We start from the raw sequence: 48,856 nt of genomic DNA, 5'->3' as shown, positions 1-48,856 counted from the left end.
TTCGCGCAGACAACCCACACCCGGCGAACCGCCACACCCTCAAACCAGAAGAACCGGTTAACCGGCGCTGTTAACCCCGAAGTGGTGTAGCAGACCGCGAAGTGGCATAGCAGATAGGCCCGCTTCCGGGCACCTGGGTGGTCGGCAGCCAAGTGCAGCCAGGTCCGGCACGGTTGAACCGGTACGATTCACCGCGCCCCTCACACCGCAGCCCTTGGCAACGCACACCAGTGGTATTGGAACCGTACCCAGGGCGGTCCGGCGCACGCACCCGGCGCTCCAGACACGCACACCAACCACCCCACCACACCCACAAACACGAAGAACCCGTAATGCGCGAGGGGCCCGCGCCTTCCTGCGCGGGCCCCTCACTGAGCGTTACGGGTGGACGTCACTCGGCGTCGTCGGCGCTATTCGCGGACTGGGAAGCCGCCGAGGAAACGGAACCGGCCACCTCATCGGTGTCGTCCGGGGAGATCACAACCTCATCCTCTGCCTCACCGGCATCAGCCTGGGCCACGGCGGCCGCACTGGCCTCGGCGTCAAGCTCCTCGGAGCCGATGAACTCGGTCAGGTCCACGGCCTGGCCATTGGAGTCCTTTACCGTCACCTGCCGCAACCCCATGGCTAGGGATTTGTTGCGGGCGATCTCGGAGACAAAGGCGGGGATCTGCCCGGCCTGCTGGGCGCCCTGCATGAACTGGGCGGGCTCCATGCCGTACTGCTGAGCAGTCTGCATCAGGAACTCCAGCAGCTCGTCCTGGGCGACGGAGACATCCAGCGACTCGGCGAGCACATCCAAGAGGATCTGGTCGCGCACACTGACGGTTACGTCGTCGCGGATCTCCTCGGCGTGCGGGTCGTCCTCAGCCTTGCCCTCAGCCTCAAGGTGCCGCTTGATCTCATCCTCGACCACGGACTCGGGCACATCGAAGGAGACCGCCTCACGCAACCGCTCCAGCAGGGCGTCACGGGCGGCGATCGCCTGGTCGCCGGTCTTACGCTCTGTCACCTGGCGGTGCAGGTCCGCGCGCAGCTCGTCCACGGTGTCGAACTCGGAGGCCATCTCAGCGAACTCATCGTCCACCTCGGGCAGCTCGCGCTCCTTGACGGCGGTGGCGGTGACCGTGACCTCGGCCTCCTCACCCGCGTGCTCGCCGCCGGCGAGCGCGGTGGTGAAGGTCGTGGACTCCTCGGCCTTCAAGCCGGTCAGGGCCTCGTCCAGACCCTCGAGCATGTTGCCCTTGCCGATCTCATAGGACACGCCGGACACGGAGTCGACCTCCTCGCCGTCGATGACGGCCTTGAGGTCGATGGTGACGAAGTCGCCGGTCTCGGCGGCGCGCGTCACGGACTTCAGCGAACCGAAGCGGGCACGAAGGTTGTCCAACTCCGCGTCCACATCGGCGTCAGTCACCTCCACGGCATCGACGGTGATGTCCAAACCGCCAAGTTCAGGCAATTCGAACTCGGGGCGCACAGTCACCTCGGCGGTGAAGACCAGCTGACCACCCTGAGGGCCGGTTACGTTGACGAGTTCGGTGACCTCAATGTCCGGCTGGCCCATGGGGACGCGACCGGACTCGGTCAGGGCGTCGCGGTAGAAGTCGGGAAGCTCGTTGTTCACGGCCTCCTGGATGACGGAGGCGCGGCCCACGCGCTGGTCAATGATGCGAGGCGGGACATGTCCGCGGCGGAACCCCGGAATCTGGACCTGGGAGCCGATCTCCTTGTAGGCGGCGTCGAGGCTGGACTTCAGCTCCTCGTAGGGGACCTCCACGGTCAGCTTGATACGCGCGGGGTCAAGGTTCTCGACGGTACTTTTCACGGGGTTCTACTCCGAATGTGTCAATGCGGCTGGTACATGCAGGGCCGAGGGCCCCGGTGCAGACGCCCTGGTACGGCGTCAATTCCGGGCCATCCTAGGGCACGGCCGCCTCCGGGTGACAAATGACTCCACCCACATGTGGCGGTAAATGCTCACAATCGCCCACGACCCGGCCTCCGGAACACCGATTGTCGCCGGGGACACACGCATCCGTACCGGCTACGACTGTCTGCACCTCCAGCCTCCGCGCAACGGCCGGTCCGACGGCCCTGCCCAGCCTGTAGCCGTCAATCCGCTGCGGCGATGGGCAAGCTACGCCCGCCCACCACCTTGGCCAGCACCCGCTCCTCCACCATCGCGACCTGGTGCAGTCCCACCAGAATACGGCGGTGTACGGCACGGGCCTCGGAGTCATCGACTCCGGTGAAACGCACCGTGACGCACGGCCGACCCCGCCGAACGTCAACCTGGAAGGCCTCCAGCGTCGTCAACGCGGTCACGGCCGTGCGGGCGGCGGCCTCCACCTCCCGCGGCTCCTTGCCGGGCAGCAACTCGGTAACCGTGAGGTGGGAGCGGTAAGAGGGCATGACGGCAGCCTACGGCGCGGACCGCGATAGCCGCGAGGCGAACAGGTACCGTCTCAGGCCTTGACCCAGCCGCGGCGCAACGCCAGTGCATGGCCGGCGTAGCACAGGACAACGAAGGGCACCGTCCAGTAAAGAGCGGACCGCTGGCCGGGGTCGAAGACGATCAGGATGCAGGAGGCGGCCGAGCCGATAAAGGCGGCGATCGGGACCAACGGGTAGCCGGGGGTGCGGTAGGAGAGTTCGGCGGCGGCGTGCCCGGAGGCGAGCCAGCGGCGTCTGAAAACGAACTGGCAGGCCGCAATCGCCATCCACACGATCACCACCGCCAAGCCCGAAACGGACACCAGGGCCAGATACACCGTGCCGGGGGCCGCCACAGAACTGAGCAGCGCCAGCAGTCCGCCCGCCATGGACAGCGCCAGCGCCACCACGGGCACGCCCCGCATGGTGGTGTGGGCGACGATCGCCGGCACCGTCCCCTCGTTGGCCAGGGACCACAGCATGCGGGTGGAGGCGAACAGGCCGGAGTTCGCGGCCGACAGTATTGCCGTGACCACCACGATGTTCATGATGTCGCCTGCATGGGGCACACCGATCATGTCCAGCACCGTAACGAAGGGCGAGTCCTCCACGCCCGCGTCCTGCCAGGGGATCAGCGCGGACATCACCACGATCGAACCGATGAAGAAAACGGTCAAGCGCACCAGCGTTGTACGGATCGCACGCGGAATGTTGCGGGCGGGCTCGGCCGTCTCCCCCGCCGCCACCCCGATCAGCTCCGTGCCGGAGAAGGCGAAGTTGACGGTCAGCATGGTGGTAAGCACCGCACCGAAGCCGTTGGGGAAGGCGCCGTCTCGGAGGAAGCCGCTCAATCCCGGCGCGGACGAGCCGTCGGCCATGGGGATCACGCCTATCACGGCCAAACCGCCCAGCACGATGAAGGCGATGATGGCGAAGACCTTCACCCCGGCCAGCCAGGACTCCGCCTCGGCGAAGACCCGCACCGAGACCACATTGGAGACGAATACCACCACAATGAAGACCGCCGACCACATCCACACCGGCGTGGCGGGGAACCAGTGACGCATGATGGCACCGGCCGCGGTGAACTCCGAGCCCAGGGCGATGGTCCAGGTCAGCCAATACAACACCGCCACCACGAATCCGGTGCCGGGCCCGATCAGTTCCTTGGCGTACACGTGGAACGCCCCGGTCCAGGGCATGGCCACGCTCAACTCCCCCAGGCACAGCATGACCAGGTAAACCAGCAGCGCGCCGATGGCGTAGGCGAGCACAGTCCCCAGAGGACCGGCCTGGCTGATGGTATAGCCGGAGGAGACGAACAGGCCGGTGCCGATCACTCCGCCGAAAGAGATCATCGTCAGGTGCCGCGAACTCATCTTGCGTTGGAGACGGTCGTGCTTGTCTGCGGAGGCGTCGGGCAGCGGGGCCGGAGGCCGGCCAGGCGACGGCGCAGCCGACTCGAACGGCTCGGCCACAGTGTCTGATTCAAGTGCCATGGGACTTCCTGGAAGTGTGTCCGGAAAGATGCGTCCGGTCTTCCCGGTTAGGGTGGGTATGCCGTCGACGTGCGGCGGCCGCGAACAGGGTCGGGAGCGAATCGAATGAGCGACGCATTGACGAGCCTACTGGCACAGCGGGGGACGATCGTCCTCGACGGTGCGATGGCCACCGAATTGGAGAAGCTGGGTGTGGACACCTCCGGGCCGCTGTGGTCCGCCCTGGCGATGCAGGACGCACCGGAGGCGATCCTGGCGGTGCACCGCAGTTTCTTCGCCGCCGGCGCGGATGTGGCCACCACCAACACCTATCAGGCGAATCTGGACGCCTATGGGCGTGCGGGCCTGGGGCGAAGTGAGGCCGCGGAGCTGATGCGTGAGGCAGTGCATCTGGCGCGCCGGGCCCGCGACGAACACGAGGCGGCCACCGGTCGGCGCGGTCTGGTGGCGGGGTCGGTGGGACCGTACGGCGCCTACCTGGCCGATGGCTCCGAGTACACAGGCGCCTACTGCCTCCCTCAGGTGGAGTTCCGCGACTTCCACCGGCCACGACTGCGGCTGCTGCTGGAGGCGGGGGTCGATGTACTGGCGCTGGAGACCATGCCGCAGGGGCCGGAGATCCGCGCGCTGCTGGGGCTGGTGGCCGACGAGGCGCCGGAGATGCCCGCATGGTTGTCTCTGTCGGTGCGCGAGGACGGCGCGTCGCTGCGTGACGGCACACCGCTTAAGGAGGTGGCGGCTTGGGCACAGGCCTGCCCACAGGTGAGGCTGATCGGCGTGAACTGCACGCAGCCGGCCATCGCGACCGCAGCACTGGAACGGCTGGCCGCCCTCACCGGTCTGCCGCTGATCGTCTACCCGAACTCGGGTGAGGAGTATGACGCCGAGACCAAGACCTGGTCCGGGGTCGGCGAGAATGAGGACGTGCTGGCGGATGCGCTGCCGACGTGGAAGACGCAGGGTGTACGGGCCGTCGGCGGTTGCTGCCGCACCACCCCAGCACAGATTCGGGCTCTGGCGGAGGCGGTGAACGAGCCGACGACGTAGGAGCCACTCAGCGGCGCGGCGACCTGAGGTTCGGGGGCCGATCGGTCGCGATGGCGATGGCCGCATAAGCCAACAGGACGCCGATATCAGTCCGCCGGAGTCTATGCAGGCCCGTGTCATGGCGTTTGTCTCCACGCAAAATGCCAACGATGGCCGCATCAAAGCTGCCCAGACTTCCAAACAACACGCCCAATGGCATCGCCGTCGGGTCGTGCCGGTTCACCAGGCCGTATAAGAGCCCAGCGACGACGGGCACGGCGGTAAGCCCCAGGCCAAGCCGATGCCGCTTGCCCGGTAACAGCTCGAAGCTGCCGAAGGCGCCCGACGCGGCAACGACGCTTAACGGTCCGGACAGCGCAGATGTAGCAAAACGACTGTAGACCATCGCCTGGCGAAGCGGCTCTTCCGGTTTGTGGGTGTGGTGGTTGCGAGGTGGTGGCTTTGGCCCGGGCTGCGGTGTGGGGGTCGTGCGCGGGGGCGGATGAGGTCGATGTCGGTCCGGCGGGGTCGTGTTCGGGCTGACGAGGTCGTTCTCGGCCGGGCGGGGACGTTTTCGGGCCGGTAGAGGCGCTCTCGGCGTTGGCCAGGCGGTCGTCGACGGCGAACCCACGTCCTCGAACAACCCCCACCACCCCACCCACACCAGCTCCTCCGATACATGGGTGTACGGGCCGGCATGTTGCGAGGTGAGGGACACGATGAGCCGTGCCGGTTCAATCGCGCCGGCTCACCGTGCCGGACCCGGCTGCACTTGGCTGCAGGCAGCCCCGGTGCCTGGAAACGGGACCGTCTGCAACGCCGCTTCGGGGTTAACAACGCCGGTTGACCGTCTGCTGAAGGCCCCCGCAGGTATACAGCAGAACGTTAAGTGGCGTTGTTAACGCCCAACCGGCCAAGCAGACACCCCGGCCCCTGTTAGGCCTCAGGACATCGACAACAGCCCTACCTCAGCCCACCACAACCACCACACCCCCAAACCACCCGAAGAGCTAGCAAAGCCGGAACCCGAACAACCTGCGGCGGAGTTGGGCAACCACCCCACGCGAGTTATCAGCGAAGCCTGTTGCGACACTCTGCACCCTGGTGTGCGGGAATCTGCCGCACACCAGGGTGCAGAAGCTCGTAGTAGACGCCCGCGAACTCGCGGGCGTCCTCGTCGTCGGGGTATTCGGCCTTCGGCCTCTTACCCCCTCCTCTTCGAAGGTCTCATGAGCAAGCTCATGGACCTTCTCATCGTCGGGGTGGCGGGATTTGAACCCACGATCTCCTGCACCCAAAGCAGGCGCGCTACCAAGCTGCGCCACACCCCGCGTAAACAGCTGCGGCCGCCACCGGGAAGCCGGGGCGGCCGCGCGTTCACCGAGCGGGTGACGGGAATCGAACCCGCGCCATCTGCTTGGAAGGCAGAGGCTCTACCATTGAGCTACACCCGCATGAGACGGACCCGAAGTCCGTCGCTGCTGCCGCTACACCCTCGGATTACCGAGAGTTCCGCGGGTTCAGTCCTCGAGCAAACCGGTCCGGTAAGCCTTCGACAGCCGCCCGGGCACCGCGAGCTTACGACCCCCGACACGAACCGTCTGGAGCTGGGGCAGCTTGGCCTTCCACTGCGAACGACGATTGCGGGTGTTGCTGCGGGACATCTTCCGCTTAGGCACTGCCATGCGCCCGCTCCTCTCAAACTCGTGGGGCCACCCGGCCACGGACGACCCAAAGGATAGTTGACCAGGGGTCACCTTAGCGGTTCGACCGGAACCCATTCCAGCCCGGGCACCCCACAGGGCATGTGAGATCAGTCCCGTCCCGGCCGATAACCACACCATACCGATGCCTACGCCACAGGCGAGGGCCATACGTGAAAGGTTATACATGAAGGCATGACCGAGCCGCCGCCCTCCCCCACCACCAACGCCATTGCCCCCGAATCCCCCGTTACGCTGGCCCGCGGCGAGCAACCCGAAATCGACCTGGAGATCAAACGATCCCACTTCCTGGGACGGGCCGCACGCACGGACGATGAGGCCGCCGCCCGCACCTTCATCGCCGCTGTTCGTTCCCAATACCCCGACGCACGCCACCACTGCAGCGCCTTCACCGTCTCACCGCCCGATGCCCGGCCCATCGAACGCTCCAGCGACGACGGCGAGCCCTCCGGCACTGCAGGAGGGCCCATACTGGATGTCCTACGCGGGACGGGCCTGACCAACACCACCGTGGTAGTCACCCGCTACTTCGGCGGCACCCTCCTGGGCACTGGCGGCCTGGCCCGCGCCTACTCGCAGGCCGCCGCCCGAGCACTGCGGGTAGCAACCCGGGTCCGTCTGGACACTCGCAACCTGTGGCGAGTGCGGGTACCCGTGGCCGAGGCCGGCCGCCTGGAGGCACAGTTGCGCGGACGCGGCGGCCCCGACGCAATCAGGGTGGAGGAGACACAGTGGGCGGCCACGCACGCCGTCCTCACGCTGTCAACACCCTCCGCCGACGCCGAGGCACTGGCCACACAGCTGGCGGCACTGACCGGGGGCGGTGCTGCCGCCGAGCCCGCCGGCAGCCGGGTCATCGAGACCGCGCTCGCGACCAGCCCAGAACATGCTTGATGAAGCGCAACTCACCATGCGGACCAGTTGACATCGGCACCACCACCCAAGCTACTGTCTTGCCATAGGACGTTTGCCCTCGCTTTGAGTGCCGACGATTCCTCATAAGTAACAGCAGCACAAATTCCTGAGGAGGAGGGCCCGTGACGATCAACGGCGTCATGTGCGCAAACCTCTCCTGCTGCTGCCAGTGTCGATAGAGCGCCTGGCCATGAAACGGTGCGCGCGTAGTTGCGCGCATGCCCGGCGCTCATACCCTTGCTAGTACTCCCCTCAAGCAGAACTCAAGCGCTCTCAGTTCGCGGAGAGGCATGCCCCACCGCGCCGGATCGCCGCAGCTGCCTACCAGTTTCACAAGACTTAAGGAATCCGCAGATGGCATACGCCGCCAATATCACCGAACTTGTCGGCTCCACCCCCCTGGTCCGCATCAACCGCGTCACCGACGGCGCTCCGGCCACCGTTCTGGCCAAGGTAGAAGCATTCGAGCCCGCCGGCAGCGTCAAGGACCGCATCGCCCTATCCATCGTCCGCGCCGCCGAGGCCTCCGGCGCCCTCAAGCCCGGCGGCGCCATCATTGAGGCGACCTCCGGCAACACTGGCGTCGGCCTGGCCATGGTCGGTGCCGCGCTCGGCTACCGGGTGATCATCACGATGCCGGAGACCATGTCCAAGGAGCGACGCGCCATCATGCGCGCCTTCGGTGCCGAACTGGTGCTCACCACTGAGGGCGGAGTTGCAGGCGCGGTCAAGCGCGCAGAGGAGATTCAAGCGGTTACCCCCAACTCCGTGCTCGCCTCCCAGTTCACCAATCCTGCCAACCCGCAGATCCACCGCGAGACGACCGCACAGGAGATCCTGCAGGCCACGGACGGCAAGATCGACGCCTTCGTCGCCGGTATCGGTACCGGCGGCACCCTCACCGGTGTGGGACAGATCCTGCGTGAGCAGGTTCCCGGTGTGAAGATCTTCGGCGTGGAGCCCACCGAGTCCCCGCTGCTCAGTGAGGGCAGGGCCGCCCCCCACAAGATCCAGGGCATCGGCCCCAATGTGATCCCCGAGGTGCTGGACCAGTCCATCTGGGACGAGTTGTTGCACATCGAGTCGGACAAGGCCCTGTCCTACGCCCGGCGCGCCGCGACCGAGGAGGGCCTGCTAGTGGGCATCTCCTCCGGTGCGGCCCTGGCCGCCGCCTCACAGGTGGCCCAGCGCCCGGAGTTCGCCGGTAAGACCATCGTCACGGTGCTGCCGGACACTGGTGAGCGTTATCTGTCAACCGCACTGTTCGATGAGTATCTGAACTAGCGGTCCACCGACGGCCACGCCGTCCACGACCGCACACCGGCGCGCCTTCGGGCAGTTCCGCTCGGAATGGACACGGTCCGGCGTCGGTGGTGGCAGCCCGGGAACAGGGTTGCCACCACCGGCGTTACCCGGACGGATCACCGCAGGCCGAGAACCGTTCGCGGCACTGTCGGCGTCCTCCACCCTCATGTCCCCGCCCGTTATTCGCATTGCCGTCAGGCTCTCGTCCTAGGAGCACCATGCAGAAATCAAGCCGCTCGTTCATCGAGCTCGCCAAGGAGGACTTGGCGACCGCCCGACGACGGGACCCGGCGGCCCGTTCAATCCTTGAGGTGGCCCTGCTGTACCCGGGCGTCCACGCCCTGTGGGCCTACCGTGCCGCCCACGAGCTGTGGGAACGCGGTCATCACTTCGCCGCACGCGCCCTGTCGCAGACTGCCCGTGCCGCCACAGGCATCGAGATTCACCCGGGCGCCAAGATCGGTGAGCGCTTCTTCATCGACCACGGTATGGGGGTGGTGATCGGTGAGACAGCCGAGGTCGGCAACGACGTACTCATGTTCCACGGCGTCACCCTCGGCGGGGTATCCATGAACCCCGGCAAGCGGCACCCCACCATCGGCAACAATGTCCAGATCGGGGCCGGGGCCAAGGTGCTGGGCCCGGTTACCGTCGAGGACGGCGCCAAGATCGGCGCCAACGCCGTCCTGGTGAAGAACCTGCCCGCGGACCATGTGGGGGTGGGTGTACCGGCCCGCGCCCGCGATCCGCGCACCGATCCCGAGCTCATGCTCGACCCGACCATCTACATCTGACGGCGGCGGGTGGGCCACCCTCCCGGGTCTGCGATGGGCTTCGGCGTCGGGTCGTCCCGGGGACGCCGATGAGGCGGAGGCCCCGCCGGTGTCGCCAGTGAGTCAGTGCTGGTAGACGACTCAGTGCTGGTAGACGACGCCGAGCTTGACGGCTTCGGCCGCCGCCTCGCCCAGGTAGTGGCGCACGATCTCCAGACCGAGTTCAATCGCCGTTCCCATGCCCCGGCTGGTCAGCAGTTGATCGTCGACGACGACCGCCGCCTCACAAGTGCGGGCGCCGTGGGCGGCCAGGACCTCCATGAAGTTCGGGTTGGCGGTGGCATTCCGCCCCTGAAGCAGTCCCAGTTCGGCGAGGATGGACGGGGCGGCGCAGATGGCGGCCACGGGACGTCCCGTCTGCATGCGGGCGGTAACCTCGTCGGTGACGGCGGGGACCGCCTTGAGGTTGGGGGTGCCGGGGATGCCACCGGGCAGGAAGACCAGGTCGTAGTCGGCCAGCTCCACATCGCCCAGCAGCGCCTCGCAGGTGAGCACCACCTTGTGTGAGGAGTTGACGGTGAGCGAGTCCCCGACGGCTATCAGGTCGGCGCGCACACCGGCTCGGAAAAGCACGTCGACGACGGCGAGCGCCTCCACCTCCTCCAGGCCCTCGGCGATCAGGACGGCGACTTTCTTATCGGTGGCGAGCTTATCCGGCGTGGGCATGGTTCCTCCTTGGTGGTCATCCCTCAGCGTACGCGTACCAGGCGGGTCATGCCGCGGTCGATGATCGGTCGGGCCGAGGCGGGCACATAGACGGACAGGCCGGTCTCACTGACGGCGAATTCTGCGCTGCCATCGCCACCAATGGTGATGGCTCCGTGCCCGCCGATGGCGCAGATCCACCTTTCCCCCGCGTGGCGGGCGCCCACGTACAGGCGCTTGGTAGCGGACACTCCGGTGGACAGGACGACGGCAAGACCGGATCCGGGGTGGGCGTCCTCGCCCTCCCGGGTGAAGCCGACCAGGTCGGCGGCGTTGAAGACGTCGTGCTGCGGCCCGTAGGCGAGGCTGCGGCGCAGCCTCATAAGCAGGGGCAGTTCGACGCAGGCGGAGATGTCGCCGGTCTCGGGAGTGCCGAACAGGTCTCCCCAGAACACGCAGGGCGTGCCTTGCTGACGCAGCAGAATCAATGCGTAGGCGGCAGGCTTGAACCCGGGCTCGACGAAGGACTGCAGGGACTGGCCGGGCTGGGTGTCGTGGTTCTCCACGAAGGTGACGGCGTGGTCGGGGTCGGCCTCCACCAGGGTGTGTTCGAAGATCTTCGACAGGTCGAAACGGTCTTTGAAGGAGGCGTGGTAGAGACGGTAGTGAAGCGGGGTGTCGAACATGCTCATGATCGGCTCCTCGCCCAGGTACTCCTTCAGTTCGGCGGCGTCACGGGACCAGAACTCGCCGACGGCGGGGACGTCCCGGCCAGTCGCCTCACGCAGGGCGGGCAGCCAGCGGCGGTAGAACTCCCGGCTCATGTGTTTCAGGGCGTCCAGGCGTACGCCGTCCACACCGGTGGTCTGCAGGTACCAGCGTCCCCAGCGGATCAGTTCGTCGGAGACTGCTGGGTTGTTGAGGTCGACGTCGGCGCCCATGAGGTAGTCGAAGTTGCCGAGTTCGTCGGTGACGTCCTCGTTCCATTCCTTTCCCTCGAACAGCCACACGCCGTTGCGGCGTTCCTGCTCGTCCCAGTCGGTGCCCAGGAAGCAGGTGTGGTCCCAGGTGAAGTCGGAGTAGGTGCCACCCCGTCCGGGGAAAGTGAAGTGCGTCCAGGCGGTGATGGTGTCCGGTTCCGCGATGGGTTTGCGGCGGTCGGCGCCGTCGACCTCGACCGCACGCACCTGCTCGGTGGCGTCGGCCCCCATGCGGTGGTTCAGCACGATGTCCGCCAACACCGTCATGCCGGCCGAACGCAGCGCGGCGACGGCGGCGACGTACTCATCCTTGGTGCCGTACTTGGTGGGCACCGTGCCCTTCTGGTCGAACTCGCCCAGGTCGTAGGTGTCGTAGACACCGTAGCCGACGTCCTTGACGCCGGCCTGCCCCTTGTAGGCGGGCGGCAGCCAGATAGTGGTGACACCGGAGTCGGCGATGAGGGCGGCGTTGTCTGCGAGGAAGCGCCAGTGGCTGGAGTCGGCGGCCATGTCCCAGGCGAATCCCTGCAGCAGGATCGGGTTAGCGCGTCCACCGGAGCCTAAGGTCGTGCTGTCACTCACAGGGGCAGCCTACCGGAGGGACGAACCGGCCGCCGTCGGCCCGACCCACGGTGGGCTTCACTCAGAGCGCAGCGCCTCCACCGGGTCCTCCCGGGCCGCCTTGCCCGACGGCAGCAGTCCGGCTATTACGGTCAGTGCCACGGAGATGAGCACCAGGATGATGCCGGCCATCACCGGCAGCTGGGCAACGGACTCCACACCGAAGCGGCCGTGGACGAAGGCGTTCACGGGCAGAGTCAGCAGCAGGGTGATGCCCACACCCATGAGCCCGGCGAGCAGACCCTCAATGATGGTCTCGGCGTTGAACACGTGCCGGATATCCGCCTTGGAGGCGCCCACGGCACGCAGGATGCCGATCTCCTTGCGGCGTTCCAGCACGGAGATATAGGTGATGATGGCGATCATGATGCTGGAGACCACCAGGGAGATGGACACGAAGGCGATCAGCATCCAGGAGATGATGTTGACGATCCGGGTGACCGAACTCATCAGCACACCGACCACATCGGTGTAGGTGATGACCTTGTCGGCTGCTCCGGTGGCCGTCTGCTCGGCGTTGTAGTCCTCCAGGATCTGCTTGACGGCGTCCTTGGCGGCGAAGTCCTTGGGGTAGATGTCGATCTCGCTGGGGTTGCCCAGATCCGCCCAACCCAGTTTGGACAGGTTCGACTCGTAGGTGACCGTCTCGGTGGACACCAGGGTGGCGAGTAGCTGGCTGAGTTCCTCCGGGGTCATGTCCAGCTGGAAGGCCTGGGCGAAGGCGTCGGGGTCCACGCTGACGGCGTCGGCCAGGTTGGTGGCCAACTGGGTGGTGGCGGTCTGGATCTGCGAGGTGATCTGTGTCTGAATGGTGGTCATCATCTGGGCCATGGCGGCGGCCAAGGTGCGCTGCACCGCGCCGGAGAGCGCATCGGCGATGGACCCGGAAGCCGTTGCGGCCACCTGGGCGCCGATCTGAGCCACCAGCCGGTCACGCACCGCGTCGGAGATGTCGGCGATGGCGGGGTCGGCACCCAGAGCGGAGGTGAGGTTCTGAGTCAGCTTGGCGGAGTCGATGACCTGGTCGGAGCCGAGTGTCTGCGCAATGGTGCGCTGCACCTCATTCTGGGACAGGTAGTCGGTCACCAGCGTGCCCAGGTCTGGGTCATCGGCGGGGTCGTCGACGTTCTGGCCAGCGGCGTGCTGCGCGTAGTAGTTGGTGAAGTCGGCGATGAGCCCGGTCATCATGGTGGAGACCTGCGCGTCGGCGCCCTCCTTGATGACGCCATCCGACAACGCTTTAGTGATCAGAGTCACGTAGTCGACGTCGGCCAGCTGTGGGAACTGCTGTTCGAGGTCGGTCAGACTGAGGGAGGACAGGTCCAGTCCGGAAAGGTCTATTTCGGGTTGGGAACCCGCCAGGCCGGACAGGTCCAGGCCCGAGAAGTCCAGTTGAGTGGTGTCCAGGCCGGATAGATCAATGCCGGACAGGTCCATGCCGGAGATGTCCAGGGCACTGGGGTCGATTTGGAAGGCGGCCCGCAACCTGACCTCGTCAATGGTGAACATGCTCGCCAGATCGAATTCTGATTCGCCGGTGGCATCGGCCTCCTCGGCGAAGGTCTTTCCGGTGAAGACATTCACCTCCGGAGCGGCCAACTGAGCCTTGACGATCTCAGACTCGGCCGCCTGTTCGACCAGGTGCTCGGTCAGTGCCGGGGTGTAGTAGAGGCCCGGCGTGAGCGCCGTCTGGGAACTGTTCGCGCGCACCACGCCCACCACGCTCATGGTCTCACCCTCGGCCACCAGCTGCGACATGTATGCCGCATCGGCGGACTTGTCGGTCCACACGCCGTAGTCGGCGTCATGAGTGTAGCGCCGGTGGGCGGGCACCAGGCTCAGGGTGCGGCCGATCAGATCGTTGTAAGCGTAGGTGCGCTCGCCGGAGTCGGTAACCGCTCCGGAGGGCGTGGCGCCGGCCGTGGCCGTGGCTGCGGACGCGGCGCTGGGGACTCCTGCTGCCGCTCCCGGGGTATTTCCCACATAGGTCTGCACCAGTCGTTCCAGTTCGTTGTGATCACGCAGGCCGAGCGCGTACGCGGCCATATCGATCATCCGGCCGTCCTCCGGCAGCACTAGCACCAGCTCGTTGTAAGCGGTGGGCCAACGGCCGGCGGCGACGTCGTACTGGCTGACGTACAGGTCCGTGTCGGCAGCCAGCTGCCGGAAGACGGTCATCTGCATGGTGGCGCTCATGGCACCGAAGGAGGTGAAGGCCGAGTCGGGGTTGACCTGCGTGGGCATGGCAGAAGACGCCTCGGCGACCGGCAGATACAGCTGCGGAGTGACGTCGTATAGGTACTCGATGGCGTTGACCTGCTCGCCTATGCCGCCGCCGTCGGCGTCGAAGTACGCCTTGAGCGCAGCCAGGTCGTTGTTGTTGGCCGAGCCGAACATGTCGCGCACGTCGCCGCGTTCGCCGACGACGCCGTCGGGCAGGTCGTCTTGACTGGCAGCATCGGTGGCCCGCGCGATCATGGCGGTGTAGTCCATGCCGAGCCGCTCGATCTGGAGGGGGTAGGAGGACAGGGTCTGTTCCTCGGTGCGGGCGATATAGGCGTTTACCCCATTGGCGAGCGCGAGGATCAGGGCGATGCCGATGATGCCGATGGACCCCGCGAAGGAGGTCATCAGGGTGCGGCCCTTCTTGGTCATCAGATTGCTGAAGGACAGCGACAGGGCGGTCAGCGGGCCCATGCGGGTGCGCCGCGGCGGCCGGGCCTCACGGGCGTCATCGGCCGTCGGGTTGTAGGGGGCGGTGTCGGAGGTGACGCGACCGTCGGCGAGTTCGACGATGCGGGTGGCGTACTCGTGGGCGAGCTCGGGGTTGTGCGTGACCATGATGACCAGCCGGTCGGCGGCCACTTCTCGCAGCAGGTCCATCACCTGAATGGAGGTGGTCGAATCCAAGGCGCCGGTGGGCTCGTCGGCCAGCAGGATCTCGGGGTCGTTGATCAGCGCGCGGGCGATGGCCACACGTTGCATCTGGCCGCCGGAGAGCTGACTGGGCCGCTTGTGGACGTGGTCGGCCAGGCCCACTTCTTCCAGGGCCTTCAGGGCGCGCCGACGCCGCTCCCCGCGGGAGACGCCGGTCAGGGTAAGGGCGAGCTCGACGTTCGCCAGTACGCTCTGGTGCGGGATGAGGTTGTAGGACTGGAAGACGAAGCCGATGCGGTTGTTGCGGTAGGCGTCCCAGTCGCGGTTGCGGTAGTGCTTGGTGGAGATGCCGTCAATGACCAGGTCACCGGAGTCGAAGTGATCCAGACCGCCGATGACGTTGAGCATGGTGGTCTTGCCGCTGCCGGATTGGCCGAGCACGGCAACGAACTCATTGTCCCGGAACGACACGCTGACGTTGTCCAAGGCGGTCTGGTTGAAGGAGGCGGTGCGGTAGGACTTGGTTATCTCGTGCAGCTCAAGCATGGGCTCTCCGGAGCGGGGGTTGAGCACAGAAGCCTATGTCCTCTTCCTGGGAGTTCCAACAAGCCCCCGCCACCCCCGCCGAGGTCGGTAGATCTTACGTACCGAGGTCGGTAGATCTTACGTACCGAGGTCGGCAGATATGGCGTGCAGCCCCGAACTCAGCCCAGCCGCTCGCGCAGGGCGGACAGGGCGGCGCCCAGGTCGGCGTCGATGAGGATGGAGCGGTCGGCGGTCTCGCGGGGCGTGCCCGGCTCCAGCGACAGCGCCGCATAGGTGGCCTCGGGGTTGGCGTGCACGCGCCGCCAGAAGGGGTACTTGATGATGCCGGGCGTGTTCATGCCCACGCCGAGCTCGAGGTGGAGCACACGCCCGGTCCGGTGCGCGCCGGCCCAGGCTACGTAGCGCTCGGCGGCGGCGTACCAGCCGGCGTCCTGCACGAAGGTGTCGTCCGCGCGCAGGTTGGTGGTCAAGGGCTCCCCGCACCGCGGGCAGGTGGGCAGCAGGTGTGTGGGCACGCGCATCGGGGTGCCGAGGGCGGCTCCGGCCCGCTCGGCGGCGTCCATGGCGACTACGGCGTCGTGGTTGTCATAGGTGTCCTGGCTGCAGGGCGCGGAGCACTGGAACAGGCCGTAGTCGCCCTGCGTGTAGAACAGTCGGTTCTTGGGGAAACCGGAGTTCTGGAAGCGGTGGTCGACGTTGGTGGTCAGGACGAAGAAGTCGCGCCCGTCCATCAGGGCGTGCAGGTCGCGGTAGACGGCGCCGGGCCCGGACTCGTAGCGCTGGAGGAGGATGTTGCGCGCCCAGAAGGCCCACTTCTCCTCCGGCGTGGGGAAGGGGTAGAAGCCGCCGGAGTAGGCGTCGGTGATGCAGCGGGCGGCGTGGAAGTCGGCGAAGCGCGCCTCGAACGCCGGGCCCGCGTGCGCGTCGCCGTCGGCGACCGACAGCCCGGCGCCGGCGCCGACGAGGACGGCGTCCGCGCCGGTCAGCGCCTCGGCGAGGCGGTCGATACGGGCCAGATTGACGGCGTCGAGCGGCGGAGACGGCGGGGTGGTAGTCACCCGGGCGATTATGTCGATTCGAGGCATTCGAGGCAAGGGCACAGCCCACAGCCGTGTATCCTGGCCAACACCGCCCCGCGCGCACCGGCCGGCGACATCCGCTTCAGTCCTCCAGAACCCCAACCCAGGCCAGGAAGTCCACGGTCCGCCCCACCGCCGTCTCGTAGTTCGCGTCCCCGAAGCCGTGCCCCGCGCCCGGGATGCGCTCCAGGCGGGCGTCAGGGAGGGTGCGGGTGGCCACCTGGGAAACGGCGAGCGGTACGTCGTCGTCCGCATCGCCGTGCACCAGCAGCACCGGGGAGCGGTAGCTGCGCATGGCGGCCTCCACGTCCCGGTTCCACAGGTCGCGGGCGAAGTCGCGTCCGAGGATGATGTCGCGACCGTCGACGCGGGAGGTGAAGGTCTCCGGCACCGCGGCGAGTCTCCCGAAGCGGCGTCGCACCGAGGCGGGGGCCGCAAGCGCCGGGTACCACAGAGCCAGTGCGGCGATCTGTGCCGGGTGTTGGGCGGCCGCAAGCATCGCCACCAGCCCGCCCTGGCTACGGCCGAACAGGGCGGTGCGGGCGGCGTCGACGAAGGGCCAGGTGCGGGCGGCCTCCAACACGGCTTCCAGGTCTGCGAGCTCGGTGGCGACGGTCATGGCGGTGGTGGGGCCCGCCGTCGGGGCCCCTCCCCCGCGGAAACTGGGAGCAATGGCGACGGCGCCCGCGGCGGCCAGGCGCTGGGCGATCTGCGCCACGCGCAACCCGGACTCCCCGAGCCCGTGGCAGCACACCACCAGTGGGGCTTGCACCCGCCCGGCCGCGGCGGTGCGGGGCACGTATGCCAGGGCGTGGACGAGCCCGCCCGGGTCAATGCCTGTGGCGGGAACCCGCGCGGTCAGCTCCCGGGCGAGGTAGTCGTGCATGCGCGGGGGCGCTCCTTACGTGTTCGGCTGTGGGTGGAGGCGAAGATCCAGGCCCGGCCTCAGTCGTCGGGCTCGGGCATGACCAGCCAGGTGCCTAGCAGCATCAGGCCGAGTGCCAGCAGGAAGGTCAGGCCCGGGGCCTGCCGGAAGAGCGCCCACGCCAGGATCACACCGACGAAGGGCGCCACCGAGTAGAAGGCACTAGTGCGCGCCGCCCCGAGTCCGCGCTGCGCCATCACGTAAAGGGTGATGGACAGCCCGTAGGCGAGGAATCCGAGCAGCAGGCAGCCGCCGAGGGGCCTGGTCTGGGGCAGTCTCTCGCCCGCCGCCAGCGCCACCGCCATGGCGCCGCAGCCGGAGCCGAAGCCCTTGACGATCACGATCTGCACGGGGTCCTTGTGTGCGATGCGGTTCGTGCAGTTGTTCTCCAGCCCCCAGCAGCTGGCGGCGGCAAGCACGAGCAGCGAGCCGACGGAGAAGGACAGGGCCCCGGCGTAATCCACCGTGAGCAGCACGCACGCGGCGGTTATGACCACGATCCCCAGCGTCAGCCGGCGGCTGGGACGCTCCTTGAACAGGACGAAGGCGATGACTGCGGTGGCGACGATCTCGAAGTTGTTCAGCAGGGAGACGTTTGCGGCCTGGGCCCGGTCCAACCCGAACATGAGCAGCAGTGGAGCCGCAATATCGAGGACGACCATCGCCACCACGAAGGGCAGGTCCGCGCGCTCCAGTGGCGCCGCCCGCGGGGCCGTCGTGCCGATGCGGCTGCGCAGCAGGGCGATCAGGCTCATGCCGGCGCCGGCACCGAGGTACAGGAGGGCGGCGAGCACTCCGGGGGCGACGTCGTCCAGCAGCAGCTTGGACACGGGGGTGGACAGGGCGTACAGGAGGGCGGCGAGCAGCGCGTAGGCCACATAGCGGCCGCGCGCCGCACCCCCACCGCCGGGTTGGGCGGGCGTGGTTGGTCGCTTCCGGCGCGCGACATCGGGACCGCCCAACGCCTCGCGGTGAGACGGCGGGGCGGGGTGTTGTTCGCTCACGCGACCATAATGCCTTCCAGCCGCAGCAGGGCGGCCTTGCGGTCGGGACCACCTGCGTACCCGGTCAGGGCGCCGTTGGCGCCGAGCACGCGGTGGCAGGGCACGAGGATGCTGACCGGGTTGCGGCCGACGGCGGAGCCGACGGCGCGGGCGGAGGTGGGGCGACCGGTCGCGGCGGCGAGGTCGGCGGCGATGCGCCCGTAGGTGGTGGTCTGCCCGCGCGGGATGGTGCGCAGCCGGTCCCAGACGCGTCGTTGGAAGTCGGTGCCGCCGGGCGCCAGGGCGGGGGTCGGGCCCGGGTCCTCGCCGGTGAAGTAGCGTTCCAGCCAGGCCCGGGCGGCCGCCAGAGCGGCGGGCTCATCCGGGTCGCCCGCGGTCACGGGCCGGGCGTCGTCGGCGAGTCCGGTGCGGTCGTGGCGCTGCCCGTCGAACCAGGCGCCGACGACGGCCCCGCAGTCGGGCAGCCCCTCCCCCGCGGCGACGGCGAGCGTCATGGGGCCCAGTTGAGAGTCGAAAGTGCAGAGGTAATTCGTGGCCGGTGACACGGCCTCTGACTGTACTCGCGTCCCCACGTCCGCCGGTAGCGGCCCGAGGGTGTCATCTTCCCTGGCGCCCGGTCGTACACCTCCGCGGCACCGGGGCCAGACGGCTTACCTTCGCCATGCACTTGTCCCACCGCACCCTCAAACCGGGAGAACCGTTACGCCGACCGACCTCGGCACGTAACTTCTACCGACCTCGGCGGTGGGGCGCTACGCAGGGCGGCGGTCACCTCACCGGTAGGCCTCCGAGGAGGCGTTGGGGTCGTAGTTCGCCACCAGTACCAGGCCGGTCAGGGCGTAGGGGCCGCCGATGTAGGGCATGGCCTGCACCATGGCGGCGGCGACCTTCTGCCGGGTGTTGCCGGCCTTGATCGCGCCGGCCACGTGCGGCGTCAGCTGGGTGGCGGCACCGATGGCGGCGATGGCCACCAGGCTGATGATCTCCCGCTCGGCCACGCTCAGCACCCCGCGGGACTCGACCTCGCCGAAGCCGATGCCGGTCAGCAGGTGCGGCACCTGCGTATCGAAGGGCTCGGGCAGCTTGGCGAAGACGGCCTTGACCTCGTCTCCGTACAGCGGAATCTGGATGGCGGCCCCGGCCTCATCCCGGTCGGCATAGTCGACCGTGGCGGCGCTCGGCAGGGGCAGCTCGACGCCGCGCTCGGTGAGTACCTCGTTGAGCACGCCGATAGCATTGAGGGTCTTGGGGTAGCCGATGTAGGGCTGGCACTGGTAGATGACCTCGCGCAGCTGCACGGGAGTGGCGCCGACATTGAGGGCGGCGGCCGCGTGTGCGCGCAGCTGCGGCAGGGTCTGCATGGAGGCCAGGCAGGTCACGGTGATCAGCTCGCGCTCGACGTCGGTGAGGATGCCGACGGAGAAGACCTCACCGAAGATGTGGTTCTGCAGGGTCTCCATGAGCTCGGGGTCGGTGGGGCTGGGCTCGGGGGCGGAGCCGAACAGGCGGGTGAAGGTCTCGATCGCCTCGGGGGTCAGTGCCACGGTGTCTCCTTGTGCTTGTGGTTGGCGCTTGGTGCTGGCGGTTGTCGGCTTGTGTCTCTGGGTCCGGTTGCGGGCGGCCGGGCCGCCGGGCGGGGCCACCTGGGCCGCCCCGGTCGGTCGGGGACGTCGGTGGCGGGCGACGGCGTCGTCGTCGGGCCCGATCATGATCCTGCCACCGCCCGGGCCCCGCCCGGCGCCGGTACGCGGCGTCAGACGGGGCCCAATGATGCCTGGCAGATTAGGGCCCGAGCAGGCAGAGCGCGGAGGGGCTCAGACCTCCGGGGCGGGGGCGACGTCACCCAGTAGGTGAGCCATGCGCACCACCCGGGCGGCCTGCTTCTCGAGCTCGGCGCGGGTCAGCGTCACGGCCGCGCCCTCGCCGCGCAGGGCCGCCAGAATGTCCTGCCGGTCGGCCTCACAGCCGGGCATGAACAGCTCGTTGCCGGCCTTCACGGTGGCCGAGGCGGTGGCGCGCGGGTACTTCAGGTCCGTGCGGGCCATGGAGTCGACCACCCAGTCGGTCATCACCAGGCCCTCAAAGCCCCACTCCTCGCGCAGAATGGTCTCCAGCAGGTCGGCCGACTCGGAGGTGTGCACACCATTGATCAGGTTGTAGGAGGTCATGAGCGCGTGGGGCTGGGCCTCAAGGATAACGATCTCGAAGCTGCGCAGGTACAGGTCGCGTGCGGCCCGCTGGGAGATGTGGCTGTTGGAGTTCAAGCGGTTCGTCTCCTGATTGTTGAAGGCGAAGTGCTTGACGGTTACGGCCCGCCCCGCGTGGGCCTGGACACCGCGGGTGATGCCGGCGGCCACGCGCCCGGCCAGCAGCGGGTCCTCAGACATGTACTCGAAGTTGCGTCCGCACAGGATGGTGCGGTGCAGGTTGAAGGCCGGGGCCAGCCACAGGTGGGCGCCGAAGTGGTCCATCTCCGCGCCGACCAGGTCGCCATAGGCGGCGGCCAGCTCGGGGTTCCAGGACTGTGCGATGGCCGTGCCGATCGGAATGGCGGTGGCGTACTGCTCGTAAGTGCGCTCCGGCGTGCGCGGCGCGGGGGTCGCGTCACCGCCGAGGGCGGCAATGGACTCATCGTCCATGAGTTCGGCGAACAGGCCGCCCAAGGCCTCACCGAGCGCGAAGGGCCCATTGGCGTCCACACCCACCTGGGGCGACAGGCGCAGGCCGGCGGGGCCGTCGGGCATGACCAGCGAGGGCAGCCCCTCGAAGCGGGTGGTGGTCTGACCGGCGGCGCCGACGAGTGCCTGTGAGGCCTGGCCGATGATGGACTGCTTCTCGGCGTCGTCGCTGTAGTCACCCAGGACGATGTATGACAGTTCGTCGTCGGAAAGGGTCTTCACATATTCGAGGGCGTCGGTGAGGTCAACGGGGACCTGGGTGTCCTCGCGGCGCAGGTCGGCGGCGGCCACAGTCAGCCGCGGGAGGTCGGCGGGCACCTCGACGGCGACCGGTGCGGCCGGCTTGAAGTCGGTGAAGCCGGTGTCTCCCAAGGCGTTGTGGAGCTGGCGGACGATCGCCGTCTCCGGCAGTTCGACGACGGCGGCGGGCACCGTGTTGCGACTGGAGACACCCACGCGCACGACGTAGTCGCCTGCCTCCAGAACGGTGGCGGCCTTGGCGGCGTCGTAGGAGGCGATGTCAGTCAAGTCGAAGGTCACGGTGACGTCTTCGGAAGCACCTGCGGCGAGCTCGCCGGTCTTGGTGAAGCCTGCCAGGACCTGGTAGGGCTGGTCGAGGTCACCGGCGGGCACGGACACGTAGACCTGGACGACCTCCTTGCCGGCGGTGGCGCCAGAGTTGGTGACGGCGGTCTTGACAGTGACCTCAGAGCCGGAGACGCCGACTTCGGGGGCGCCGACCGTGAAGGTGGTGTAGCCCAGGCCGAAGCCGAAGGGGAAGATCGGGGCGGTACCCACTGAGTCGAAGTAGCGGTAGCCCACGTAGACACCCTCGCGGTAGTGGGTATCGTCCGGGTCACCGAAGTCGCCCTCGGTGGAGTAGTCCTCCCAGGCGGCCCAGGTGGTGGACAGCTTGCCGGAGGGGTAGCTCTTACCGAGCAGAACGTCGGCGAAGGCATCACCGATCGCGGCACCCAGCTGGGAGAGCAGGAGGATGTTGTTCACGTCCTTGACCGGCGTCAGATCGACGACGCCGCCGACGTTGAGCACCAGCAGGAACTTCTCGAACTTTGCGGCAAGCGCGGTAATGTCGCGGATCTCGGAGTCGGTGAGTTTGACGTCGCCGGCCTCGGGGCGGCGGTCATTGCCCTCGCCGGAGTCGCGGGCGACGACATAGACGGCAGCCTCACCATCGCCGTCAAGCGGGAGGTCGAAGGCCGGTGCGGGCTCGACGGCACCCATGCCGAAGAAGACGGCCGGCTGGCCCGCCGCCTTGGCCCGGGCCTTGAGGTCCGCGACGAAAGTCTTGTGGTTCTCCTCGGCGACGCCGTCGTAGGCGTCGAGCCAGGACTTGGTGGTGACGGTGAAGCCGGCGTTCTCGAGGCCTTCCTCAAGGGAGACCACGTGGCGGGAGTTGACGTCGCCACTGCCGGTGCCGCCCTTGATGGTGCGCCGCGCGCCGGCCCCATACAGGGCAAGGCGACCGGGCGCAGCGAGGGGGAAGGATCCGTCGGTCTTGAGTAGCACCATGGATTCAGGTGCCCCCGTGCGCACCGTTGCCAGGTGGTCAATCTCATACTGGTTCATGTTCTGCTCCACTGTGAGCCCCTTCTGTCAGGCCAGGTTGTATGCGTGCTCACCGGAGAGCACCGCCGACCACAATCCTACCGCTCGGTCCATTGTTTGTGAAGAGAGGAGTCGCGGGCACCACACAGAAGGAATCAGCCATTCATGTACGATGTACGATGTCCGAAATCGGACTTACGAACCAGTGAGGAGCCGCATGACCACCGATCTGATGGAGCTGCAACAGGCGATCAACGCCATGGTCAAACGCACCGAGGATGCCTATCACCGAGCCGCGCGGGCGGCGGGGCTGTCAGACGCCGCCTTCGACATCCTCTACGCGCTGCGCATCGCCGGGGAGGGTTGCTCACAGAGCCGGCTGAGCGAGCTGTGCTTCACCCGCAAGCAGACGGTCAACTCCGCCATCAAACGGATGCAGGAGGACGGCACGGTGCGCCTGGAGTCCGGGCCCGGCCGAGCCACCCACGTCTACCTGACCGAGCAGGGCCACACACTGATCGCCGAGCACGTCATTCCCGTGATCAATGCCGAGTTGACTGCTCTGGCCTGCATGCCCGCGCAGGCACGCGCCGCACTGTCCGCCGCCCTGTCCGAGTACACGCACGCCCTGATTGAGGAACTCGACGCCATCGGAGGCATTTGAGATCCATGGACATGTCACGTCACTTCGGCGCATGCGCCCTCTTGCGCTTCACGCTGCCCTCCATCGCAATGATGATCTTCACCTCGGTGTACGGGGTGGTGGACGGCCTGTTCGTCGCGAACTTCGCCGGCACGACGGCACTGGCCGCCGTTACGCTGATCATGCCGTTCGTCATCATCCTGGGCACTCTTGGCTTCATGATGGGTTCGGGAGGCAGTGAACTCATCGCCCACACCCGCGGCCGCGGTCACGGCGACCTGGCCAATCGGTACTTCTCCATGATCGTCTACGTGACGTTGGGCGCCGGTATCGCACTGGCACTCCTCGGGGCAGTGCTCATGCGGCCGGTCGCCCAACTGCTGGGGGCATCCGGCCAACTGCTGGATCTGTGTGTACTGTACGGGCGGATCCTGATGATCTCACTTCCGGCCTACATGCTACAGTACGCCTTTCAGACCTTCGCCTCCACCGCGGGCAGGCCCCGGCTCGGCCTGTACGTGACCCTCGCGGCCGGAATGACCAACATGGTGCTGGACCTGCTGTTTGTAGGCATCCTCGGGTGGGGTGTGGCCGGAGCGGCCTGGGCCACCGTCGCCTCGGAACTCATCGGCGGTCTAGTACCACTGATCTGGTTCGCCCGCCCCAACAGCAGCCCCCTGCGTTTGGGCCGCCCGACCAAGAAGCTGGCCGCACTGGTCCGGGTCTGTGTCAACGGTTCCTCTGAGATGATGGCCGCGGTGGCGATCTCGGTGGTGAGCATCGTCTACAACCTGCAGTTGCTGAAGTACATCGGCCAGGACGGGGTTGCCGCCTACGGCGTGGTCATGTACATCAGCATGATCTTCACCGCGGTATTCGCAGGGTTCTGCATGGGTGCGGCCCCGCTGATGAGCTATCAGCACGGCGCCGCCAATGATGTGGAGAAGCGCAGCCTGATGCGCACGTCATTGACCATCCTCGGCGTGGCCGGGGCGTTGATGCTGCTCATCTCCCAGCTGCTCGCACACCCGTTGGCCCGCATCTTCACCGGCTACGACCACGATCTCATGCAGCTGACCGAAACCGCACTGCGTATCTTCTCGATCGCTTTCCTCCCCATGGGCGTGAGCACATACGGCTCGTCCTTGTTCACAGCCCTCGGCAACGGCCTCGTCTCGGCGGCCCTGGCAGCGGGGCGTACCCTCGGCCTGGAGGTCGGCGCGGTACTACTGCTCCCACTGCTGTTCGGCCCTACGGGGATCTGGGCCTCGATCATCGTTGCGGAGACGATGGCGGCACTGGCAGTGGGCCTGCTCATCATGTGGCTGGGACCCCGGTACGGACTCCGCGACCGCACAACCGCCCCCGCGGCGCAGATTAACAAACCCGTGCCAAACGCCCTGGCGTCCTGATCCTCCAACCGCGAGAGACAACATGAACAGCGCCCGCCGGCTCGCCAACTCAACCTGCGGTTGAGCCGGCGGGTGCGGGCGGACCCACTTACGAATTCCGTGCTCAACGGACACGTGCTACCGCTCCGCCAGCCAGACCCGCCATCATCATGATCGCGACGCCGACAGGCGTGCCGCCGAATCCGGCGAAGACCAACGCGCAGCAGATCAGGCGCAAACACCTCGAAAGTAGGCTAATGCACATGAAGCACACGGTAGGGCGCAACATCTCCAGGCTACGGCTCTCACGTGGCATGACTCAGGAGCAGCTCGCGAAGCGAATGGGCGTCACCCCGCAGGCGGTCAGCAAGTGGGAGAACGACTTGAACTACCCGGACGTGGCCACGCTGCCCGCCCTGGCGGCACTGCTCGGCACAAGCGTCGATGCATTGTTGACGGTGCCGAACGATGGCGCTGTGCCTGCCGCCGGCCCGACGCCGTCGCCAACATCTCCCCCGCCGGCTCCATCTCCTATTTCCGCCCCTTCGGTGCGGTCACCCGAACCAGCCGCCTCCACCGACTTCGCCCTGGTACGCCCCGAGCCCGTCGTAGAGCAGCAGCGGTCCCGCAGTATGGCCGGGCGCAGCCTCCACATCCAGGTCCGGGGTCCACAGGACAATGTCAACCTGGCCTTCCCCATGCAGGCGATCTCCGCCTTGGCGGGCATCATCGCCACCGTGCCGCACGTACGCACTGCCGTCGCAGCCCGGGACATCGACCTCGACGCGATACTGACAACCTCCTTCAGCGCGTTGAGCAGCAATGGCCCCAGCACCCTGATTGACGTCACCGATGATGAGGATCACGTGCGCATCTGGGTGGACTAGCCCGGCACCTGAACCTATCTTCCGCCATGATTCGTCGGTGCCATTGGATGGGTTCAAAATGTCCAAAACCATCATAAACGAGCCAGCCACACCGAGAGAACCACTGGAATCATGCGGTTGTGGAGCCGGATCGTAGCGCCGAATCCGACGTTTGCGCCGATTTCGGACATTCTTCGGCCTCGTCGGCCAAGCGACCGGGCCGCAGCACCACTTCAACCGATCTCGGCACGTAACTTGGCTCTTCTGGTTTGTGGGCGATGGTGGTTCGGGTTAGGGCTGCGATGCAGTGGTCGTTGTCTGGCGGGGAAGGTCGTGTTCGGGTCGGCGAGGTCGTACTCGTGCGCACATGGTCATACTCGGGCGGTCGGGCGAGGTCGTTCTGGGGCTTGGGAGGACGTCTTCGGGCCTACGAGGTCGTATTCGACTACCCCACGCCGGTCGAATACGACCTCATCCGCCCCAAACCCTCCACATTCGGGAGGGTTTCGGGCTGAAAAGGACGTGTTCGCCGATCCCGGGACGTTTTCGGGTAGATGAGGTCGTCTTGGCCGAACCCGGGACGTTCTCGGGCCGACGAGGACGTTCTCGAGCTCGTGGCCGTTGGCAGTTGACGACTCGTTGGAATCACCTGGATCAAGCAGTTCCCGGGTCACGGTGGCGGCCATCGACGGCGCCGGCCAGTGATTCCACTGACTCCAGCACTTCTAATGCCACGCCCCAGGCACCCCCGGGCGCGAACCTGGCCGCCGCAGGGGGGAGCAAGCTTTGCGCGTACTCACTCGTACGCCCCGCAGAACGCTGCGTGACGCTTCATCACGAACCACGACGGTTCGGCAGTTAGCACCAACGATTCGGCATTGAACCGCGACGGATCGTGGAGTAGACGCACGAACCGTCGTCGGGACGCGCGAACCCTCACACAAAGGGACGAACCGCCGCACCCGATCCACCGCGCCCCACCATCGCCCACCGAGATTCGCTTCGACCCATCCCGCTCCCACCCGCCCATCGCACCTCCCGGAACACGCACACAACCGGCAATCCAGACACACCAACCCTCAACCCGCCACACCCCCAAATCGGAAGATCCCGTAACTTCTACCGATCTCGGCGGTGGGAGCGGTGGGAGCGGCGGGAAGCGACTCAGCCGACCCGGCCGCGCACCCAGTCGAAGACATCCGTGGCCTCACTGCGACCGCCCGGGCGCAGCAGCAGGTAGAAGGTGGCGTGCGCCATGGCATCCCGGATGGGGGCGACCGCGCGGTCCGAGGCGAGTGCCGACAGTGCTGGCGCGTCGGAGATGAAGTGGGGCAGCGGCGAACTCTTGACCAGCTGCTCGAAGACGCCGCGGTCCTCCTGCACCACGAACTGGGAGTGGGGCAGGTAGCGGTCGCAGCGCTCCCGCCAGAAGCCGATATCAGCCAGGAGCAGGAAGGTCTCCCCGTCCAGTTCCGCGGTCGTCACCTGCTCGCGGTCCGCGAGCGCATGCCCAACGGGCAGAGCGACGGACAGGTTCTCCACCATGAGCCAGGCCGAACGCACGGTCGGCAGCGGATGGGGACGCAGCGAGATGCCCAGGTCCAACTCGCCGCTCACAACACCCTCCTCGACCTCCACCCTGCTGAGGCTCTGCGAGGTGAGCACCAGGCCGGGGAAGCGCTCGATGATCAGTGAGGTCAGCCGCCACAGGGGCGCGGGGGCGACCGTGCCGACGCGCAGGGCCCGGGTGCGGCGGGCGACGTCATCAAGAGCGGTGCGCAGAGCCTGCTCCTCGCGCAGAAGCCGCCCGGCATGCTCCAGAGCCACACGGCCCGCCTCTTTGAGCACCAGGCGCCGCCCCGGACGGTCGAAGAGCGGCTGGCCGAGCTCTGCCTCCAGCCGCTGCAGCGAGCGACTGAGGGCCGGCTGAGACAAGTGCAGGGTGCGTGCGGCGGCACGGAGGGTGCCCTCGCGCGCGATCGCCTCCAGCTGGCGCAGCTGCTCGAAATCCACCAGTCCTCTCCCCCTGCTTATGCGCTTGACGCATCAAGAGTTCCGATATTGGCATTTTACATCCGCACCCCTGGGGTGAAAACTTATGCACAGCGGGACGGCATTGAGCTGGTCCCGAAGCAAGTCCCAGGAGCACACCATGACCACCATCCCGTCCTTCACCATGAACAACGGCAGCGACATCCCGGCGCTGGGCTACGGCGTCTTCCAGATGACCTCAGACCAGGTGCGCGAGCACCTGCCGCAGGCCCTAGAGCTCGGCTACCGACACATCGACACGGCCAACGCCTACTTCAACGAGGTCGCCGTCGGCCAGGTGGTGCGCGATGCGATCGCCGCCGGCACCGTGAAGCGTGAGGACCTGTTCATCACCACCAAGTTGTTCCCGCAGTCCTATCCCTATGAGCAGGCCGTCAAGGACATCGACGCCACCCTGGAGCGCCTGGGCCTGGACTACGTTGATCTGCTGCTGTTCCACCAGCCCTACGGCGAGTACACCTCCGGCTGGAAGGCCATGGAGGAGGCCGTGGCCGCGGGCAAGGTGCGCTCCATCGGCCTGTCCAACTTCCCCATCGCCAAGTTCCAGGAGGTCCTGGACGTCGCCAGCATCAAGCCGGCCGTCAACCAGGTGGAGGCCCACCCACGCTGGAACCAGCACGAGCTGAAGGCGCAGATGGACCGGGCCGCCGGGACCGAGGTCTTGGTGGAGGCCTGGTACCCGCTCGGCCACGGCGACAAGAGCCTGCTGGAAGAGCCCGCGATCACTGCCGCCGCGCAGCGGACGGGCGCCACTGCTGCCCAGGTGATCCTGGCCTGGCACCTGGCGGAGAAGAACATCACCTTCCCCAAGACCCTCAACCCCGCCCACATGGCAGACAACCTCGCCGCCCTCGACGTGAAGTTGACGGAGGCGGAAATCGCTGCGATCAACGAGATCCCGCAGGCCCCCTACTACGTGGTCCCGGATGAGCCGCCCGCCTTCACGACGACGGTCATGGACTACTCCCAGCAGGCCTGACCCGTCCGAGCCTGGCCGGTCGCCACGGCGTCGGCCGGCCGCCGAATTCGGCACCCAACGACTCAAGACCCGCATCAGGAGAGAAACCCATGACCACCACCGTCCCCACCAAGACCCTCAACAACGGCGTCGAGATGCCCGTGCTCGGCTACGGCGTCTTCCAGACCCCGCCCGATGAGACCGAGCGCTGCGTGAGCGAGGCCCTCGAGGTCGGCTACCGGCTCATCGACACCGCCCAGGCCTACGGCAACGAGGAGGGCGTCGGCGCGGCCGTCGCGAAGAGCGGCCTGCCGCGCGAGGAGGTGTTCATCACCTCCAAGATCTGGGTGTCCAACATGAACTACGAGCGCGCCACCGCCTCCATCGACGAGTCGCTGGAAAAGCTCGGCACCGACCACATTGACCTGATGCTGCTGCACCAGGCGATGGGCGACTACCCGGGCGCCTACCGGGCCATGGAGGACGCCTACAAGGTCGGCAAGCTGCGCGCCATCGGCGTGTCCAACTTCTACCCCGAGCGCCTGGTGGATGTGGCCGCACTGGCCGAGATCACGCCGGCCGTCAACCAGATCGAGACGCACCCCTTCCGCCAGGCCGACGCCGCGCACGCGGTCATGGCCGAACTCGGCGTGGTGCACGAGGCGTGGGCGCCCTTCGCCGAGGGGCAGAACAACATCTTCGCCAACCCGGTCCTCGCCGAGATCGGCGCCAAGTACGGCAAGAAGCCCGGCCAGGTGATCCTGCGGGCCCTGATCCAGAAGGACGTCGTGGTCATCCCGAAGTCCACGCACCGCAACCGCATGGAGGAGAACTTCGACGTCTTCGACTTCGAACTGACCGAGGAGGACCTGGCGACCTTCTCCGCCCTGGACGACGGCACGCTGCCGCGCATCTTCGACCACTACGACCCGAAGGTCGTGGGCTGGCTGCTGCGCGACATGGTCAAGCAGCAGATCGGCGGCGGCTCGCTGTACTGAACGCGTTGCGCAGCGCACCGGGGTGCATGACGACGAACGCCGCTGATGCTGAAGCGCCGAGGACTTTGCCGCACCGCCGCAACCGTGGTGGCCGCACTGGCGGCCGCCACGGGCTGCTCGCGCACGACGCCGTCGACCGCGCGAACGGCGGCGGCCCGCGCGACGGATACGACAGGCGCAGAAGGTGACTGGGCCGTGAACAGCAGCACACTCATCGCGGACGTCATCGACAACCCGCTGTTGGATGACTACGGGCGCTTCCTGCACCGTCGAGGGGACGGTCGCGACGGCGACGGTCGCCCCGGCCCTCAGCCAGTGTCTGTTCCTGTGGGAGGAGACGGGCGCACCCGCCACCACTACGGCGAGCGGCTCGGGTTACGACCCCGCCGGTTTCCGCCCCACGGTGACGAGTGTGCCCGCGGCCGGGGACACGGCCAGGGGTGCCGTGCTGCTGTGCGCCGGCGGCGCCTTCGCCCTGCGCGGGGACAACTCCGACTGCGACCCGACCGCCGCAGAGCTTTCCGCACGCGGCTATCACTGCTTCGTGGTCGACTACCGGGTGCGGCCATACACGCAGGCCGAGGCCGGAGTGGACCTGGCCCGCGCCATCCGCTTCGTGCGCGCCCACGCCGACGACTACGGCCCGCCCAACCCGCAGCACATCGCCCTGGGCGGCTACTCCGCCGGCGGCATCCTGTGCGGGGAGACGATCCTGAACTGGTCGGGAAGCGCCTCCCCCGCCGAACTCGACGCCGACTACACGCCGGACGCGCTCGACTCCGTGAGCGCCGACGCCGCCGCGACGGCGATGATCTACTCCTTCTACGGGAGATTGTCGGTGGCCGAGTTCGCCCCGGACCGCCTGACCGGCGTGGTGCCGAGCTACTACTGCTACGGCACCCGCGACCCGTTCTACGACCAGTTCGAGGAGCAGGTGGAGGTCATGGCCGCCCGGGCGCCACGGTCCACGCCTGCGTGCTCGACGGCTGGCCCCACGGCTTCGGCGCCGAGGGCGGCTGGATCGAGGAGTACGACGACTTCATGCAGCAGGCCTTCGCGACCGCCTGACTGCCGTCATCCCCGCACTGTTGGAGGCCCTGGCCTATCGGCCGGAGGTATACATCAGCCTGATGACCTCCATCTACACCTCCCACCCGTCTGGCGAGTCCTGGGACTGGAAGCACCGCGCCGAGCGGACCGCGTCGAGCCCCTCTACTCCGAGTGCACGGCCGGCGACCAGACGGCCCAGACCTGATTGGGACCGCCTTCGGCGCGGGCGACCTGCCGGCCCTGCATCGGGGTCGGGGCCTGGAGCCAGCTCGAGCTGGTCTCCTACAACGTGCCCGAGGTCATGGGCTGGTTGTTCCAGTAACCCGTGTAGGGCGCGCCACCTATAGGGTTGTGCCGACGGCCGTCGAGCAGCGGCGTCTTGAAAACGGAGGGGACGAGAATGCGTACGCGGCACCTGGGAACTCTGGAGGTCTCCGAGATCGGTATGGGTTGCATGGGCCTGTCCCACGGCTACGGGCACATCCCGCCCGAGGCGGAGTCGGTCGCGGCGATCCGCGCCGCCTTTGAAGCCGGCTGCACCTTCTTCGACACCGCCGAGGCCTACGGACCGAACCTCGATCCGGCCAACCGGGGCCACAATGAGCGCATCGTCGGCAAGGCGGTCACACCCTTCCGGGATGACGTCGTCCTGGCCACCAAGCTGCATCTGCCCACCGAGGAAGTGCGGGTCGACGGCGTGGTGGCCACGCTGCGCCACCACCTGGTGGCCTCCCTCGCGCGCCTGGGTACCGACCGCGTCGACCTGTACTACCTGCACCGCGTCAACCCCGAGGTGCCGGTTGAGGAGGTGGCCGACGGCATGGGCCGCCTCATCCAGGAGGGGCTGATTCGCGGCTGGGGCCTGTCCCAGGTGGATGTGCCGGTCATCCGCGCCGCCCACGAGGTGACGCCCGTGACCGCCGTGCAGAACATCTACTCCATGGTTGAGCGCGGCATTGAGGCGGAGGTCCTGCCGTACTGCGCGGAGCAGGGCATCGGCGTCGTCCCCTTCTCCCCCATCGCCTCCGGGCTGTTGTCCGGGAAGGTCACCACGGCCACACAGTTCGAGACCCACGACGACGTGCGCAACCTGGTGCCGCAGCTGCGTCCCGAGAACCTGGCAGCCAACCAGCCGATCGTGGACCTGCTGGCACGCTTCGCCGCCGAGAAGAACGCCACCTGCGCCCAGATCAGCCTGGCGTGGATGCTCGCGAAGTGGCCGCATGTGGTGCCGATTCCGGGTTCGAAGCGCAAGGAACAGATCCTGGAGAACCTCGGCGCCGTCGATGTCCCGCTCACGGACGCGGAGCTGGACCGGCTGGAGGCGGCGCTGGACGCCGTCGAGGTTCACGGGCACCGCGGCTTCGACGAGTACGAGGGGCGCAGTTTCCTACGCGGCTCTCGCTGAGGCCGACGGCGCCCTGCTACACCGAGGAGAATCCGTGCACTACTTGATCGACGAGTCACTGACTCCGTGCGACCCGAAGGAACTGCGCAACACGGACACACAGTTCGCCGCCGTGCTGACTCCCGATCAGTGGGCCCAGCGCCGCAGCACCTTCGAGCTGGGCATCGACATCGACTCGCCTTCACGCTGGATGACAAGGGCGTGGTCCTCATCGACGCCCAGGAGATGGCCGCGGGCGCCTCGGAGCGCATCAACGATATGCGCTCCGCTGACGCTCATCGTCGGCTGGTACGGGATGAACTGCGAGCACACGCCCGAGCTCACGTGGCCATGGAGCTATCCGGCTGTCGCGGTCCGGAGCGTTCTGGTGGTCATCGGCTGTATCTCCTTCTTCAAGCACCGCAAGTGGCTGTGACAGCCATAAACGGCGCTTCCGGGAGGCACTGGCGGGAACTGCCAAAAGTGGGAGGCCCGGCGTAGTGTGCCTATCAACGCGCAATGCGGCGCCGGTGGCCGCGGCGCGTTACCCGTGCCTGTCCGGGCACGCCACTCTCGCCTGTCTCGGCGTAGAGACACCAGGACAACACGCCTAATCAACATCTCAGCATCAAGCGAACGCCGGAACCGGAGGAAACCACCATGACCACCATCGCCATCATCGGCGGCGGCCCGGGACTCGGCCGCGCCGTCGCCCGCCGCTTCGGACGAGAGGGCTTCGACGTCGCCCTGATCTCCCGCAGCCGCCAGCACCTGGACGAGCGGGTCGCCGCCCTGAGTGCCGACGGCGTCAACGCCCGCGGCTACGTCGCCGACGGCCGCGACGGCGAGGCGCTGGCCCGGGCCCTGGCCGACGCCGCCCGCGAGCTCGGCCCCATCGAGGTGCTCCAGTGGAGCCCCGTGCCGGCCCGCGAGTTCATGAAGCCCGTGCTGGAGACCAGCGCCGAGGACCTGGTCGGCCCCATCGAGATGTCCGTCTACGGCCCCGTCAACGCCGTGCGCCAGGTGCTGCCGGGCATGCGTGAACTCGGCCGCGGCACGATCCTGCTGATCAACGGCGGCTCCGCCGTCCGTCCGGGCCCGAACGTCACCGGCACCTCGGTCGCCTTCGCCGGAGAGAGCGCCTACGGGCAGCTCCTTCACGACGCGCTCGCCCCGGAGGGGATTCACGTCGCCCAGTTGATCATTCCGCGTGGTATCGGCGGCGGTAGGCCCTCCCACGAGCCGGAGGCTCTGGCCGACCGCATCTGGGAGCTGCACGCACAGCATGACGGCGACTTCCGCACCTTCGTCGAGCCCATGGACGCCTGACCGGACAGCCCGAACCTGTCCGACCCACCTGGCCGGGTGTATCCCGACCCGATGCCTGCGTCATCGGAATGGTTGCCCGCCCGGGAAACCGGGGCGGCACGATGGTGGGGAACCACCCGGCGGCAACCGGCGGGTTCCCCGAGGCAGACGGCTCAGTTGAACCACCTGCTGAGGGCATCCACAAGGACACCAATGGCCCAGATCAGATGAGCGAGCGCTTCGTTCGAACACTTCGCTCAGCTGCCGGGCCATTCCCTTGCCCTTGCAGACTTTGGCATGTCGGCCACGCTTCCCCCCTGAGCACGAGCCCCCAACCGCACCGCGAGCTGCGCATTCGCACGATCCACTCCTCGCTCATGATCGAGGGCAATGCGGCGCTTCGTGTTTGAGGGTGCGGTGGTTCGGGCCCGCGGGTGGTTATGTTCGGGGCGCTGTTCGGCGCGCACCGGCCCGACTAGGTGGTCGTGTTCGGGCGTGGGGGTCGTTTTCGTGCCGGCGAGGACGTTCTGGAGCTGACGAGGACGTCGTCGGGCCGGCGAGGACGTTCTTATGAGCCGGCGTGCCTGGCCGTCGTGGTTCAGTGCGTACACCCCAGCTCCCGTCCATCGCACCGCCTACAGCGCCGCCGGGACACACGCGCCCACCACCACCCGGCCAACCACCGCTCCCGGCCCACCACATCCCCGAGCACGAAGAGCCTTTACGCCCGACGACGAACCCTCTCTTCGCGAGGGCATGGAGGCCGGCGGCGCGAGCGCCCGAGGTGGGGCGGCGTCACGGACGTAGAGCCACTGGGATCAAGGCCAGAGCCCGATCATTGGGTACGCCCCTTCAGCCTCTACTACGCCAGTTAGACCTCCGCTGAAGGGCCCAGAACCCTTCAACAAACACCTAACCGGCGTACTAAACCCCAAACCGGCGTAGTAAACGACGTCACCGCTGAGCACACGAGCGAACCGACTCCCGGCTCCACCCACACCCTCAAACGCGAAACGCCGGCAATGCCCTCTCAGAAGACGCCGTCACGGCGATCATCGACGGCAAACGCGTGCTCGGGCCCTCCCGGGAAATTCGCGAGGTCGAAAATGCCCGCCGCGTATACGAACTCATGGGCCAGCTGGATCCATACTCGATCACCGATCTCCTGCGGGCCCATGGCGCGATGATGGACGGGCTCATTGAAGACGCCGGTCGGCTGCGCAATGCGAATGCCGGTGTCTTCGACGGAGATCGGCTCATCCATGCGAGCACGCCCGCTGCCTACGTGCCCGAGGTCATAGCCGAGCTGTTCGACTGGATGCGGCACACCGACCTCCACCCGCTACTCGTTTCCTGCATCTTCCACTACGAGTTCGAGTTCATTCATCCCTTCACCGATGGCAATGGCCGGACCGGGCGGTTGTGGCACACAATGCTGCTGTCCCGTTGGCGCCCAGTCCTGGGGTGGCTGCCGACTCAGACAGTGATCCGCAACCGGCAGCGGGAGTATTACGCGACGCTCGCCCATTCGAACGCCGTGGGCACCTGCGAGGACTTTGTCGCTTTTATGCTCACCGTGATTCGCCAGGCGCTGATGCCGTATGCGAAGCCCTCTGCGCAAACCGTCGCGGACAGCCGCGAGGAGCGGGCGCTGAGCTTCTTCTTGGGGAACCCGACGGCGACCGTCGCCGACCTGGCCGACCTCCTCGGCTGCTCCCGCCGGACCGCCGAACGCGTCGTCGCCGACCTGCGCACCTCCGGCCGCCTGCGGCGCGAGGGCGGCTCCCGGGCGGGCCGCTGGCGGGTCACGGACGCGGACTAGACGCTAGACGTTACTGCGTGGCCCTCGTAGGCGCGGGCGCGGCCCCGCCAGTGCAAAGTTGCGTAGGTCCAAAACGCGGGGACCCTCACACACGTGGAACGCGGTCCAAAGTGGGCTCGCCCACACGGGTATCGAGGTACTCGCGCACGCGCTTGCGGCGGTGCATGGCCACATAGTGGCGCTCGATCTCCCCGGTGTACACCTGGCGGGGCCGGCCGATGCGCTTGGCCGGGTCGCTCATCATCTCCCGGTACTGGGCGATCCATCCGGGCAGGCGCCCCAGCGCGAACAACGGGGTGAACATCTTCGTGGGGAAGCCCATCGCCTGGTAGATCAGGCCCGTGTAGAAGTCGACGTTCGGGTACAGGCTGCGGGAGATGAAGTAGTCATCGGACAGGGCAACCTCCTCCAGCTCCATGGCGATCTCCAACTTACGGTCCCCGTCCTGAGAGCCCAGTCGGGTGAGCACCTCATGGGCGGTGGCCTTGACCAGGGCGGCGCGCGGATCGTAGTTCTTGTAGACGCGGTGCCCGAAGCCCATCAGGCGTACCCCGTCCTCCTTGTTCTTCACCTTGCGGACGAACTCTGCGGTGCTCATACCCTCGGACTGGATGGTGTCGAGCATGCGCAGCACGGCCTCGTTAGCGCCGCCGTGCAGCGGCCCGGACAGGGCGCCCACACCGGCGGCCACGGAGGCGTACATATTGGCATCGGAGGAGCCCACCAGCCGTACGGTGGAGGTGGAGCAGTTCTGCTCATGGTCGGCGTGCAGGATCAGCAGCATGTCCAGGGCACGCACCACGGTGGGGTCGATGTCGCTGACCTGGTAGGGCATGCCGAAGGTCATGTTGAGGAAGTCCTCAACGTAGCCGCGTTTGGGGTCGGGGTACAGCAACGGCAGCCCGATCGCGCGGCGGGCAATGTAGCTGATCATCGTCGGCATTTTGCTCAGCAGCAGGACGGTGGCCAGCTCGGTTTCGTAGGGGTCGTGCGGATTGAGAGTGTCCTCGTAGTAGGTGGCCAGGCCCGCAATGCCCGCCTGCAGGATGGCCATGGGATGCCCGGAAGAAGGGAAGGAGGTGAAGAAGCTGCGGAAGTCCTCGTGCAGGAGGCGGTGACGGCCTATGCGCCGCTCGAAGCGTTCGAAGGTCTCGGGGTCGGGCAGCTCCCCGTTGATCAACAGGTAGGCGACCTCCAGGAAGGTGGAGGACTTAGCCAGCTCCTCAATCGGGTAGCCGCGGTAACGCAGGATGCCCGCGGCGCCGTCGATGTAGGTGATCGCGGAGGTGCAGGCGGCGGTGTTGGTGAAGCCGGGGTCGAGCGTGACCAGGCCCGTGGTTCCCAGCAGTTTTCCGACGGCGAGCCCGTCGGAGCCGTCGGTGGCGAGCGCGCGCGGTAGTTCCAGGCTCGTCTCGCCGACGGTGAGCATCCCGGGGGCGTCCTGGGTGCTGGGATCGGTGGGCGTTTCGGTCATGAGTGTCTCCTTGCTGGCGACGGCGGGCCGCGGGGGCGGCCCCGGACCTGTCTGTCCGGAACCATACCGGCCCAAGAGCGCCGTCGTCGCCCCGGAGCCCGCCGACGGCGCGGTGGGGCAACCCGTTTCCCCTGCGCCGTCGGCGTTCTCACACAGGAGACTTCACCGCGGCGCCGTCTGCGCTACAGCTCCTTTCCATTGGAGGCGATCACGCGCCGGTACCAGTCGAAGGACTGCTTGCGGGTGCGGTTGTAGGTGCCGTTGCCCTCGTCGTCGGCGTCGACGTACACGAACCCGTACCGCTTGCCCATCTCGCTGGTGGACATCGACACCAGGTCGATGCAGCCCCAGGGTGTGTACCCCATGAGTTCGACGCCGTCGTCGATCGCCCTGCCCATCTCACGGATATGGCGGCGCAGGTAGTCGATACGGGCGTCATCCCGGATACTCCCGTCCGCGTCCGGCGTCTCGCGGATGCCCACCCCGTTCTCCACAATGAACAGCGGCAGCCGGTACTTGTCATACAGGGAGACGAGCGAGTAGCGCAGGCCCTCGGGGTCTATCTGCCAATTCCACTCGTTTACCTCCAGGTACGGGTTCTTCACCCCGGAGGACAGGTTGCCACTGACCCGCTCATGCTCCCCCTCGTCCCGGGCGGACACGAGCGACATGTAGTAGCTGAATGACAAGAAGTCGACGGTTCCGGCCGCAAGCTCGGCCCGGTCGGCATCGACGACGTCGACATGCAGCCCCTTACGGGTCCAGTAGCGTTCCACCCACCGCGGGTACTCGCCGTGCACGTGAACGTCCGCCGCCATCTCGTTGTCCCGGTTGGTGTGCTGCGCCAGCAGTTGATCCTGTGGGTGGGCGGTGAGCGGATAGTGCAGCAGCTTGGTGAGCATGCATCCCATCCGGGCGTCGGGGACAAGCTCGCGCAGAAGGCGGGTGGCGCGAGCCGAGGCGAGGAGCTGGTGGTGCAGCGCCTGATAACAGACCTCTTCCAGGTTCATGCCTTCGAACTGTTCGGCCAGCAGACCGGCTGTGGTGAAGGGGTGCCGGAAGATCGAGTCGACCTCGTTGAAGGTCAGCCAGAGCTTCACCTCCTCCCCGTATTCGCGGAAGCAGACCTCGGCGAAGCGCGTGAACAGGTCGACCATGGCGCGGTCATACCAGCCCCGGTGCTTGAAGACCGTGGCCAGCGGCTGCTCGTAGTGATGCAGGGTGACCAGCGGCTGGATGCTGCGCTCACGCATGGCACGGAACAACTCGTGGTAGAAGCGCACCCCGGCCGCGTTGGGTTCGGTCTCCTCCCCCGTTGGGAACAGCCGACTCCACTGGATGGAGACCCGTAGCGTTTTGAACCCCATCTCCGCCATGAGGTCCAGGTCCTCCAAGTAGCGGCGGTAGAAGTCGTTGCCACGGCGCTTGGCGTAGGGGCCCTTGGTATCGGTCCACTCCAGGGCGGTCTGAATGTCCGCCCGGGTGATGGCATGGCCGGCCCGGTAGTCGCGCGGATCGACGTCCGACTTGTGCCGGGTGACGTCGGCCACGGACGGCCCCTTGCCGTCCTCGTTCCAGGCGCCCTCGCACTGGTTGGCAGCGAGCGCCCCTCCCCACAGGAAGCCCTCGGGGAATACCGGCCGTAGTTCGTCAAGTGCGTTCATGCGGAAACCGTCTCCTTGCTGTCCTTGTGCGCCGCGGCGGCCCCGGCGAGGGATTCGCGTGCGGCGCGGCGGTCATCAATGGCTACGAAGGGCACCCACATCAGGGTGGTGGCGATCAGGATGACCGCCTGGACCACGACCCCCTGCCAGCCGAAGCCGATGAACCCGTTGATGAAGACCGGCACCCCGAAGGGCACGTCCACGGTGTTGGCCTGGATGAAGCCCAGGTTCATGGCGCCCAGCGCGATCGCCGCCGAGATGCCGGTGTTGAAGATGAATGGAATCGCGTACAGGGGGTTGAGTACCAGCGGCACTCCGAACACGAGCGGCTCGGAGATGCCGCATACCGCGGGGACGAAGCCGAGGCGGGAGATCATCCGCAAGTCCTCCTGCCTGGACATCAGCGCCCCCACGATCGTCAGGCCGAGGATGCCGCCGGCGCCGCCGAGGACGATGAAGGTCACCCAGAACCCGTAGGTGAGCGGCTGAGTCGGCTCCGCACCGGCGTTGACCGCCGCTATGTTGGCGGCAATGGCAGTGGCGAACAACGGGTTGCGGATCGGGGAGATCACCAGCCCGCCGTGGATGCCGAGAAACCAGAACAGCTGCGAGAACAGGGCCATGAGGATGATGCCCGCAGTGGACTGGAAGATGAGTTCCAGCGGGTGCTGCATCACCGCATACACCCATTCATTCAGGTAGCTGCCGGTCCCCAGCCGGAACAGCACGCCAAAGACGGCGGAGAAGGTCAGGATGAGGAAGACGGGGATGAGCGAGTTGAAGGACTGGGTGATGGCGGGCGGCACCGAGTCCGGAATGGTGATGCGCAGCGCCTTGATTCCGGACAGCCAGCGGAACAACTCCGTAATGACGACCGTCCAGATGATGCCGATGAACAGGCCCTGGGCGCCGAGTGCGCCGTCGCCGAGACCGGCCGCACTGCCACCGTCGGAGCCGTCCTCGAGCAGGGCCTGCACGTTCTGCGGTACGACGGTCACGTAGGCGGCCACGCACAGGATCGCGGTGGCCTGCGTGGGTGTGCCGTTGCGTTTGGCGAGTTGCCACCCGAGCAGGATGACGATGGGGATCGTCATGAAGCTCATGGTGGCGAAGTTCATCGCGGTGAAGGCGCCGTCGAGTCCGGCCAGCGCGGGGATCCAGCGGGCCAGTCCCGTCTCCCGCGAAGACACCAGGGATCGCAGCAGGCTGGCGAAGGAGCCGACGAGGATGAACGGCAGGAAGTAGCTGAAGGAGTTCTTCAGCGAGTTCAGGTACTTGTTGTCGTCGACCTTCTCGGCGACGGCGGTCAGTCCGTCGGAGAACCGGTCGGAGAGGGAGGGCATATCACTCGCCTCCGGTCAGCGACTCGGCCTGGGCGATGACGGTGGCGCCGTCGCCCCGCCCGTAGGCGCGGGCGTCGATCACCTCCACCGGGGCGGTGTCACCGACCACGCCCCGCACCTTGCGCAGGATGTGGCGCACCTGCGGGCCGAGTAGGACGACGTCGAAGTGACCCAGCTCGGACTCGATGGATGATTGGTCGGCCGCCCAGATCTTGTAGTTCTTCCCCTGTTTCGCGGCGGCCTCCTGCATGCGTTGGACGAGGATGGAGGTGGACATTCCGAGGGCGCAGGCGAGCATGATGCGCAGCGTCGGCCCTTCCTGATCGGCGGCCTTCTCCGGCTGGGGGTTCTGCTCGGTCATTTCAGTTCTCCTTCGTATTTGTGAGGCGTGTTTGTGTTGGTGTCGGTTGCGGTGGTCTGGTCTGCCGGCGTAGTCGGGGGCGGGCTCGATACGGTCGTCGACGGGAGCCGCGCCTCCAGGGCGTGGATCCGGGAATAGAGCTCAATGAGAATTTCGGCGTTCTCCTTGGCCATGAGCGCCATGGTCAGGTGGTCGTTGGCGTGCACCAGGACGATGTCCACGTCAACGTGTTCCCGGCCGGCCTCCCTCTGGAGGAGGGCGAACTGGATGTCGTGGGCCTGCCGGAAGTCGTCATCGGCTCGGGCCAGGGCCTGGCGGGCCGCATTCAGCCGCCCCTCCCGAGCGAGTTCAACGGCCTCCATGGCCTTGGACTTCGCCGTCCCGGCGGCGAGAATCAATTCGAATGACACGACGTAGGGATCGTCGGGCTGCTCGCTCGCCGACTGCGGCTCGCTCATGCTGCCTCCTGTGATTGGTGGGTGATTTCTCGAATCGAATGGACGATGGTGGCGAAGTCGCGGCTTTCAAGGAGAGCGGAGATGTGTTCCTCGCTCATGAGGTACCTGGACAGGTCCTGATAGAACTGCTGCAGGTCCTTGCCCTCCCTGGTGGAGATGGACACCAGGCACACGACCTGGACCGGGTTGCGCATCCAGCGGATGGGTTCGTCCAGGATGCCGACGGCGATGAACGTCTCTTCGCTCATGGCCACCTCGCCGTGTGGCATGGCTACTCGGTTGCCGAAGTCGGTGGGTGCCAGCGCCTCCCGCCGCAGCACCGAGTCGACGAATACGGCGGGCAGGTCGTATCTGGTGCGGGCGAGTCGGGCGAGCATCTCGATCGCCTCGCGGGGAGTGTGTGCATCCAGGTGGGGAATGAACAATTCGGGTGAGAAGACCTGGTCGATCCGGGTGCTCGGCTCGCTCACCAGCATCCGCCGAATACGGCGTACGTCGGCGTCGTCGATGAACGTGCCGACTTCGAGGACCGGGGCACCCGCGTCGGTGTCAATAGCGACTGTGGTCAGGACAAGGTCCGTGTCCGGCCGGAGGCGGATGGGGGCGCGCGTGTCAACGGTGATGAGCGACTCGATCAGGTCCCCGAGGCGCTCCCGCAGTCGCAGCTCAATGAGTCGGGTTGCCGCACTTTCCGCACCGGAGATGAGCAATACGTGCTTACGCCGTTGCTCCGGCCGCCGCCGCTCAAGGGCGAGCGCGAACCATAGGGCGACGTATCCGGCCTCATCCTCAGGCACAGTACGGCCCAAGTGGCGGGCCGGGGCGGTGCAGGCCTGCACGGCCACGGCGTAGGCGAGCGGGTAGGACTGCTTGATGCGCTCGAGGCTATGGTTGGGCATCCGCATCTGGAAGCGCAGGCGTACCAGCAGCGGAATCGTGTGCTGCACCAGGGATGCCCGCAGCTCGTCGTCGTCGGCCAGCCCCAGGCCGAAACCCTCGTCGACGATACGGAGCATCCCGTCCACCACCTGCCGGGCCTCAACGATGCTTTGGGAATCGGAGGCGTCGGCGGGAGAAGTGAGCACTCTGCGCCCGGCGAAGTGGAGCGCCAGGTAGTAGCGCTCCTGCAGCGGGTAGGACACCCCCAGGTCCCGTTCCAGGCGGTCGAGGATGTCACCGGCGACGTCCAGTTCCGCCTCCGTCACGTACCGGCGCAGCCCGGTGATCTCACCCGTGATGGCGCGCCCCGCCCTGACCCGGTTCGTGGCGATGGCGATGTGCAGGATCACGCTGCGCACCGCCTCGTCCGACAGCGGCACACCATGGGCTTCAAGCACTTCACGTACGTGCCGTTCGGCCCGGCCCGCGCCCGCTTCCAGGTCCTCTACCGCGAACCGTGAGCTGTGCTCCGGGTCGTAGACGGACGCCAGGCAGGTGCGTATGTCCAGTTCGGCGCCGATCACACGCACGCCCTTATAGGGGCGCCGGTCCACCAGCAGGCTGTGTTCGGCGAGTATGCGTTCCACCTGCGCCAGATCGGCCGTCACCGTCTTCTTCGAGACGAACAGCACCTGGGCTATGACCTCGAGTTTGATGTAGTCCCGTGCGGTCAGTAGTAGCCGCAGCAGATAGCGGCGACGTTCGACCGCCGTCACCGGGGTGCCGTCAACGGCGCCACGGGTCTCCTTGAGGTCGGCGAAGGCGTCGGCATCGGTGATGGTGAGGGTGTATCCGGTGCCGGGCTTTGACTCGATGCGGGCGCCGCCGTCGGCCAGGGCGCGGCGTGAGCGCGACAGGAGACTGCGGACGGTGCGGCTGGTCACGCCCAGGCGGTCGGCGAGCTCCGCGGCAGTGACGACCTTGGTGTCTGCGAAGGCGTCCAGTACGTCCCAGATGCGCTCGTCCACCGCTCGCCTCCTTCGCCGTCGTCGTTGACAACAACGAAGGTATGAGCATTCGCGGGTCGCCTCCATCCCGTCGTTTTCCGGGACGCTGCGGAAAACCGTTGGCCGCGCGGACGCGGTGGGCGGGATGTCGGGGCCCGGCGGAGGATTCAAGTGCGACCAGGCGGATGAGGCGGTCGCCTCCTGCCAGCGGCGGCACCTACGTCACCGGGCGGGTGCGCCCCGCGGCTCAGCCGGCGAACAGTGCGGCCGCGCCGGGGTCGTGCAGGCGACTCACGGCGGCGGCCACCCGCTCGTCGGTGTCTGTCAGGGACATACGTACATGCCCGGCGCCGGCCTCGCCGTAGAAGTCGCCGGGGGCGACGACGATCCCCAGCTCGGCGAAGGCGCCCACCAGGTCCCAGGCGCTCATGGATTCCGGTCCGCTCAGCCACAGGTACAGTCCGGCCACCGATTCGGGGTCGCCCACCAGCCCGACGGCGGTGGTCGCCTCCACCAGCGCCTCCCGCCGAGCCCGGTAGACGGCCTGTTGCGCGGTCACGTGAGCGTCGTCGGCGAGGGTGGCGGCCAGGACCGCCTGCACCGGTGCCGGCGGGAGCATACCGGTGTGGCGGCGCACCTCGGTGACGGGAGCGATCAGCTCCGGGTCGCCGGCGAGGAAGGCGGCCCGGTAGCCGGCGAGGTTGGACTGCTTGGACAGGGAGTAAAGGGCGAGCAGGCCGGTGAGGTCGGGGGCGCCGTCGGGGCCGGTGCCGGTCACGCGAGGATCGAGGAGACTGGGAACGCCGTCGGTGGCCCAGGGCTGTTCCCAGGCGAGCTCGGCGTAGCACTCGTCGGACAGGACGACGACGACGCGTTCGCGCGCCCAGGCGACGATGCGGGCGAGCTGGTCGACGCCGAGGACGTGACCGTCGGGGTTGCCGGGACTGTTGAGCCAGATGGCGACGAGTCGACCGTCGGGCAGCTCCCAGGTGTCGGGGTCGGCGGCGGTATCGACGGGGACGGGGGTGGCGCCGGCCAGGCGGGCGCCGACGTCGTAGGTGGGGTAGGCGGCGCGCGGATGGGCGATCAGGTCGCCGGGGCGGACGCCGAGCTGGAGCGGCAGCTGGGCCACGGATTCCTTGGAGCCGATGGTGGGGATGACGGCGGCGTCGGTCAGGCGGGGCACGCCGCGGCGGCGCCGCATCCAGTCGATGATGGCGGCGCGCACCTGCCCCGTGCCGTCGGCGGGCGGGTAGCCGGGGGCGTTGGCGGCGGCCGCAAGAGCCTCGCGGGCGACCGCGGGGCTGGGGTCCACGGGCGTACCGATGGACAGGTCGACGACGCCGCCCGGGTGCTGGGCCGCGCGCAGCCGGTAGGGGCGCAGTGAGTGCCAGGGGAAGTCGGGCAGGGCGAGTGGGCGGGGCAGGGAGTCCGAAGCGGTGGCGGGGTCGGGGCAGACGGGCGTGGAGGCATTCACGCCGCCATTGTGTCGCGTTCTCGGCGAAAGTGTGCAGATACGTCAGTGCGAGGCGACAACACAGTCTCCACTTACGTGGTGGACCTTGAATACGCTGGCGCAGTCCTCGCCCCTGGCTCCTGGTTCCTCCGCCCGCACAGTAGACACTCGGCCGATATTGTCGTACATTATTCCTATGGCCATCCACTACAGTGAGAGTGCCGATAAACACCATGTGCCGCACGAGGAGATCGAGTACGCGATTTTCCACCCGATCAACAAACATCAGATCGATGGACGCAGAGGAGAAGTCACCTTCGTGTTCGTCGGCAAACGCCACGAACTGTCACGCAGATTCCTCGAGGTCATGGTGGCACTCAAACCATCGGGGCAGCTGGTGGTATTCCACGCCATGGAGTTGACCGACCAGTGGCACTGGCTGCTGTACGCGCCCGGACACACCGAGTGGGAGGAATGACGAATGACGAATGACAACCGAATCGACGGCACCCTGCCCGCCACCACGACCGACAACGAACTTGACATCCTCGCCACCGAGGGCAGACTGCGTCTCATCGGTGATCCCCTCGGCGGAGGCGACATCACCGATGAGAATGAGCTGCGGGCAATCATGAGCGGCCGGCCCACGCTTGGACACGCGCGCGCCACCGGCCGCGGAGCATCGGCTCGCAGGCAGGTTCGCTTGCCCGAAACCACCAACACTGCCCTCGACGCCTACGCCGCCGAACACAACATGACCCCCAGCGCCGTAATTCGCCAAGCACTCGACGAGTTCCTCGCCAGCGCTTAACCGACCGTTTTACGGCGACGCGCCGCTTCTACCGAACTCGGTACGTAAGATCAACCGAACTCGGTGAAGGGGTGGGAGTCAGTAGCCGTTGGCGGCCTTCCAGTCCTCGTTCTGGGGCTCTAGGGCGGCGATCATGGGATCGTCGTAGTCCTGCGGGCCGACGTTCTGCGCGCCGCCCGGGGAGCCCAGGCCCTTGAGGGAGAAGAAGTCGATGTTCGCCCGGGTGTAGTCCTCCCACTCCTCGGGCACGTCGTCCTCGTAGAAGATCGCCTCGGTGGGGCACACCGGCTCGCAGGCGCCGCAGTCGACGCATTCGTCGGCGTTGATGTACAGGCTGCGTTCGCCCTCATAGATGCAGTCGACCGGGCACTCGTCCACACACGCACGATCCTTGACGTCCACGCAGGGCTGAGCGATCACGTAGGTCATTGACTGCTTCCTTTCTTTCTCGGAGCGCGCCGCGCGTTGCCGCGGGCGGGTGCATCTGCGCCCCCAAGTATCTCCCCGCCGCCGCGCCGGGCCCAATAGCGGCGCAAGATGTCAGCAAGTACGCCGCAACAGCACGCGCGGACGGGCGGTTTTGCGTCACGCGCCGAGCGCGAATTCACCTGCGCTCTCAGTTGCACACCACGGGATTGTCGGAGTCGTAGGCGGTGGTCAGGACGTCATCGGGCAGGCGCTCGCCGTCGTGGCTGCGGGTGCGGACGACGGTGACGTCGAATCCCTGGGTGCCTCCGCCATAGGGCTCACAGCCCGGCCCGGAGCGGTACTGGGTCGCGTAGGCCCGGTAGTTGGTGTGCTCCCCCTCGGTGATGTTGACCTGGTAATAGGGGGTGGACCACAGCCGCACGTGCACCTCGCCGTCGCCGGCCCAAGCCTGCACCAGCACCGTATGGGGAGTGGAGTTGCGCCACTTGACGTCCTTGACGCCCGTCCAGATGGTGGCCTCGCGGCCGGCCGGGTAGCGGGTGAACCAGAAGGTGTGGGGCCAGTGCTCCACATCGTCCATGCCGGCCTCGAAGCCGGCGTTGAAAACGGTGGTGCCCACCTGGGACAGGCCGCCGCCCAGGGCGTCGGTGTGCTGGCCGTCGGTGACCACACCGGCGTAGGTGTAGCCGTGTTCGAGGTCGACCGGGCCGAGTGCGTCGGTGGTGGAGAAGGTCTCCCCGGGAGCGACGAGGGTGCCGTTGATCATCTCGGTGCCCCGCTGGAGGTTCTGGTCGCGCCCGTACTGGGAGACGTAGGGGGTGGAGTACTCGCCGACGATCTCGGTGATACCCCAGTCCTCCTCGGCAGTGTCCACGGCCGGCTGTAGGACGGTGACGGCTGCGGTGGCGGTGCGTTCCCCACCCGCGTCGGTGCCTGCGGCGAGGACGGCATCGGCCAGGTCGGCCGCATCGATCCCCGTACCGGTGACGGAGGGGTGGAAGACGGGCCTGGCCGTCGCAGCGGTTTCGGGGTTGCCGTCTATGCTCCAGGTCGCATCAATGGCCGGGGTCTCGATTCCGGCGCCCAGGTCGGCGACGACGGCGTCGTGCAGGGCGTCGGCCTCCAGGGCTGCGGTCAGGGTTCCGTCGGTGGAGTCGATGGTGGTCAGGGCCGCCAGTTTCCGCGGGGTCAGGACGCTTTGGCCGGCGGCGGCCGCCGTGCCGGCGCCCGTGGCGGTTACGGTGATGTCGTCGCTCAGCAGCGGGGTCAGGACGGTGTCAATGAAGTCCTGGGCGTCGGCGTCGGTGACGGCGGGGTTGGCGGTGCCCGAGGCGAGCGCGATGGTGGTCTGGCCCAGAGGCCAGTGGTCGGCGAGGGCGGTCACGCTCGCCGCCACGTCCAGTCCGGTTCCGACCGAGCCGGGGGTGAGCACGGGGGTGGTTCCGTCCAGGGTGACGACGGCGTCGGCGGTGCCGCTGGCGAGCGTGGCCAGGCGGGCGTTCAACGCGACGGTGAGCGCCTTGGCATCCACACGGGTGACGGCATCGACGCGGGTGCCGTTCAGGCGCCGCACGAGGGTCAACGGGTTGAGCGTGGGCCCGGCCAGTCGGTCAATGCTGGCGGCGGCGTCCAGGCTCACCCCGGACTCGGCCGGGATGAGCGTGTCGGTGGCGTCGTCAACGGTGAGCGTGACCGGCTGCTCGAGCTGGGCGCTTATGGCGGCGTCGACGGCACGGACCGCCTGGGCGCGGCTCATGCCCGAGACGTCCACGCCGGAGACGAACGAGCCCGGGGCCAGGGTGCGAGTGGTCGCCCAGGCCAGACCCAGCCAGGCGATTACCAGGGCGGCGCCGAGCACGCCCAGCAGTTGACGCACGAGCGTGGGGGCACCACCGGACGGCGGTTTGCGTTTCATCAGTTGGCTCCCGAGGCGGTACGGTCGAAGAACGGGATCTCAGGCACCGGAGCGACGGCGCCGGGCAGCGGCCTTGAAGCGCTCCTGGGAGTCGAGGATGACCTTGCGGATGCGCACCGCCTCCGGAGTCACCTCCACGCATTCGTCCTCGGAGGCGAACTCGAGGGCCTCCTCCAGGGTGAGGCGGCGCGGCGGGGTGAGCGCCTCGTAGACGTCGGCGGTTGAGGAGCGCATATTCGTCTGCTGCTTCTCACGCACCACGTTGACGTCCATGTCCTCGTCGCGGGGGTTCTCCCCCACCACCTGGCCCTCATAGGTCTCCTGGCCGGGCTCTACGAAGAAGGTGCCGCGGTCCTGCAGCCGGATGAGGGCGTAGGCGGTGACGGCGCCGGCGCGGTCGGAGATCAGCGATCCGGTGGTGCGGGCGGTGATCGGGCCCGCCCAGGGCTCATAGCCCTCGGCGATGGAGGAGGCGATGCCGGTGCCGCGGGTGTCGGTGAGGAACCGGGTGCGCCAACCGATCAGGCCGCGTGCGGGAACCAGGAACTCCATGCGGATCCAGCCGGTGCCGTGGTTGGTCATGGTCTCCATGCGGCCCTTGCGGGCGGCCATGAGCTGGGTGACGGCGCCCAGGTGCTCCTCGGGCACGTCGATGGTCATGCGCTCGACCGGCTCGTGGCGCTTGCCGTCGATCATCTTGGTGACCACCTGCGGCTTGCCGACGGTCAGTTCGAAGCCCTCGCGGCGCATCTGCTCCACCAGGATGGCCAGCGCCAGCTCGCCGCGGCCCTGCACCTCCCAGGCGTCGGGGCGGGTGGTGGGCAGCACGCGCAGGGAGACGTTGCCGACCAGTTCGCGGTCCAGGCGGTCCTTAACCTGCCGGGCGGTGACCTTGGCGCCCTTGGTGCGGCCGGCCATCGGAGAGGTGTTGATGCCGATGGTCATGGAGATGGCGGGGTCGTCCACCTTGATCAGCGGCAGGGGGCGCGGGTCCTCGGGGTCCACCAGGGACTCGCCGATGGTGATGTCCTCGATGCCGGCGACGGCGACGATGTCACCGGCGTGGGCCTCCTCGGCGGGCTTGCGCTCCAAGCCCTCGGTGACCAGCAGCTCGGACACGCGGGCGGAGGCGATGGAGCCGTCGTGGCGGGCCCAGGCGACGGCCTGGCCCTTGCGCAGGGTGCCGGAGTGGATGCGCAGCAGGGCGAGCCGTCCCAGGAACGGGGAGGCGTCCAGGTTGGTCACGTGCGCCTGCAGGGGTGCGGACTCGTCGTAGGAGGGGCCGGGGATGCGCTCAATGAGGGTGCGGAACAGGGGCTCGAGGTTCTTGGAGGCGGGCAGTTCGCCGTCGGCCGGCTTGACGGTGTCGGCGCGGCGGGCCTTGGCGGAGGCGTAGACCACGGGCACGTCCAGCACGGCGTCCAGGTCGATGTCCGGGTGCTCGTCGGCCAGGTCGGAGGCCAGCGAGAGCAGCAGGTCGGTGGTTTCGGAGACCACCTCGTCCAGGCGGGAGTCGGGGCGGTCGACCTTGTTGACCACCAGGATGACCGGCAGGGAAGCCGCCAGGGCCTTGCGCAGCACAAAGCGAGTCTGGGGCAGAGGCCCCTCGGAGGCGTCCACGAGCAGCAGCACGCCGTCCACCATGGACAGTCCGCGCTCGACCTCACCGCCGAAGTCGGCGTGTCCGGGGGTGTCTATCACGTTGATGGTGATGCCGGCGGGCAGGCCCGCGTCGACGGCGGCCGGGCCCGCATAGTGCACGGCGGTGTTCTTAGCGAGGATGGTGATGCCCTTCTCGCGCTCCAGCTCGCCGGAGTCCATGACGCGTTCGGTCGTGTTCTCCTGGGTGGCGCGACTGCCGAAGGCGCCGGCCTCCCAGAGCATCGCGTCGACGAGGGTGGTCTTGCCGTGGTCGACGTGGGCGA

The 48,856-nt window shown here is 67.5% G+C and carries 42 protein-coding genes and 2 tRNA genes; 16 read left to right on the top strand and 28 right to left on the bottom strand.

The annotated features are described in order from the left end of the window. Positions 1 to 391: 391 nt before the first annotated feature. The 3 genes from tig to Q4A20_RS06310 form a co-directional block, all read right to left on the bottom strand. Positions 392 to 1,828: a trigger factor gene (gene tig / locus Q4A20_RS06320; RefSeq protein ID WP_303121420.1), complete on the bottom strand. Its 1,437-nt coding sequence runs from the start codon at positions 1,826 to 1,828 to the stop codon at positions 392 to 394. A gap of 287 nt (positions 1,829 to 2,115) precedes the next feature. Beyond that, positions 2,116 to 2,415 (bottom strand): FMN-dependent dehydrogenase, encoded by a 300-nt coding sequence (locus Q4A20_RS06315; protein ID WP_303121418.1) that lies wholly within the window; start codon positions 2,413 to 2,415, stop codon positions 2,116 to 2,118. A gap of 53 nt (positions 2,416 to 2,468) precedes the next feature. Further along, a complete protein-coding gene (locus Q4A20_RS06310) occupies positions 2,469 to 3,815 on the bottom strand; it encodes an amino acid permease (protein WP_303121422.1) in 1,347 nt (448 codons plus the stop codon). Positions 3,816 to 4,040: 225 nt separating this feature from the next. On the opposite strand from Q4A20_RS06310, the gene mmuM reads away from it, so the two are divergent. Continuing rightward, complete coding sequence (mmuM, locus tag Q4A20_RS06305; protein ID WP_303121416.1) at positions 4,041 to 4,982, top strand: homocysteine S-methyltransferase; 942 nt, start codon at positions 4,041 to 4,043, stop codon at positions 4,980 to 4,982. A gap of 7 nt (positions 4,983 to 4,989) precedes the next feature. On the opposite strand, the gene Q4A20_RS06300 is transcribed toward mmuM, so the two are convergent. The 4 genes from Q4A20_RS06300 to rpmF all read right to left on the bottom strand — a co-directional run bounded on the left by Q4A20_RS06300 (position 4,990) and on the right by rpmF (position 6,646). After that, positions 4,990 to 5,367 (bottom strand): hypothetical protein, encoded by a 378-nt coding sequence (locus Q4A20_RS06300; protein ID WP_303121414.1) that lies wholly within the window; start codon positions 5,365 to 5,367, stop codon positions 4,990 to 4,992. Between the two features lie 851 nt (positions 5,368 to 6,218). Next, positions 6,219 to 6,292 (bottom strand) — tRNA-Pro (locus Q4A20_RS06295). Between the two features lie 52 nt (positions 6,293 to 6,344). Beyond that, positions 6,345 to 6,415: transfer RNA gene (locus Q4A20_RS06290), tRNA-Gly, on the bottom strand. 66 nt (positions 6,416 to 6,481) lie between these two features. Further along, entirely contained in the window at positions 6,482 to 6,646 is a 165-nt protein-coding gene (gene rpmF, locus Q4A20_RS06285) for a 50S ribosomal protein L32 (protein WP_303121413.1), read from the bottom strand. 213 nt (positions 6,647 to 6,859) lie between these two features. On the opposite strand from rpmF, the gene Q4A20_RS06280 reads away from it, so the two are divergent. The 3 genes from Q4A20_RS06280 (at position 6,860) to cysE (ending at position 9,699) form a co-directional block, all read left to right on the top strand. After that, positions 6,860 to 7,579, top strand: a complete 720-nt coding sequence (locus Q4A20_RS06280) for a YigZ family protein (protein WP_303121412.1) — start codon at positions 6,860 to 6,862, stop codon at positions 7,577 to 7,579. A gap of 375 nt (positions 7,580 to 7,954) precedes the next feature. Continuing rightward, the gene (cysK, locus tag Q4A20_RS06275) at positions 7,955 to 8,884 is read left to right on the top strand and encodes a cysteine synthase A (protein WP_303121411.1); all 930 of its coding nucleotides are present in this window, start codon (positions 7,955 to 7,957) and stop codon (positions 8,882 to 8,884) included. 239 nt (positions 8,885 to 9,123) lie between these two features. Next, on the top strand, positions 9,124 to 9,699 hold the full coding sequence (gene cysE, locus Q4A20_RS06270) for a serine O-acetyltransferase (protein ID WP_303121410.1): 576 nt from the start codon (positions 9,124 to 9,126) through the stop codon (positions 9,697 to 9,699). A gap of 120 nt (positions 9,700 to 9,819) precedes the next feature. Here cysE and Q4A20_RS06265 read toward each other — a convergent pair whose 3' ends face one another. The 9 genes from Q4A20_RS06265 to Q4A20_RS06225 form a co-directional block, all read right to left on the bottom strand. After that, positions 9,820 to 10,404, bottom strand: a complete 585-nt coding sequence (locus Q4A20_RS06265; RefSeq protein ID WP_303121409.1) for a DJ-1 family glyoxalase III — start codon at positions 10,402 to 10,404, stop codon at positions 9,820 to 9,822. A 23-nt stretch (positions 10,405 to 10,427) separates the two neighbouring features. Beyond that, positions 10,428 to 11,945, bottom strand: coding sequence for an alpha-amylase (locus tag Q4A20_RS06260; protein WP_303121408.1), 1,518 nt, complete (start codon positions 11,943 to 11,945; stop codon positions 10,428 to 10,430). Between the two features lie 57 nt (positions 11,946 to 12,002). Further along, on the bottom strand, positions 12,003 to 15,407 hold the full coding sequence (locus tag Q4A20_RS06255) for an ABC transporter ATP-binding protein/permease (RefSeq protein ID WP_303121407.1): 3,405 nt from the start codon (positions 15,405 to 15,407) through the stop codon (positions 12,003 to 12,005). A 158-nt stretch (positions 15,408 to 15,565) separates the two neighbouring features. After that, positions 15,566 to 16,465, bottom strand: a complete 900-nt coding sequence (locus Q4A20_RS06250) for a Sir2 silent information regulator family NAD-dependent deacetylase (RefSeq protein WP_303121405.1) — start codon at positions 16,463 to 16,465, stop codon at positions 15,566 to 15,568. Between the two features lie 103 nt (positions 16,466 to 16,568). After that, positions 16,569 to 17,372, bottom strand: a complete 804-nt coding sequence (locus tag Q4A20_RS06245) for a S9 family peptidase (protein ID WP_303121403.1) — start codon at positions 17,370 to 17,372, stop codon at positions 16,569 to 16,571. A gap of 59 nt (positions 17,373 to 17,431) precedes the next feature. After that, positions 17,432 to 18,415 (bottom strand): DMT family transporter, encoded by a 984-nt coding sequence (locus Q4A20_RS06240; RefSeq protein ID WP_303121401.1) that lies wholly within the window; start codon positions 18,413 to 18,415, stop codon positions 17,432 to 17,434. Continuing rightward, the gene (locus tag Q4A20_RS06235) at positions 18,412 to 18,909 is read right to left on the bottom strand and encodes a methylated-DNA--[protein]-cysteine S-methyltransferase (RefSeq protein WP_303121400.1); all 498 of its coding nucleotides are present in this window, start codon (positions 18,907 to 18,909) and stop codon (positions 18,412 to 18,414) included. The genes Q4A20_RS06240 and Q4A20_RS06235 overlap by 4 nt, the downstream gene beginning before the upstream one ends. A 279-nt stretch (positions 18,910 to 19,188) precedes the next feature. Further along, positions 19,189 to 19,959, bottom strand: a complete 771-nt coding sequence (locus Q4A20_RS06230; RefSeq protein ID WP_303121399.1) for a carboxymuconolactone decarboxylase family protein — start codon at positions 19,957 to 19,959, stop codon at positions 19,189 to 19,191. A 270-nt stretch (positions 19,960 to 20,229) separates the two neighbouring features. Further along, positions 20,230 to 22,680: a glycoside hydrolase family 3 N-terminal domain-containing protein gene (locus tag Q4A20_RS06225; RefSeq protein WP_303121397.1), complete on the bottom strand. Its 2,451-nt coding sequence runs from the start codon at positions 22,678 to 22,680 to the stop codon at positions 20,230 to 20,232. Between the two features lie 196 nt (positions 22,681 to 22,876). On the opposite strand from Q4A20_RS06225, the gene Q4A20_RS06220 reads away from it, so the two are divergent. The 3 genes from Q4A20_RS06220 (at position 22,877) to Q4A20_RS06210 (ending at position 25,580) form a co-directional block, all read left to right on the top strand. Next, complete coding sequence (locus Q4A20_RS06220; RefSeq protein ID WP_303121395.1) at positions 22,877 to 23,323, top strand: MarR family winged helix-turn-helix transcriptional regulator; 447 nt, start codon at positions 22,877 to 22,879, stop codon at positions 23,321 to 23,323. A 5-nt stretch (positions 23,324 to 23,328) separates the two neighbouring features. Next, a complete protein-coding gene (locus tag Q4A20_RS06215; protein WP_303121393.1) occupies positions 23,329 to 24,714 on the top strand; it encodes an MATE family efflux transporter in 1,386 nt (461 codons plus the stop codon). 242 nt (positions 24,715 to 24,956) lie between these two features. Beyond that, positions 24,957 to 25,580, top strand: a complete 624-nt coding sequence (locus tag Q4A20_RS06210; RefSeq protein ID WP_303121391.1) for a helix-turn-helix transcriptional regulator — start codon at positions 24,957 to 24,959, stop codon at positions 25,578 to 25,580. A gap of 1,143 nt (positions 25,581 to 26,723) precedes the next feature. On the opposite strand, the gene Q4A20_RS06205 is transcribed toward Q4A20_RS06210, so the two are convergent. Then, on the bottom strand, positions 26,724 to 27,572 hold the full coding sequence (locus Q4A20_RS06205) for a LysR family transcriptional regulator (protein ID WP_303121390.1): 849 nt from the start codon (positions 27,570 to 27,572) through the stop codon (positions 26,724 to 26,726). A 139-nt stretch (positions 27,573 to 27,711) separates the two neighbouring features. On the opposite strand from Q4A20_RS06205, the gene Q4A20_RS06200 reads away from it, so the two are divergent. The 6 genes from Q4A20_RS06200 to Q4A20_RS06175 all read left to right on the top strand — a co-directional run bounded on the left by Q4A20_RS06200 (position 27,712) and on the right by Q4A20_RS06175 (position 33,333). Further along, positions 27,712 to 28,590, top strand: coding sequence for an aldo/keto reductase (locus Q4A20_RS06200; protein WP_303121389.1), 879 nt, complete (start codon positions 27,712 to 27,714; stop codon positions 28,588 to 28,590). A gap of 89 nt (positions 28,591 to 28,679) precedes the next feature. Beyond that, positions 28,680 to 29,567 (top strand): aldo/keto reductase, encoded by an 888-nt coding sequence (locus Q4A20_RS06195; RefSeq protein ID WP_303121387.1) that lies wholly within the window; start codon positions 28,680 to 28,682, stop codon positions 29,565 to 29,567. A 244-nt stretch (positions 29,568 to 29,811) separates the two neighbouring features. After that, the gene (locus Q4A20_RS06190) at positions 29,812 to 30,822 is read left to right on the top strand and encodes an alpha/beta hydrolase (protein ID WP_303121385.1); all 1,011 of its coding nucleotides are present in this window, start codon (positions 29,812 to 29,814) and stop codon (positions 30,820 to 30,822) included. Between the two features lie 195 nt (positions 30,823 to 31,017). After that, positions 31,018 to 32,025 (top strand): aldo/keto reductase, encoded by a 1,008-nt coding sequence (locus Q4A20_RS06185; protein WP_303121383.1) that lies wholly within the window; start codon positions 31,018 to 31,020, stop codon positions 32,023 to 32,025. A gap of 34 nt (positions 32,026 to 32,059) precedes the next feature. Next, a complete protein-coding gene (locus Q4A20_RS06180) occupies positions 32,060 to 32,440 on the top strand; it encodes a CorA family divalent cation transporter (RefSeq protein ID WP_303121381.1) in 381 nt (126 codons plus the stop codon). 224 nt (positions 32,441 to 32,664) lie between these two features. Then, positions 32,665 to 33,333, top strand: coding sequence for an SDR family NAD(P)-dependent oxidoreductase (locus Q4A20_RS06175; protein WP_303121378.1), 669 nt, complete (start codon positions 32,665 to 32,667; stop codon positions 33,331 to 33,333). Between the two features lie 1,009 nt (positions 33,334 to 34,342). Here Q4A20_RS06175 and Q4A20_RS06170 read toward each other — a convergent pair. Further along, entirely contained in the window at positions 34,343 to 34,576 is a 234-nt protein-coding gene (locus tag Q4A20_RS06170) for a hypothetical protein (RefSeq protein WP_303121424.1), read from the bottom strand. Here Q4A20_RS06170 and Q4A20_RS06165 point away from each other — a divergent pair. Then, positions 34,496 to 35,134 (top strand): Fic family protein, encoded by a 639-nt coding sequence (locus Q4A20_RS06165; RefSeq protein WP_368502446.1) that lies wholly within the window; start codon positions 34,496 to 34,498, stop codon positions 35,132 to 35,134. The two genes, Q4A20_RS06170 and Q4A20_RS06165, sit on opposite strands and share 81 nt — an antisense overlap. 85 nt (positions 35,135 to 35,219) lie before the next feature. Here Q4A20_RS06165 and Q4A20_RS06160 read toward each other — a convergent pair whose 3' ends face one another. The 7 genes from Q4A20_RS06160 to dapC all read right to left on the bottom strand — a co-directional run bounded on the left by Q4A20_RS06160 (position 35,220) and on the right by dapC (position 43,797). Next, entirely contained in the window at positions 35,220 to 36,608 is a 1,389-nt protein-coding gene (locus Q4A20_RS06160) for a citrate synthase (RefSeq protein ID WP_303121376.1), read from the bottom strand. A gap of 182 nt (positions 36,609 to 36,790) precedes the next feature. Then, a complete protein-coding gene (locus Q4A20_RS06155; RefSeq protein WP_303121373.1) occupies positions 36,791 to 38,272 on the bottom strand; it encodes a glycoside hydrolase family 1 protein in 1,482 nt (493 codons plus the stop codon). After that, positions 38,269 to 39,615 carry a PTS sugar transporter subunit IIC gene (locus Q4A20_RS06150; protein WP_303121371.1) on the bottom strand — a complete coding sequence of 449 codons (1,347 nt, stop codon included), beginning with the start codon at positions 39,613 to 39,615 and terminating at the stop codon, positions 38,269 to 38,271. The genes Q4A20_RS06155 and Q4A20_RS06150 overlap by 4 nt, the downstream gene beginning before the upstream one ends. 1 nt (position 39,616) lies before the next feature. Then, positions 39,617 to 39,976: a PTS sugar transporter subunit IIB gene (locus tag Q4A20_RS06145; protein WP_303121369.1), complete on the bottom strand. Its 360-nt coding sequence runs from the start codon at positions 39,974 to 39,976 to the stop codon at positions 39,617 to 39,619. Further along, positions 39,973 to 40,434: a PTS lactose/cellobiose transporter subunit IIA gene (locus tag Q4A20_RS06140; RefSeq protein WP_303121367.1), complete on the bottom strand. Its 462-nt coding sequence runs from the start codon at positions 40,432 to 40,434 to the stop codon at positions 39,973 to 39,975. Before Q4A20_RS06140 ends, Q4A20_RS06145 begins: the two co-directional genes overlap by 4 nt. Further along, positions 40,431 to 42,341, bottom strand: coding sequence for a PRD domain-containing protein (locus Q4A20_RS06135; RefSeq protein ID WP_303121365.1), 1,911 nt, complete (start codon positions 42,339 to 42,341; stop codon positions 40,431 to 40,433). Before Q4A20_RS06135 ends, Q4A20_RS06140 begins: the two co-directional genes overlap by 4 nt. Before the next feature lie 226 nt (positions 42,342 to 42,567). Further along, a complete protein-coding gene (gene dapC / locus Q4A20_RS06130) occupies positions 42,568 to 43,797 on the bottom strand; it encodes a succinyldiaminopimelate transaminase (RefSeq protein WP_303121363.1) in 1,230 nt (409 codons plus the stop codon). Between the two features lie 175 nt (positions 43,798 to 43,972). On the opposite strand from dapC, the gene Q4A20_RS06125 reads away from it, so the two are divergent. Together Q4A20_RS06125 and Q4A20_RS06120 are read left to right on the top strand one after the other, a co-directional pair. Then, entirely contained in the window at positions 43,973 to 44,254 is a 282-nt protein-coding gene (locus Q4A20_RS06125) for a hypothetical protein (RefSeq protein WP_303121361.1), read from the top strand. A 3-nt stretch (positions 44,255 to 44,257) separates the two neighbouring features. After that, the gene (locus tag Q4A20_RS06120; protein WP_303121359.1) at positions 44,258 to 44,587 is read left to right on the top strand and encodes a gamma-glutamyltransferase; all 330 of its coding nucleotides are present in this window, start codon (positions 44,258 to 44,260) and stop codon (positions 44,585 to 44,587) included. Positions 44,588 to 44,665: 78 nt separating this feature from the next. Here Q4A20_RS06120 and fdxA read toward each other — a convergent pair whose 3' ends face one another. The 3 genes from fdxA to typA all read right to left on the bottom strand — a co-directional run. Next, positions 44,666 to 45,016 carry a ferredoxin gene (fdxA, locus tag Q4A20_RS06115; protein ID WP_303121357.1) on the bottom strand — a complete coding sequence of 117 codons (351 nt, stop codon included), beginning with the start codon at positions 45,014 to 45,016 and terminating at the stop codon, positions 44,666 to 44,668. 187 nt (positions 45,017 to 45,203) lie between these two features. Next, positions 45,204 to 46,931: a VanW family protein gene (locus Q4A20_RS06110; protein ID WP_303121355.1), complete on the bottom strand. Its 1,728-nt coding sequence runs from the start codon at positions 46,929 to 46,931 to the stop codon at positions 45,204 to 45,206. A gap of 39 nt (positions 46,932 to 46,970) precedes the next feature. Further along, positions 46,971 to 48,856 (bottom strand): translational GTPase TypA (typA, locus tag Q4A20_RS06105; protein ID WP_303121353.1); only part of this gene is annotated, 1,886 nt, incomplete at its 5' end.

Origin of the sequence: Actinomyces sp. (genome assembly GCF_030530635.1) — a bacterium.
Taxonomy (GTDB): Bacteria; Actinomycetota; Actinomycetes; order Actinomycetales; family Actinomycetaceae; genus Actinomyces.
The sequence above is the reverse complement of the archived record's forward strand: the minus strand, read 5'-3'. Positions and strand labels throughout refer to the sequence as shown.

Excerpts from the sequence above, each read along its gene's own strand:
- Q4A20_RS06215 (WP_303121393.1), top strand. The coding sequence starts at position 23,329 with ATGGACATGTCACGTCACTTCGGCGCATGCGCCCTCTTGCGCTTCACG.
- Q4A20_RS06195 (WP_303121387.1), top strand. The coding sequence starts at position 28,680 with ATGACCACCACCGTCCCCACCAAGACCCTCAACAACGGCGTCGAGATG.
- cysE (WP_303121410.1), top strand. The coding sequence starts at position 9,124 with ATGCAGAAATCAAGCCGCTCGTTCATCGAGCTCGCCAAGGAGGACTTG.
- Q4A20_RS06315 (WP_303121418.1), bottom strand. The coding sequence starts at position 2,415 with ATGCCCTCTTACCGCTCCCACCTCACGGTTACCGAGTTGCTGCCCGGC.
- Q4A20_RS06310 (WP_303121422.1), bottom strand. The coding sequence starts at position 3,815 with ATGAGTTCGCGGCACCTGACGATGATCTCTTTCGGCGGAGTGATCGGC.
- Q4A20_RS06210 (WP_303121391.1), top strand. The coding sequence starts at position 24,957 with ATGAAGCACACGGTAGGGCGCAACATCTCCAGGCTACGGCTCTCACGT.
- Q4A20_RS06190 (WP_303121385.1), top strand. The coding sequence starts at position 29,812 with ATGACTACGGGCGCTTCCTGCACCGTCGAGGGGACGGTCGCGACGGCG.
- Q4A20_RS06245 (WP_303121403.1), bottom strand. The coding sequence starts at position 17,372 with ATGCACGACTACCTCGCCCGGGAGCTGACCGCGCGGGTTCCCGCCACA.
- Q4A20_RS06235 (WP_303121400.1), bottom strand. The coding sequence starts at position 18,909 with ATGACGCTCGCCGTCGCCGCGGGGGAGGGGCTGCCCGACTGCGGGGCC.
- fdxA (WP_303121357.1), bottom strand. The coding sequence starts at position 45,016 with ATGACCTACGTGATCGCTCAGCCCTGCGTGGACGTCAAGGATCGTGCG.
- Q4A20_RS06225 (WP_303121397.1), bottom strand. The coding sequence starts at position 22,680 with ATGAACCAGTATGAGATTGACCACCTGGCAACGGTGCGCACGGGGGCA.
- Q4A20_RS06170 (WP_303121424.1), bottom strand. The coding sequence starts at position 34,576 with ATGGATGAGCCGATCTCCGTCGAAGACACCGGCATTCGCATTGCGCAG.
- Q4A20_RS06145 (WP_303121369.1), bottom strand. The coding sequence starts at position 39,976 with ATGACCGAGCAGAACCCCCAGCCGGAGAAGGCCGCCGATCAGGAAGGG.
- Q4A20_RS06265 (WP_303121409.1), bottom strand. The coding sequence starts at position 10,404 with ATGCCCACGCCGGATAAGCTCGCCACCGATAAGAAAGTCGCCGTCCTG.
- Q4A20_RS06150 (WP_303121371.1), bottom strand. The coding sequence starts at position 39,615 with ATGCCCTCCCTCTCCGACCGGTTCTCCGACGGACTGACCGCCGTCGCC.
- cysK (WP_303121411.1), top strand. The coding sequence starts at position 7,955 with ATGGCATACGCCGCCAATATCACCGAACTTGTCGGCTCCACCCCCCTG.
- Q4A20_RS06200 (WP_303121389.1), top strand. The coding sequence starts at position 27,712 with ATGACCACCATCCCGTCCTTCACCATGAACAACGGCAGCGACATCCCG.
- Q4A20_RS06165 (WP_368502446.1), top strand. The coding sequence starts at position 34,496 with ATGATGGACGGGCTCATTGAAGACGCCGGTCGGCTGCGCAATGCGAAT.
- Q4A20_RS06110 (WP_303121355.1), bottom strand. The coding sequence starts at position 46,931 with ATGAAACGCAAACCGCCGTCCGGTGGTGCCCCCACGCTCGTGCGTCAA.
- Q4A20_RS06280 (WP_303121412.1), top strand. The coding sequence starts at position 6,860 with ATGACCGAGCCGCCGCCCTCCCCCACCACCAACGCCATTGCCCCCGAA.
- rpmF (WP_303121413.1), bottom strand. The coding sequence starts at position 6,646 with ATGGCAGTGCCTAAGCGGAAGATGTCCCGCAGCAACACCCGCAATCGT.
- Q4A20_RS06160 (WP_303121376.1), bottom strand. The coding sequence starts at position 36,608 with ATGACCGAAACGCCCACCGATCCCAGCACCCAGGACGCCCCCGGGATG.
- mmuM (WP_303121416.1), top strand. The coding sequence starts at position 4,041 with ATGAGCGACGCATTGACGAGCCTACTGGCACAGCGGGGGACGATCGTC.
- Q4A20_RS06155 (WP_303121373.1), bottom strand. The coding sequence starts at position 38,272 with ATGAACGCACTTGACGAACTACGGCCGGTATTCCCCGAGGGCTTCCTG.
- Q4A20_RS06300 (WP_303121414.1), bottom strand. The coding sequence starts at position 5,367 with ATGGTCTACAGTCGTTTTGCTACATCTGCGCTGTCCGGACCGTTAAGC.
- Q4A20_RS06125 (WP_303121361.1), top strand. The coding sequence starts at position 43,973 with ATGGCCATCCACTACAGTGAGAGTGCCGATAAACACCATGTGCCGCAC.
- Q4A20_RS06185 (WP_303121383.1), top strand. The coding sequence starts at position 31,018 with ATGCGTACGCGGCACCTGGGAACTCTGGAGGTCTCCGAGATCGGTATG.
- Q4A20_RS06255 (WP_303121407.1), bottom strand. The coding sequence starts at position 15,407 with ATGCTTGAGCTGCACGAGATAACCAAGTCCTACCGCACCGCCTCCTTC.
- Q4A20_RS06120 (WP_303121359.1), top strand. The coding sequence starts at position 44,258 with ATGACGAATGACAACCGAATCGACGGCACCCTGCCCGCCACCACGACC.
- Q4A20_RS06220 (WP_303121395.1), top strand. The coding sequence starts at position 22,877 with ATGACCACCGATCTGATGGAGCTGCAACAGGCGATCAACGCCATGGTC.
- Q4A20_RS06140 (WP_303121367.1), bottom strand. The coding sequence starts at position 40,434 with ATGAGCGAGCCGCAGTCGGCGAGCGAGCAGCCCGACGATCCCTACGTC.
- Q4A20_RS06175 (WP_303121378.1), top strand. The coding sequence starts at position 32,665 with ATGACCACCATCGCCATCATCGGCGGCGGCCCGGGACTCGGCCGCGCC.